The following is a 57,671-nucleotide window of genomic DNA, read 5'->3' as shown; positions in this document are numbered from 1 at the left end:
GTGCGCTGGGCGTGGACGGACCGGCGGGACTGGCGTGGGCGCGCGGGCGGCTGGTGTCGGCGTCCCGGGCCGCCGGTCTGGGCGCGCCGATGATGTCCGTGTTCCCGCGGGTGAACGACGACGAAGGCCTGCGCGCGTCCTGCCTGGAAGGGCGAGCGCTCGGGTTCGTCGGCCGTACGGCGATCCACCCGCGGCAGCTGGCGACGATCGTCGAGTGCTTCACGCCGACTCCCGGACAGATCGCCGAGGCCGAGGGTCTGCTCGCCGCGGTGGAGAAGGCCGGGGTCGCGGACGGTGGCGTCATCGTGCTGGCGGACGGCCGGATGGTCGATCCGGCGATGGTCGGGCGCGCCCGCGAGGTCACCACCCTGATGCGGGAGATCGAGTTAAGGTCGTAGGCATGCTGCCGCGCAGTGTTGATGCCGTGGTGATCGGCTCGGGGCCCAACGGGCTGGTGAGCGCGATCGCCCTCGCCGACGCGGGCTGGGACGTGCTGGTTCTGGAGGCCGCGGAGACCTTCGGCGGCGCGGTCCGATCGGTCGAGGACGACGGCTGGATCAGTGATCGTTTCAGTTCGAACTACCCGCTCGGCGTGGCCTCACCGGTGATCCGGGCGCTGGAACTGGAGAAGTTAGGGCTGAAATGGGCGCACGCGCCGTTACCGCTGGTGCATCTGCTCGACGCGGAGGACGGTACGGCGGTCGCGGTCCACCCGGATCCCGAGGGCACCGCGAAGTCGATCGGCGCCGACCACCCGGGTGACGGTGACGCATGGTTGCAGCTGTATCAGCAGTACGTCGCGATCCGTGAACCGCTGCTGAAGTCACTGCTCACCTCGTGGCCGCCGGTCGTGCCCGGGGTCCAGCTCGTGCGCAAGCTGGGGTCCGCGGGGGAGTTGCTGCGGTTCGCGCGGTTCATGGCGATGCCGATGCACCGGATGGGCCAGGAACTGTTCGCCGGTCCGCGCGGCGCGGCCGTGCTCGCGGGCAACGCCATGCACGCCGACGCGCCGATGTCGGGCAGCGTCAGCGGCACGATGGGCTGGTTGCTCGCGATGCTGGCCCAGGACGTCGGCTTCCCGGTCGCCGCCGGCGGGTCGTCATCCTTGTCGGCCGCCCTGGTCCGCCGGGCCGAACGCGCCGGAGCCCTGCTCGTCTCCGGTACGCCGGTCGCCGGGATCGACGTGTCCTCCGGACGGGTGACCGGCGTACGCACGGCATCGGGGGAGACTGTCGCAGTGAGCCGAGCCGTCATCGCGGACACGTCCGCGTCGGTGCTCTACCGCTCGCTGTTGCCGGATGCAACGATCCCGGCTGGGCTGCGGCGCGATCTGGACGAGCGGTTCGAGTGGGACTATCCGACGGTCAAGCTGAACTTCCGGCTGAGTGGATCGATCCCGTGGAAGTCGTCAGAGGCGCGATCGGCCGGTGTGGTCCATCTGGGCGGGACCGCGGACGATCTCGTCCACCTCTCCGCCGACCTCGACACCGGTCGGCTGCCGTCGCAACCGTTCCTGCTGATCGGCCAGACCACCAAGTCCGACCCGACCCGCTCACCCGCCGGCACCGAGGCGGTGTGGGCGTACTCGCATCTGCCGCGCGGGCTCGCGGACGACGAGTCCGCGGGCAAGCTGGCCGGCCGGATGGAGCGCGCCATCGAACGGTTCGCCCCCGGCTTCACGGACCTGATCATCTCCCGCGATCTGCAACGCCCCTCGGAGCTGGAGTCAGGCAACGCCGCTCTCGGCCTTGGCGCCGTTGGTGGCGGCACCATGCAACTCCACCAGCAGCTCGTCTTCCGCCCGACCATCGGCCTCGGCAGTCCACGCACCTTCGTCACCGGCCTCTACCTCGGCAGCTCCGCGATCCACCCCGGTGGCGGCGTCCACGGCGCCTGCGGCCACCTGGCCGCCCGCACCGCCCTCCGCGACGCCTCGCTCATCGGCCCCCTCACCCGCACCCTCCCCACCGCCACCCTCCGCTACCTCCAGCGTTGACCGCGGACACAAGTCCCGGCGGCGAACAGCTTGAGGGGATAGCCGGCTCTTGTGCTCGATGTGTGGGTGGCGTTCGGCCGGCTCGCCGTGTCGTGGTCGGCGTGCGGACCGCGGGTCCGATGACTTGAGACAGCTCGTGGTGGCCGGGGATGCGGACGAGGGCTGGGGGGTGTGCAAGTGTGCTCACGCCCCCCAACCACACCAAGGGCCGGGCACGACATCCCATCAGCGATCAAATCTCCCGGTCACCGGCAGGGGCACGATCTGTCGACAGGACTCAAACGGTCCAGGAGGTACAAGTGCTCACCCACCGGCGGCTTACCAGCCCCGAGTCTGCCCGACGGCGACCCGGTAACTCTCATTAGGAGGTGTCCGCCCTGACCCGGCCTGGCCGGCCGGGGTCAGGCGTGAACGCCTCGCCCGACCAGCACCCCTGGACGGACATCTCCTGTCGAGCTTGCACACCGGCCGACCTCGCTCACTTCACTCACACATCCAGCAGACGAGCCGGCTAACCCCTCAAGTTGTGGGGCCTTCATACGAGGGGAGAAGGGGCAACCTGCGGGGTTATCCGGCTCTTCTGCTCGATGTGGGTGATCGTCGGCCGGGTTTGCTGGTGGGATAGGGGCGATGTTCCCGCGCTCGCCCGCGAGCTCGGGCTCAAGGTCGGAAAGTTCGCCGCCGTCCCGGGGTGGGCAAGGAGGCAGGGTGGAGGGTGTGCAGACGCTGGGCCGGGCGGTCCCGGGGGGCTTGTTCCCCGCGGATCGGTCCACCTCTGGTGGGCTGGGACAGGTCGTGGTGGGCTGAGACAGGCAATTCCTTGTCCCAACCCACCACGACCCGTCCCAACCCACGACGACCCATCCCAACCCACGGCACCAACCCACGACGACCCATCCCAACCCACGGCACCAACCCACGGCCCCGGCCCACCGGCACCGGCCCACCGGCACCGGCCCACCGGCCCCGGCCCCGGCCCACCGGCCCCGGCCCACCGGCCCCGGCCCCGGCCCACCGGCCCCGGCCCACCGGCACCGGCCCACCGGCACCGGCCCACCGGCCCCGGCCCACCGGCACCGGCCCCGGCCCACCGGCCCCGGCCCACCGGCCCCGGCCCACGGCACCAACCCACGGCCCCGGCCCACCGGCACCGGCCCACCGGCACCGGCCCACCGGCCCCGGCCCCGGCCCACCGGCCCCGGCCCACCGGCCCCGGCCCCGGCCCACCGGCCCCGGCCCACCGGCACCGGCCCACCGGCACCGGCCCACCGGCACCGGCCCACCGGCCCCGGCCCACCGGCACCGGCCCCGGCCCACCGGCCCCGGCCCACCGGCCCCGGCCCACGGCACCAACCCACGGCACCAACCCACGGCACCGGCCCACCGGCCCCGGCCCCGATCCGCGCCCGGCGCTGTGGATCGGCGCGGACATGGTGCCGAGGGCGACCCATGTCATGGGTTGACGTCCCAGATGGTGGGTTGGCGCCCCGGAATCCGGTACGGCAACCCACCACATGAGACGTCAACCCACCAGATGCGCAAGCGGGCCGCTGACCGCCTGGGCGAGCGCCCGGGGCCACCCGCTGAGTCCGGACAGCTCAGGCCGCAACCCACCAGCTCGGGGGGCAACCCCGGCACTGGCGGCGCTGGGGATGAGGCTGGGGTGGTTAGGGTCGGGGGGTGCGACTGGATGAGGCGAGCTGTAGGGCGCGGGTGGCTGCTGCGCGGGTGGGGCGGTTGGCGACGGTCGGCGATGATCTGCGGCCGCACGTCGTGCCGGTGACGTACGCGGTGCATGGCGACCTCGTGTTCGTCGGGATCGATCAGAAGCCGAAGACGACGACCGATCTGAAGCGGTTGCGCAACATCGCGGCGAACGAGCGGGTCGCCGTCCTCGTCGACGAGTACGACGAGGACTGGACGCATCTGTGGTGGGTACGACTCGACGGGACCGCCCGGGTCCGGGCCGACGAGCCCGCTGCGATCGAGTTGCTGGCGGCGAAGTATCCGCAGTATGCGGGGGATCCGCCCCGTGGGCCGATGATCACGATCCACGTCGACGGCTGGACCGGCTGGTCGTACGCCTGACGCGTAAGGTGCAGCTGGGAGGTGTGGGATGAGTCAGGTGGAGGGGCTGCTGCGGGAGCTCGCGCCCCAGGTGCTCGGCTTCCTGGCCCGGCGGTACGGGCAGTTCGATCTGTGTGAGGACGCCGTACAGGAGGCGTTGCTGGCGGCCGCGACGCAGTGGCCCGCCGACGGCGTACCGGCGAATCCGCGCGGCTGGCTGATCACGGTCGCGACCCGACGGCTGACCGACCAGTTCCGCAGTGAGAGCGCGCGGCGTCGTCGGGAGGACACCGTCGCGGCGATGGCCGGGCCGGAGGAACTGGTTGCCCCGGGCGCCGATGTCGACTCGCCACCGGATGCCGACGACACGCTGACCCTGCTCTTCCTGTGCTGTCATCCGGCGGTCACGCCGGCGTCCCAGGTCGCGCTGACACTGCGCGCGGTCGGCGGTCTGACCACGGCCGAGATCGCCCGCGCGTTCATGGTGCCGGAGGCAACGATGGCGCCGCGGATCAGCCGGGCCAAGAAGAGCATCAAGGGGGCCGGCAGCCGGTTCGTGATGCCGCCCGAGGACGAGCGCGCCGACCGGCTGCGAGTTGTGCTGCAGGTCCTTTACCTGATTTTCAACGAGGGATACACGGCGACTTCGGGCGAGGAACTGCAGCGCGTCGAGCTGACTGCGGAGGCGATCCGGCTGGCCCGGATGCTGCGCTCGGCGCTGCCGGACGACGGCGAGGTCGCGGGTCTGCTGGCGTTGATGCTGCTGACGGACTCCCGGCGGGGGGCGCGCACCACCGCGGACGGTGGCCTGGTCCCGATCGACGACCAGGACCGCACGCTGTGGGACCGCGAGCAGATCGAGGAAGGTGCCGCGCTGATCCTGAGCACCCTGGCGCGAGGTGCTGTCGGCCCGTACCAGCTCCAGGCGGCGATCGCGGCGATCCATGCGGAGGCGCCGAGCGCCGAGGCGACCGACTGGCCGCAGATCCTGTCGTTGTACCTGCTGCTGGAGAAGCTCACGCCGAACCCGATGGTGACGCTCAACCGCGCGATCGCACTCGCCCAGGTCGAAGGACCGCAGGCCGGGCTGGACCTGCTGGCCACGCTCGACGATGACAAGAACATCACCGAGACCCACCGGCTGGACGCCGTTCGGGCGCATCTCTACGAGCGCGCGGGGGAGTTGGCGAAGGCCCACGAGCACTACCTGGCCGCGGCCCGCCGTACGACGAGCCTCCCGGAGCAGCGCTACCTGCAGGCGAAGGCCGACGCGATCACGGGATGAGCCGGTAGAAGCGAAACAGCAGGGTGTGGAACGGCAGTATCCGCGTCTCCTGGAATCCTGCCTCGGCGGCGTAGCGGTGCAGCGTTTCCGGACGCATCAGTGCGCCGGTCGCGGCCGATTCCGGGTCGCCCATCGCGTCCGGCAGGCAGGACATCAGGCTCCAGCCGTAGTGGTACCGCTCCAGCTCCGAGGCAGGCGCGGTGAACTCGTCCTCGACCAGTTCGTCGGCGATCAGAACCGAACCGCCCGGCGCGAGCATCGCCCGCGCGCTGCGCAGCGCCGCGACCGGCCGCGGCATGTCATGCACGGCCTCGAGAATCGTGACCAGGTCGAACCGGCCGCTGTAGGCCGGGTCGGCCGCGTCCGCGACCGAGAACCTGACCCGATCGGCCAGACCGGTCTCCTCGGCATGCCGGCTCGCCGCGGCGATCGCGTCCTCGTCGAGGTCGAGCCCGTGCACGGTGATCCGCGGATACGCCTGGGCCATGGCGATCGACGACCACCCGGTGCCGCAGGCGAAGTCGGCGACCCGGGCGGGTGGCTCGGCGCGCAGCCGCCGGTCGATCTCGGGGATGGCCGGCAGCCATTCCTTACCTAGCAGGTTCAGGTAGGTCGGCCGGTTGAACTCCGCCCGTCCTTCGGGTTCCCAGGGCTGATGCGGGGGTGCGCCGCCGGTGCGGAACGCCTCGACGAGATCCGGCAGCATCCGGGCCGCGCGAGCGAGTTCCACTCCCTTGTACGCGTGGTACTCGACGGCGTCCGGATCGGCCAGCACCGGGATGTGCTCGGGTGGCAGGTGGTAGCACCGCTCGGTGGGTGCCGCAGCGGTGTCATCGACGTCGATCAGTCCACTGGCGGCGTGGTGCTCGAGCCATTCGCGAATGTAGCGCTCGGCGGTCCCGGTTCGTTCGGACAGCTCGACCGACGTGGAGGGGCCGTGGTCCGCGAGCGACTGATACAGGCCCAGGCGTTCGCCGAGGTAGATGGAGTAGATCTCGAGCGCCGCACCGGCGTTCCGGAAGAGCCGCTCGACGAGTGCGTTGGTCCGGTCATCCGTCGTACTCATGGCTGGATGGTACGGCGATCGCGCTGCTGAGGAGATCGTGGCGGATCCTCATCCGGCCGAAGAAGTCACCGATTCACTGCCATGCGCCTGCCGGTCTCGTGGGATTCGATCGCGGCCAGGGCGAGCCCGAGTGCGCGGCGGCCGGCCCGGGCGTGGATCGGTGGCGCGCCGCCGGCGCGAAGGGCGTCGAGGATCGCGTCGACGTGGCGGTCGAACGTGCCGGCGAAGTAGCGGGCCTCGTCGTCGAAGTAGCCGGAGTGCCAGCGACGTTCGACATCGTCTCCGGTGCGCGAGAACGTCAGGGCGCGGACGGTGTCGTGGATGACCAGACGACCCTCGGTGCCGTTGATCTCTACGCGTTGCGTGTCGGGATAGGCGTACGACGAGTCGTAGCTGCCGAGCATCGTGCCGACCGCGCGGTTCTCGAAGTCCAGCGCCAGCGCGATGGTGCTGAACGCGCCGTACGTCTTGTCGGTCATGTGTGCGGAGACGGTGGAGATGGGGCCGACGAGATGCTCGAGCATGTCGAACCCGTGGCACTGGGTCTCGATCAGGTTGGCGTGCGGCGAGTTGCCGTGGTTGGCCTCGCCGCCGAACCGCCAGGTCGCGAACACCGGCTCACCGAGCTCGCCCGCGTCGATCAGCGCCTTCGCCCGCTGGACGGGTTCGGCGTACCGGTGGTTGAAGTTGATGGCGAAGAAGCGCTCACCGGCCTCGGCGAGCAGGGTGTCGGCCTCGGTGAGGTCGAAGACGAGCGGCTTCTCGACCAGCAGCGGTACGCCGGTGCGCACCAGCTTCAGCGTGACGTCGTAGTGGTCCTCGTTCGGCAGGCAGACGGTGATCAGGTCCGGTTGCTCGTGACGCAGCATCAGGTCGAGATCGGTGTACGGCGTGGCGCCGTACCGCTCGGCTCGGGCCCGGGTCCGCTCGGGCGTTCGGCCGGCGACCGCGCACAGCTCGGTGTCCTCGCGGCGGGAGAAGATGCGCGCATGCTGTTCGCCCCAGCCGCCGGCGCCGACCACGGCGACACGAAGTCGCTCGGTCATGAGGCGGCGTCCTGGGTGACGACGACCTTGCCGGTCTCGCCGGACAGGAACAGCCGGAACGCCTCGCCGATGTCGGCGACCGGGAAGCGGTGACTGATCACCCGGCCGATCAGCTCCTGGTTGGCCTGCAGGAGTACGAGGTTGCCGGCCATCTCGTCGTACCGGAAGTACTCGCTGCCGAGGATCGCGTGCTCGGGTGCGATCAGGTCCCTCGACACATCGATGGTGACCGTCTCGCCGTGGCCGACGCAGATGAGTGCGCCGCGTCGGCCGAGGATGTCGAGGGCGGCGCGGCGGGCGACCTTCTTACCTGACGAGTCGAACGCGATGTCAGGGCTCCCCGCCGCGCCGACGTCATCCGCGAGTACTGGGATGGCTCCGAACGACTCGGCGAAGTCGAGGCGCCAGCGGGCGATGTCGGAGATGTACACCGGGACGTCGGCGCCGTACCGGAGCCTGCTCATCACCGCGAGACCGATCCCGATCGGCCCGGCGCCGGCGATGTAGACGCTCTCGATGTCCGGCCGGATCAGGGCCGCGCGGCCGAGGGCGTGACTGCTGGTGCCCATCACGTCCAGCAGCATGGTCGCGGTGCCGATCTCGATGTCGTCGCTGATCGGGAAGAAGTTCGTCTCGTGCACGAGCTCGAACGGGCCGTAGCCGCCGTCGTGGGTGAAGCCCATGTCCGCTCGCTTGGCCAGACACTGATTGGTTGCGCCGAGCAAGCAGCTGCGGCACTCGCCGCAGTAGTCCATCAGGAACACGGCGCCGCGGGTACCGGCCGGGACGCGGGTGCCTTCGCCGGCGACGAGCACGGTGCCGGCGGCTTCGTGACCGGGTACGACGCCGGAGCCGCCGAAGTACTGGTCGCGGTCGGTGCCGCAGAGGGCGTTGGCCTGGACGGCGAGCAGGAGCTGGCCGGGACCGGGGTCGGGGTAGGAGTGGTCCGCGAAGTCGATGCGGCCGCCTCCGGTGAACACAGGGGCGAGGGCTGTACGTGTCATGATCACCGGAATTTACTACGTAGCAAATGCTGGCAACAAGAGGTTGTGGCCCTTCGGCTTCAGACGGCGGTACTCTCGCGGAGGCGCAGCTCGTAGCCGGCCATCCGGTGCTGGGGAACCCGCGGCTCGTCCGCGCCGAACTGTTCCTCGAGCAGGTCCAGCGCCATGCCCGCGAGGTCGTCGAGCAGTGGCGCGACCGTGCTGAGCGACGGCGTGGACAGACTCGACTCGACGATGTCGTCGAAGCCGATGACCGACATCTCACCCGGTACGTCGACGCCCGCACGCAGCAGCGCCCGGATGGCACCGAGGGCGGCCGAGTCGTTCATCGCGAAAATGCCGTCAGGTCTGAGAGCTCCGCTGGTCAGGAGTGCGGTCATCGCGTCCGCGGCTGCGGCCGTCGTCCAGTCGCAGTCGAGCAGCAGGTCAGGATCGAGCTCGGCTCCAGCCTTCTTCAGCGCGGCCTGATAACCCTGGCGGCGAAGCTGATAGGACCGCTTGGGTCCGTGGTTCGCGCCGAGCAGCAGGATCCGTCGCCGTCCGGAGTCGATCAAATGGGAGACCGCGGCCTGGGCTGCCTCGCGGTTCTTGATGCCGACGTGGTCGATCTCGCTGCCCGGTTCGCGGTCGCCGACCAGGACCACGGGGTACTTGCGATCTCGCAGCCGGTGCTCGTCCGCGCGGCCCAGCGCCACCGCGCTCATGATCAGGCCGTCGGTGACGACGTCGCCGCCACCACGCAGCAGCTCTACCTCGGCCTCGTGGTGTCCCCCGGTGGTTTCGACCAGAACCGTCGTACCCCTCTGCTGGGCTGCCGCGATGACGGCCTCGGCGAGGTCGGCGAAGTACCGCTCGCGGAAGGTGGGGACGGCTAGGGTCACCGTGCCGGTGCGGCCGGTACGGAGTCGCCGGGCGGCGGTGTTCGGCCGGTAGCCGAGGGCGTCGAGGCTTGCCTGCACACGGGCGCGGGTGGCGGGGGAGACGTGCACGTAGTTGTTGACCACGTTGGAGACGGTGCGCTGCGAGACACCCGCGTGGCGGGCGACGTCGGACATGCTGACCGCCACTGCCTGCTCCAGCCTCGATCGAGCCACTCGGTGAGCGGTCAGGCTATCTCACCCGGCTGTGGGCCGGCTCACGTGACTCAGGTTGTAACTTCGGTTTACAGTTGCGGTATGAGCCTTCAGGAGCGGACACGCGGCCGCCGCGACGCGATCGGAGTCGGGGTCGCGTGGTTGAACCGGCTGGCGAAGTCGCGGACGATCGACCGGTTCGGGCTGCGGAAGCAGACCGAGCGGGTGGTATTCGAAGCGACCAAGACCGGCTTCCGGACGGCCGGCGCGCTGACCCGGCGTTTCGCCGCCGCGTCGAAGCTCGCCGCGCCGTCGCGGCTGCCGGCGGCGCGCGGGACCGGGAAGTTCGACCTGACGCCGACCGAGGACCAGCAGATGGTGGTCGACGTCGTCCGCGAGTTCGCCGCGGAGGTACTGCGTCCTGCGGCCGCGACTGCGGACACGGCCTGTGTGACTGACGACAGTGTGCTGTCCTCGTCCGCCGAGCTCGGGTTGACCCTGATCGAGGTGCCGGAGGAGCTCGGTGGCATCGTGAGCGAGCGGTCGGCGATGACCGGCGTACTGGTGGCCGAGGCGATGGCGCATGGCGACATGGGTCAGGCGGTCGCGTGCCTGGCGCCGGCGGCCGTGAGTACGGCGATCTCGTTGTGGGGCGATGAGACGCAGCAGGCGACGTACCTGCCGGCCTTCACGGGTTCGTCCGTGCCGGCGGCGGCGCTGGCTCTCTTGGAACCTCGGCCGCTGTTCGATCCCTTTGTCTTGCAGACGCGTTGGGCCGGCGGGCGGTTGAACGGCGTGAAGTCGTTGGTGCCGCGCGGCGCCTCGGCGGAGTTGTTCGTGATCGCGGCGCAGGTCGAGTCGTCCCGGCCGGCGTTGTTCCTGGTGGAGTCCGATCATCCCGGGGTGACGATCGAGGCCGAACCGTCGATGGGTTTGCGTGCGGCGTCGCTGAGCCGGGTGATCCTGGAGGACGTGCCGGCCGTGCAACTGGGGACGTTCGAGGACTATGCCGAGTGCGTCCGGCTGTCCCGGCTCGGGTGGTGTGCCCTGTCCCTCGGTACGGCGAAGGCTGTGCTCGACTACGTCACGCCGTATGTGAACTCGAGGACCGCTTTTGGTGAGCCGATCAGTCACCGGCAGTCGGTGGCCTTCATGGTGGCGAACATCGGGATCGAGCTGGAGGGGATGCGGCTGGTGACGTACCGGGCCGGATCGCGTGCTGAGCAAGGGCTTCCGTTCGCCCGTGAGGTCGCGCTGGCGCGGCGGTTGTGCACGGACAAGGGCATGCAGATCGGGACCGACGGCGTACAGCTGCTCGGTGGGCACGGCTTCGTGAAGGAGCATCCGGTGGAACGGTGGTACCGCGACCTGCGGGCCATCGGCGTGATGGAAGGCGCGGTGCTGGTCTGATGATCAACCTGGAGACACCCCGGAAGTTCCGTGCCCTCGTCAACCAGGCGCACCAGGTCGCGGCCGAGATGCTGCGGCCGAACTCGCGCAAGTACGACCTGGCCGAGCACGAGTACCCGGTCGAGCTGGACATGCTGGCGGCAATGGTCGACGGATTAGGTGCCTCGGGCACCGGTTCCGGTGCGGGTGCTTCCGGGGTACGCCGTACCGCTTCGGCTGAAGGCGTCGTCAATGGATCGAACCTGTCGTCGGTGCTGTCGATCATGGAGATGTGCTGGGGCGATGTCGGGCTGCTGCTGTCGATGCCGCGGCAAGGACTCGGTAACTCGGCGATCGCGTCCGTCGCCTCCGAGGAGCAGTTGCGTCGGTTCGACGGTGTGTGGGCGGCGATGGCGATCACCGAGCCGGGGTGTGGATCGGATTCGGCGAACATCCGGACGACCGCTCGGCTGGACGGGGACTCGTACGTGCTGGATGGCGAGAAGATCTTTGTGACCGCTGGTGGGCGGTGTGATGCCGTCGTGGTGTGGGCGACTCTGGATCGCTCCTTGGGCCGCGCTGCGATCAAGTCCTTCGTGGTCATGAAGGACACCCCCGGACTGTCGGTAGAGCGGCTCGACCACAAGCTCGGGATCCGCGCGTCGGACACTGCGACGATCCGGCTGGAGAACTGCCGCGTGCCTCGGTCGAATCTGCTGGGATCGCCTGACATCGACAAGGGTTTTGCGAGTGTCATGCAGACGTTCGACAACACCCGCCCACTGGTCGCCGCGATGGCCGTCGGCTGCGCGCGTGCCTCACTCGAACTCACCCGCTCGTTGCTGGCGGAGGCGGGCGTCGAGGTCGACTACGACCACCCGGTCCACCTCCAGCCGGCGGCGGCCGCGTCGTACCTCTCGATGGAGGCCGACTGGGAAGCCGCCTACCTGCTGACCCTGCAAGCCGCCTGGATGGCCGACAACGGTCAACCGAACTCCCTCCAAGCCTCCATGGCCAAAGCCAAGGCCGGCCGCACCGCCAACGACATCACCCTCCGCTGCATAGAACTGACCAGCACCCTCGGCTACTCAGAACACCAACTCCTCGAAAAGTGGTCAAGAGACTCAAAAATCCTCGACATCTTCGAGGGAACCCAGCAGATCCAGCAGTTGATCGTGGCCCGCCGCCTCCTCGGCAAGACCTCCACCGAGCTGAAATAGGTCTGCCCATAAGAGAATCCCGCCACCTCCGCTGCTCCTCAAAGCAGGTGGGGACCTGTGCTGGGGTCCTCGAAATCAGGCCCGGGATGTCCCTGCTCCGTCAGCCGCGAAGCAAGCCGCTCAAGCCGGCGATCCACTGCCTGCCGGGCGCGGTCGTAGGACGACGGGAGCATGTGGGTGTACATCTGCAGCGTGAATCCCGGATCGTAGTGACCGAGGTACTCGGAGAGCTCCTTGATGTTGACACCATCCGCCAGGGTGATGCTGGCACGGTACTGGCGCAACGCGTGCAGGCCGGTCGTGCGGTCTGTCTTGCGGCGACGACCTCGCTTGTCCTTGACGGGTGGCGGGATGACACCAGCCGTCGCGAGTGCCGGCTTCCAGACCACCAGGTCGTACAGACGCGCGGAGCTGCTTGCCGTCCGACCAGGTGAAAAGCAGAGTGTGGTCCTGGATCTGTCCGTCGAGCCGCTCCCACGGCAGTGAGATTGTAGTCGCACCGAAACGATCGATGTGCTCCTTGACAGACCTCGAAAGGAGCGTTGCCGCAAGCCGTACCGGGACAACCTCGAACAGTGGCGCCAGATCGGCAGGCGCTACGGTCGTATACCTGCATGTGTCGCCTACTCGGTGGCGTGGACTGTGCCGGGCCAGGAAAACAAGGTCGACACCACGAACGTGCCCTCGGCCACGTGGTGGGAGACCTGGAATTCGAGGTGGACGAAGCCGACATCGTCGGGAGTGAACACATGGGTGCTGTAGCTGCGGTCGGTGGTGACGCGGCGGTCCACCCCAGCACGCCAATCGGTTGCAGCGGTGGCGGGGAAGCCCCACTCGGCTGCGTACTCGGCGATGAGCCGCTGGGTGGCATCGGGGTCGAGACCGGCCGCCGGTGGCTGCACCATCAGCCGGTCGGGATCGCTCACCGGTGTCGAACTCAGCATCACCGTCTCCGCCGCCTGCGTGCGGTACACCCGCCCGCCTGGCAGCAGCACGCTGAGATCGAATGGCCGGCGGTTGGGATTCATCCAGACCCGGCTGTCCGCGTCCGCGTCGAACCCGGCCGAGTCGCGGCTAGGTGGGCTCCTGAGATCGATCGTCCGATCCTCGGTCAAGGCCTGAGTCAGTGGCTTCGCCGGCGGGATCGCGGAGACGCCTCCAGTTCGTCCCGCGCTGACGTCCACGTCCCACCGTGTGAGAGCACCGGCGATCAGGGGGCCGGCGCGTTCGAGGAGCCGCTGGCCGACCGCGCGCTCGGACACCGGGGTGCCGGCCAGCTTGCGTGCCTCATCCGCGCGGTCCCGGACGAACGCGAGGTACTTCGGCAGCGTGTCGTCCTCGATCAGCTTCCAGCGGTTGGCGAACACGGCGATGTTCCCGTTGGCCAGCGGTGTCCGCACGCTTATCACGCCTCGCGGCAGGCGCGCGACCAGCGCGAGCGGGAACCGCTCGGGGAAGGAGTGGACACCGGGTATCGATGGTGCCCCGACGAGCGTCAGCAGATACGTGAACAGCGCGCCTTCCGGCCGATCGTGCCGCAGCATCTGCAGGTAGAAACGGTCGATGATGTCGAACTGCTCGCGGAACAGCAGGGTGCGGTTACCGCGATCGATCAGCGTCGCATCGTTCGTCGCCTGACCGCGGTCGATGTCCCGCCAGGCCTCGAGAGTGGCCACATCGATGATTCGCAGCTGGTAGAGCTCCTGGATCTTGGGCAGACCGCCGGCGACGTATGCCTCGTGCATCGTCGCCTGGTCCTCGAAGATCTTTCGCTGCATCCGGAGGAATGTCGTGGCATAGAAACCCAGATCGGCCACGCTGTGCTCGGTGAGGCGTCTGATCGGCCGCCCGAACACAGCCACGGCCATCTTGCGGGCGGTGTCCGGTAGAAATCCGAGATCCTTGAATCCGGCGTAGAACGATGGGCCGATCAGGCTCGCCATCCCGGCCCACTCGAGGTGCGAGTGCTCGACGAACAGTTTGCCGTAGTAGTCGTAGACAGCCTCGACCGTCCGCCGGTTCGCGGCGAAGCCACGGGCCGGCCGCCACGTCGCCCGATCGATCCCCGCGCTCTTGAGCGCACGATCGAGCCAGGCCTCCTTCACCACATGGGCTTCCACAGACATTTCGTCCCCCGGACGTCACACGCTGATCAGACCCCGCACCACCTCACGCGCCCCAGGATCCGGCATGACAGCCGCACTCCGGCCACCGCCCCAACGGCGCGCCACATCGTCCAGGACTCTCCACCCCCAACTCAGATCCTCCTCCCCAGCCGCAGACCTGTGAAGGATCTGAACCACCCCGGGTTTGATGCACACCTCCTTCGTTGCTGTCGACGCCAATAGCTGGGGCAGCACTAGGACGAGCTGGTTGGCCGGCCAATGCCGCCAGCATGGACTGCTGTCAGCTGGCGGCGGTGGTTGCCTGCGGGCGCTCCTCTCTGACTGGACGCTGTGCTGGGCGCCATTGACGATCAAGACTCAGAACCTGCGCCGTGGTCACTACGGGTTGGGAGTCGACGCCGCGCCGGTTTGGGGCTGGCCAGCGCATTCGAGGAGCTCAGACTCGCGATCTGATTGAGCCGACTATCCGCCCACGGGCCTGCATGCCCGGCGATCGCAGAGCGCAACGGTGCCCTGACAGTTGCCCGGAGCGATTCCGGTGGGATCAGCTCTCGAGGACGTGCGCCTCGGCGGGCTCCTCGACTGTGTCGGTGGCGCGGTCCCCGTGGCCGGGCCACCACGCGGCGTGCCCGATGAGTGCGGTGAGCGCCGGGGTCAGGAAGAGCGCCATCACGAACGCGGCCATGGCGATGCCGATGGAGAACGAGAAGCCCAAAGATTTGAAGAACGTGCCCTCGGCGAGCATCAGCGAGGCGAAGGTGCCGGCGAGGATCAGGCCGGCGGCCGCGACCGTCGGACCGGCATGCTCGATCGCCTTGGCCGCCGCGGGCCGTGGCTCGAGCCCTCCTCGTGCCTCTTCTCTCAGGCGCGCCACCATCAAGATGTTGTAGTCGGTGCCCAACGCCACCACGAAAAGGTAGATGTAGATCGGCAGGATGAAGATCAGCCCCTGCTGTCCCAGCAGGTGCTGGAAGACCAGCACGGTCGCGCCCAGGCTGGCGGTGAAGCCGAGGCCCACCGAGAGGATGAGGTAGAACGGCGCGACGAGGCTGCGCAGCAGCAACGCCAAGATGATCATGATCAGCACTGCCGCGACCGGGAACACGACCGAGTAGTCGCGCGCCATCGCGTCGTCGAGGTCGACGAAGATCGACGTGGTGCCGCCGACGAAAGCCTCGGTCCCGTCCGGCGCGGCCGAGTGCGCGGTGTCGCGCACGGGACCCTCGACGTTCGCCATCGCCGCGTCGGACGTGGGGTCGTCGGAGAGGACGACGGTGAACACCGCGACGTCAGCGGTGCGGGCGGTCAGCGCCGCCGACGCGACGCCCTCCGCGTTGCCTAGCTCGGCGGCGTACGCCTTGAGCTCGGCGTCGTCGAGCGGCTGGCCGCCGGTCGAGCGCAGCAGCACCGTTGTGGGGTCGGCGGCGCCACTGGGTTGGCCCTTCTGGAAGGTGATCAGCGCCTGGCCCGACTCCGTCTTCTGGGTGCTGCTGTCGGAGAAGTTGAAGGTCGGGTTGAACCCGATGGCGAACAACGACAGGACGGCGAGCGAGCCCGCCGCGACGGCGGCGTAGCGGACCGGGTGCGCGGCAACCGACCGCCCGATGGCGCGGAACCGGGTGGCCTCGGGCTCGACCATCCACTTCTTCGACGGCCAGGAGATGACCCTTGGCCCCAGGACTGCGACGACCGCGGGGACCAGCGTCAACGCGGCGAGTACGGCCAGTGCGACCGCGATCGCCAGTGCGGGCCCGATCGAGCGGAAGATGCTCAAGGACGACAGCACCATCGCCATGAAGGCGATGATGACCGCCCCGCCGGCCGAGGCGATCGCCTCACCGGCCCGCTCGACCGCGTGGGACACCGCGCCTCGACTGTCGAAGCCCAGCCGCAAGGCCTCGCGGTAACGGAACAGGAAGAACAGGATGTAGTCGGTCCCGATGCCGAACAGCACGATGAACAAGATCACCGAAATGGAACTGTCGGCCTTGAGGTCGAACGCCTCGTTCGCCACCGCGATGAGCCCGGTGGCGGTCGTCCCGACCAGGGCGACGGTCACGATGGGCAGGGCGCACGCGATGACGCTACGGAAGATCAGCGCGAGCAGGACCACGATGAGCAACAGGGTCACGACGCTGACCACGACGAGCGCCTGCTGGGACGACTCCTGGGAGTCCAGCGACTGGGCCGCCGGGCCCGTTACACCCGAGCGGAGGCCGGTCCCCTGAACCAGTGGCTCGAGGTCGGCGCGCAGGCTCCGGGCGTCCTCGACAGCGGCCGGGTCGAAGGCGTTCTTGCCCGGCTTGACCTGCACGAAGATCGCCTGCACCAACCCGTTGTCCGACGGCGGGGCAGCGGCCGCAGTGCCGAGGTTGCCGTAGCCCTTGGTGTTGAGCTGCGCGGCGATGGAGGACACCTTGGCCTGGTCGTCCTTGGTCAGCGCGCTGCCATCCTCCCGGTCGAAGACCACGATCGCGCCGATCTCACCGCGCTCGGGAAAGGCTTCCTGCTGGACGGTAAGCGCCTTGACGGACTCGTAGTGTCCGGGCAGGAACTCCGACTGGTCCTGCGTGGACTGCAGGGCGGGGGCTGTCATCGCGATGACCACGGCGGCCACGATCCAGGCGGCGATGACCCACCAGCGGGCGCGGACCACGAGCTTTCCCAGAGCAGCGACCATAGGCCGAACGCTACTCGCCTGATCGGCCCCGCGGACCGGAACGACACCGTTCGCGCTCGCGGACGACTAGGAGCCCGCCGGCTCTCCTAGCGGCCGAGGTGGGGCTGCACGAAGCGGCCCGTGAATGCCTCGCGCGTGACGTCCTTAACCGCGTAGGTGACAAGTGGTCTGTCTACGTCATCGCGCTGCTGGGCGAAGCTCACCACCCTGGGCTTCTCACTGCTGGTCGGCGGCGCAGGAGTTCTCGACAACTTCGGGATCGAGCAGATCACACAGCAGGCGGAACCTGCTCGGCCTTGTCCAGCGGTCGGTCGATCGCCAGGAACTCGTAGTACTGGTACTCGCTCACTACCCATCCACTGAGTCGGCAGGGGTAAAGGGTTCTGCCCGGAACGTCGAGTCGTCGCCCAGGTGGAAGAACAGGTGGCCCTCGATCGTCTCGTCGTCGACGAGAACCGCCCAGCCGCGTCCGCTGACCTGGTCGCCCTCGTCGACGCCCTCCCACGTGAACTCGACAGCGGGCCGGTCGTCTCGTTCGACTGGTCGGCTGTCCAGCCAACCGCGGACGGCGATGAAGCCGAACTGACCGGTCCCATCCGCGCTGAACTCGATGAAACCCGGTTCGACCAGGTCGATGGCATCCCGGTCCCAGCCGCTCATCTCTACGATCCGCCACCGATCGGTGATCCGGACTGCGTACTTCGGGATACCCCTTCCCACGAGAGCTCAGTGTAGCCATCGCGTCGTGGATCGGTTCACACCGATTCGCAGAGGGTTCGTCGTGCCGCCGGCATTTGGTTCATCCGGGCAATGACGAGAAGTCGGCAGATCGAAAGCCTCGCTGTCGCGAGTTTGAAATCTGCTTGGATCCGCTGCTCCCTCATCTGAGTGACGACTTGATGTATGGCCTTCCGCCTCGAGGCTTCGGGCCCTTCCTGCGCACGGCGTCGAAGTCGTCGCGGTCGAAGTCGGCGATGTCGCCGCAGACGAAGCTGACGTGTTGTCGAGGCATGCCGGGCGTAAGGGCCTGGGCGGTGTCTAGTAAGCGTGAGGCGTCGACGCCGGCGGCGGTGGCGGAGAGCAACTGCTCGGGGGTTGCGGGAGTCAGGCATTGACCAGCGTTGCCTTGTCGGGTGGGTTCTCGCTGACGCCGATCCGGTTGTGGATTCGCCGCAACGGCGTTGGTGCGTACCAACTCCGCTCGCCGAACGCGCGCATGAAGGCGGGGACGAGGACGCCGCGTACCAGGGTGGCATCGATCAGGATCGCGAGTCCGGTACCGAGCCCGAACAACTGGATGAAGCTGACGTGGCTGCTACCGAAGGCGAAGAAGCCGACTGCCAGCAGCGCGGCAAGAGTGGACACGATACGTCCGGTGCGAGCCAGCCCGCCGGTGACCGCGTCAGCGTTGGAGACACCGGCATCGTGAAGTTCTTTGATCCGGCTGATGACGAAGAGTTCGTAGTCCATCGAGAGCCCGAAGGCGATGCAGAACAGCAGGACCGGCATCGCGGTGTCGGTGGGTCTTGGGGTGAAGCCGACGACGTCGGCGAAGTGACCGTCCTGGAAGATCCACACCATCGCGCCGAGCGTCGCACCAAGTGTGAGGGTGTTGCCGAGCAGGGCACGTATCGGTTGCAGGATGCTGCCGGTGAACAGGAACAGCAGGGTGAAGGTGGTCACCACGATCAGCGCCCCTGCCAGTAGCAGGTAGGAGCTGATCGCCTGCTTCGCATCGATGAGAGTCGCGGTGGCACCGCCGATGAGCACCGTTGTTCCCGCTGGCGCGGACACCGCACGTACCTGCCTCACTAGGTCCTGCGCTGCGCCGGAGGATGCGTCCAGTCCGGTGCTCAGACTCACGCGCTGCGAGATTGGCTGACCGGCCCCGGCAGTTCCGATGGTGATGTCGGCTCGTTGCACCCCGCTCAGGTGACTGAGCTGTTGGGTATAGCCCTGCAGTTCGGACGGCGAAAGCGCGGGGGTGATCAGTACGTCGATGACGTCGGGCGTGGTCGCGAAGTCGTTGCGCAGAGCGTCGCCGACCTCGTGACTCGCCGCACTCGTTGGCAGGACCCGCTCGTCCGGGGTCCCGAAAGTGACCGAAAGCAGCGGTGTCGCCAGGAACAGCAGCACCCCGATAACCGGGAGCGCAGCCACAATGGGCCGGCGCATCACGCCGCCAGCCAGTCGCCCCCAGAACGGCGCTTCGACGCTCCGCACCGCGCGGATCCCGCGGATCCGACCGGAATTCACTCGCCGGCCGAGGACCGCGAGCAGAGCCGGCAACACGAGCAATGCGCTGGCCGCGGAGAAGACAGTGACGCCGACCCCGGCGTAGGCGAACGACTTCAGGAAGGAGACCGGGAACACCAGCATCGCCGACAATGCGGCAGCGACAGCGAGTGCCGAGAACGCGATCGTGCGCCCGGCGGTGGCCATCGTGCGGGCGACCGCATCGCCGACATCGACACCCTTGGCCAACTCCTCACGGAACCGGCTGACCATGAGCAGCGCGTAGTCCATGCCCAGGCCCAGTCCCAGCCCGGTCGCGAGGTTGATCGCAAAGACGCTGACACTCGTGACGTGCGTCAGCAGATCCAGCTCCGCGAACGTGGCGAAGATCGCGAGAACCCCGATCGCGAGCGGCAGCAGGGACGCGACCAGACTGCCGAACACGATGATCATCAGCACCACAGTGATCGGAACGGCGATTGCCTCGGCCACCGCGAGATCCTTGCCGACTTGGCCGGCGACATCGGTTCCCCGGGCACCGCCGATGCGCACCGTCGCGTCCGGGCTGTCCAGGTGGGCGTAGTCGGCAAGCAGGGCCTTGGCGTTCGTATCAGCGGTCTGTTCGTCGCCGATCACCTTGGCCAGAATCAGCGCGTCGGTGCTATCGCGCGATCGCAGCCCGGGCGCTTGTGTGGTCCAGTACGACGTGACGCCACGCAATCTGGCATCGGCGCTCAACCGGTGTGCCAGCGCCTGGCCCGCGGCGGTGACGGCGGTGCCGTCGACAGTCCCGGTCCGCGCGTGCACCAGGAAGATCAGATCCGGCTCACCGCCGAACTTCTGGTCAAGCAGCACCTTCGCCTGACTCGAGGCCGAGGCCGGATCATCGAACCCGCCGCTGAGCAACCGGGCGAACGCACCCACCCCGAGGGCAGCCGAGATCACGAGCGCAACGACACTCATCGCGAGGACAACCCGAGCGCGGGCGACGATCTTCAGACCCAGTCGATAGAACACGGCGAACTCCCTCATGGCGGTCGATGTTGACACTGTGAACTTGCCACGTGAAGTTCACGGTGTCAACATTGTTTGTCGTGACCGCACCCGACGCGAAAAGGCATCCGCCCTACCATCACGGCGATCTGCACCGCGCCCTGGTGGAAGCGGGCACCGAGCTCGCCCGAGAAGGCGGTCCGTCCGCAATCGTGTTGCGCGAGGCGGCGCGACGCGTCGGCGTCTCACCGAACGCGGCGTACCGGCACTTCAGCGCGCTGCCGGAACTGGTCGAGGCCGTGGCATTCGACGCCCTGTCCGCGTTGGCGCGTTCGATGGAGGCCGAGCTGGCGAAATGCCGGCCGAGCGGCGAACCGGGCCGAGACGCCATCGACCGCCTGGGCGCGGTCGGGCGCGGCTACGTTCAGTTCGCCCTCAGCGAACCAGGACTGTTCGCCGCCGCGTTCGCGCCGAGCAAGACCACGGCTCATGCTGAGGATGCGCCGGTTCGTCCCGGCGACGATGCCGATCACTCCGGGGATGAACCACGTGGCGTGGGCGACTCCGGGCTGATGCCGGGCGAACTGCTCGAGCAGGCGCTCGACGGCATGGTGGACGCGGGGGTTCTCGACGCGGCAGATCGCGACACCGCCGCCTTGAACGCGTGGGCCGCCGTGCATGGGTTGTCGGAGCTACTTCTCGGCCCCATGGCCGGACAGGCACCCTCAGCACGGGGACCTCTGATCGACGCGTTCCTGGACCTGGTCGGCCGGGGTCTGATCACGCGCAGGACCATTGAGAGCGGCCAGACGGATCGAGCAGACGTGCAATGAGTCGAACGTGTCGCGTAGCGGGTCCGCGTCTGTGAGGTCAGGTCCGGCAGAGTTGCGCAGTCGAGATGAGCATATTGGTCTGGTTCATTGTTCGATGGGCGCTCGCCGTTGGCTGTGTGGATGTGAAGTATCTTGGCCCTAGCGTGCGGTGGCGAGGGCGCACTCGGTGGGCATGTCGGTGCGAGATTGGGGAAGAGATGCCGGATCGGTCCGAGCGGTCGTCACCCGCGCAGACGAGTGCGGAGGGCGGATACCGTCCCGGATACGAGATCGCGGCAGAGCGAATCCTCGAGTACATCGTCCGGGCACGCCTCGAGCCCGGCGACCGGTTGCCTACCGAGAAGGATCTCGCGGAGGCGGTAGGAATGTCTCGGACCATCGTCCGGGAGGCGGTCAAGATTCTGTCCGCGCTCGGGCGGATCTCGGTTCAGATGGGCCGCGGGATCTATGTGGCGGAGCCGGAGGCCGCGCGGTGGCGGGAGTCGTTGTCCCACTTCCTGCCGACCAATCTTCGCCAGGTGGAGGAGATCTTCGAGTTCCGTCGTTTCGTGGAGACTACGACGACACAGCTGGCGGCGCAGCGGGCCACTCCGGCCCAGGTGAAGGCGCTGCGTGAGGCGGCACAGCTGACCGCGGACGCCGCGCGGGAGGGGGATCTCGAGGCGTTCAACCGGGCCGACGAGAAGTTCCACGGAGCCATTGGCGACGCGTCGTCCAACATGTTCTTGTCCGCGAGTGTCGATTCTGTGCAACGGCTGCAGCGGCAGATCAGCGTGATCGGGCTGGCGGGCGTGGCGGGTGGTTCGACTGTGGCGGCCGCGAAGCAGCACTCGGCGATCGCGACGGCCATCGGGTCTGGCGACGAGCAGCAGGCAGTGACGCTGATGATCGAGCACATCGACACAACGCTCGAGCAGTTCAAGCAGGAGATCCACAGCCGTCTCTTCCCCGCCGACGGCACCGCCTGATCTGCATCGCCGGCCGAGGATCGTGGTCGCTGCCTGGTCCGGGCTTGAGCCGCACCAGGCAGCAACCATCGCCGGGATGGCGTCCGCGTGCTGTTGATCTACCTACCGTTGACGGCTACCTCGAGCAGGTCGATCGCCGGGCCGTTCGATCCGCCATCGAAGACCAACCTGACGTATCGACCCTGCACGTTCAACGGGTACTGGTTGTAGACGCCGAAGTAGGCCTTGCCGGTCGGCCCGTTGACAGTGCTGACGTCGTTCCAGGTCACCCCGTCGACGCTGGTCTGAATTGTCATCGTCTTCGGCGTGTTCAGGTACTGCTGATCCTGCGTGTTGAAGGTCAGGTCGAGATTCGACAGCGCGGACGTCGCCGGCAGCTCGAACTGGATCCAGGTGGGCGTACCGGTGGGAGCGGACCACTTCAGGCTGTCGAAATGCTTCGCATCGATGGTCTGTCCGTCGGTCAGCGTCCCTAGCCTCTCCTCGTTGCTTCCCGCGGTGATCCGTGCCGTCTTGGTGAGGTCACGGTACGGCTGCAGGTCGAGGAAGACCCGGTTGGTCGTGACGGTCTTGCCGTTCAGCGTGATGTCAGCCCAGACGACTCCTCTGGTGAGCTGGTCGACCTGCGGAGTGACGATTGTGTTCTTCTCGAACTTGAAGGTGTCGACTTCCTTGATGGCCAGCGGGGTGTAGTTGTCGCCGCCGGCCAGATCGACGATGCCGCCGTGCCATTTGATCCGGGCCGCGTCGACTCCGATCGCACCACCCTTGGCCGACCTGCCCTCGATTTCGTACGGGAGCCCGTCGTTCAGGCCGAACTCGCCGTACGTCTCCTTCCCGTCGACCAGCAAGGACGCGCTGATCATGTCCTCGCCGACGGCGACGGAGCCATCCTTGACGTGGACCTTCAAAGTGTCCGAGCTGGTGACTCCCTCATAGGTACCGGAGACCGTGATCGTCGTCGTACCGTCCGCGACGCCGGTCACGATTCCGGACGGTACGACCTTCGCGATGCCGGGATCCGCACTCGTGTAGCGGATTGCCGAGAGGTTCGCCTTCAGCGCCGGGTACGTCATGTATCCCTCGGCCCGGATCCGTAGGACCCGCGACGAGACTTGTTCGCCGGTGGCGACGACGTTCGTCAGTTTGTACTTCCGCGCCGGGTTGTCGGTGACGATCTTGATGATCGTGTCGATCGGGTCCTCCTCGACGTTGGCGAGGTTGATGGTCAGGCTGTCGTCTGTCTGGCTGAACGACGTCACTGGAACGTTCTGATTGAGCCAGGTCACCGACTTCACCCGATCGCTGACGGGGCGGATGGTGAGTGTCCGTCCGGGGATCGCGTCGAAGCCCTTCTTCCCGTCCGGGCCCTTGATGACATGGAGGTAGACGTCGTTGTCCCGCGCGGTCGCGTACCCCCATTGCTGCCCAGTCGTGCTGCTCGGGAAGGCGAACTTGTCGTAGTTGCCGCGCCCGTCGTCCTCGTAGCCGTAGCCAGCCAGGAAGTACGGCGTCGTACCGGTCGTGGCCTCGTGCCGCTCGGGAAGACCTGTGGGCGCGAACCAGTCGGCCAGGTTCTCCCGGACGTCGATGAATTCCTGTACGCCCTTCGGGTACCTGGTGGCGATCTGGGTGGGGGAGTCCCAGTTCGGGCCTCGGCTGTCGATCACTGTCTGGTCGTTGTTGTCGACGTAGCCGCGGCCGGCGTTCATGATCATCTCTTGGGTGACCTGCCGGAAGTCGTCGCGCTGGCCGTAGTACGGGGACACCTGGTTCTTGGTGCGAATCATCTTCCACGGTTCCATCGGTGTCCGCTTGACCAGATGGTTCGCGGCGGCGTTGGAGTAGATGCCGGATGCTTCGCCGGTCCTCAGGTCCGGGTCGCCGAACTCCTCTCCCCAGGCGTTCGAGTCGATGACGATGTCGTTGCTGTGGTCGCGTACGGCGCTGTACATCACGTCGTAGTTCGCGTTGGGCATCGCCTGTGGACCGTCGAAGTACAGGTATGCCGGGTCGTACTGCCGGATCAGGTCTTCGACGTTCTGCACGAACACGTCGGTGGAGTAGTGCTGCAGGCCGCCGCCCTCGGTCGCGTAGTACAGCCCGAACTGCATGCCGTACCGCTTCACGGCCTGCTCGTACTGCTTCAGACCGTCGACCACCTGTCCGTTGCCGTCCTTGGGCAGGTAGAGCTGCCTGATGTGCTTCGGGTCCGCGAACTTCGACGGCCAGAAGTAGTTCTGCTGCAGGGCCTCGACCGAGACCAGTGAGTGTCCTTCGCGCTTGGCTCTCGCCGCCCAGAGGTCGACCGAGTAGTTGGGATCGACGAAGTAGTTGTACGTCGGTGTCGCGTGGGTCAGGGCACTGACCCGGCCCTCCTCGAACCACTTGTTGGGGCGTTCCTTCACCGTGGTGGTGAAGGTCTTGGTCGCAGTACTGCCGGCGCTGTCGGTGACCTGCACGGTGAAGTTGTAGTCGCCGGTCGCGGCGGCACCGTTGATGATGCCCTTGGTGCTGCCGAGGTCGGCCTTCCCGTTCACCAGGCCGTCCGCGATGGTGCCGTCGGCGTTGAGTTCGAGGCCGTCCGGCAGTCGGCCGTCGACGACCTTCCAGGAGTACCCCGGCTGGCCTCCGCCGGCCATGAACTGGAACGCCGACGCGGCGACGCCGTGATTGGCCGTGCTGGTCGACTTGTTCCAGACGTACGGCCACTCCCGGTACCCGGTCGGCATGTTGTTCCGTGGCAGCGGAACCTTGACCGGGTCGTCGGTCGACAGCCCTTGGGAGACGACTCGCAACGACTCGGCCGGGCCCGCAACGGAGCTGACGAGCCCGCTGACCTTGTTGCCGTTCTGGTCCGCCACCCTTCCGTAGAACCCCAGGTAGGCGACGTTCTGATCTTTGGCGATCGGTACGCCGTTGCTGTTCACGTCCTCGGTGTAGGTGTGCTTGATCTGGATCATCAGCTTGTTCCAGCCCTGATGCAGGTGGACCGCCTGTTTCGTGAGGTCCTTCTGTACCTCGACCGGCGTGCTCGGCGGTGTCATGCAGCGGTCGTTCACGTAGATCCGGTACGACCCGCTGGCGCCGACGTCGAAGAACGCGTCCCGCGCGTCCGGGCTGTAGACGTAGGTACTGGCGTAGACGTACTTGTTGCGAGTGTCGACGCCCTTCTTGACCGTGTAGTACCCGTACAGGTCCTGGTAATCGTCGTAGTTGCGGTTGTAGATCCGGTCGTCGAAGTACTCCCACTCGTGGTGCTCGGTCCCGGCGCCGAGGGTCTCGCCCAGCTGGGGTGTGATCTGGGTCTTCCCGTCGACCGGCACCGGCCGGTTGTACACCTCGACTTCGGACAGTCCGGTGATCGACGGGTACGGCGTACGCCCCTTGTCGATCTCGATCTTCAGCCCGACCACGTTCGTCAGCCCGGGATCCGCGGAGTACACCGTCGGCGTGGACGGACTGGCGGAGGCGCTGTCCACCCGGCCCGACTCGACGGAGCCTCCGTCCGCGAGCGTGAAGGTCAGGTGGTACCAGTTGTTCACGTGCCGGCCGTCGCCCCACTGGGCGATCCGGACCTCGTTGAGAGAGATCGGACTGCCCCAGGCGAACTGCACCCAGGGGCTCGAGTCGTTCTCCGTCACCCACTGGTTCCTCGCACTCCCGTCGACCAGGTAGGACACGGGATTCACCGCCAGCGTCGACGACGACGCGGTGATCGTGGAGGCCGCCGGGGCATAGTTCACCGGCTCCGGGACCTCACACTCGTACAGCTTGTCGGCCACCGGCGCGTCGAACGGGCCTGACACCAGCCACGAGTTGATGAACGGGGCACTGCCGGCCGCCTGCTGCGCGTACGCCGACAGCTTGGGCGGTACGAGGAGGAACGCCGCGGCGAGGGTCGCCGCGAGGGCTAGTAAGGATGCGGTTCTTGTGCGTCTCACTGTCGATCTCCTTGAGCTGGGCAGAAGTCCGAGGCGACGTGATGCATCTGATGCTTTGGGAAATGAATTGAGGCCTGCAGTTGCGAGATGGCCTCTGCCCTCGCGCGCCCTGTGCGCCGAATCGCGGTCGCTGTAGGCGTTCGAGGTGGGTCGAGTATGTCCACGGTGATGTATTGCGTCAACCCCAAGGATCTGCTCTAATTTGCCGAACTTGAGCCAAATGGATCTGATTGATCTTGCTCCGGCGGGCACCGCGCCTCCCCACCTGAAGGACACCATGCGAATCACAGACGTGACCCTGGAACTCGTCGACCTCCCGGCGCAGCCGTCGTTTCGGTGGCGGACAGGACTGCCCGGCTCGGAGGGGGCGGCGGTCGGCGGCATCCTGCGGATCCACACCGACGAGGGACTCACCGGGGAGGCGCACACCCGCCGCGGACGCATCGTGGCCGATCTCGTCGACCGCCGGATCCGCGCGGACCTGATCGGTGCGGATCCCCTCTGGCGAGAGCTCTTGTGGCATCGCTTGTGGGAGCTGGACCGGATCGAGGAGCTTCCGATCTACGCCCTCGGACTGGTCGACGTCGCATTGTGGGACCTGGCCGGAAAGGCCGCCGGCCTCCCGGTTCATCAACTGCTCGGTACCTTCCGGGACGCCATCCCCGCGTACGCGAGCACCGTGACGTTCTCGTCGGTGGAGGAGTACCTCGAGGTCGCCGACCAGTGCCTGGAGGCCGGGTACAAAGCGATCAAGCTGCATGGCTGGGGCGATGCGCGCGCCGACGCCGACCTGTGCCAGAAGCTGCGCGCTCACGTCGGCGACGACGTTCCGCTGATGTACGACGGCTCCGCCGGCTTCGACCTCACCGATGCCGTCTACGTCGGGAGAGCGCTGTCGGAGGTCGGTTACACCTGGTACGAGGAGCCGATGCGGGAGTTCGGAGTCACCGCGTACCGGCGTCTCGCCGAGCGTGTCGACGTACCGCTGCTGGTCGCCGAGACCTCCGACGGGGCGCACATGAACGTCGCGGACTTCATCACCGCCGGTACGGCGGGCTACGTGCGGACCAGTGCGCAGTACAAGGGCGGTATCACCGGCGCGATGCGGATCGCGCATCTCGCGGACAGCTTCCAGTTGCGCGCGGAGGTGCACGGTTCAGACATCGTCAACGCCCACCTGTGCATGGCCATCCCCAACACCTCGTACTACGAGTCCCTCGTCTACGCCAACCCGATCGTCCGCGAACCGGCCGTCGGCCCGGACGGCCTGGTGCGCGCTCCGACCGCACCCGGCATCGGCTACGCATGACGAGATTTTGCCCAAGGTCAGTTCGAACAGAAGGAAGACAACAATGGACAGGACAGCAGTCGGGCGCCGCCGTCTGATCGCGAAGGTCGCGGCAAGTCTCATGACGCTGCCGTTGCTCGTGACCGGATGTGGTGGTGGGACCGAGGGGGACGCCCCGGCCGCGAGCGGCCCGGTCAAGCTGGAGTTCTGGGGTTGGGCGCCCGGCTACGACAAGTCGGTCGAGCTGTTCAACGCCACCCACAAGGACGTGCAGGTGACGTTCGACAAGCTCCCGTCCGGCGGTCAGGGCGGCTACGACAAGATGTTCTCGGCGGTGAAAGCCGGCAATGCCCCGTGCCTTGCCCAGGTCGGATTCGAATCCGTGCCCACGTTCCTGCTCGAGGGCGCACTCGAGGACGTCACCGCGGAGGCCGACGCCGCCAAGGACCAGTTCGTCCCGTGGACCTGGAACCAGGTGAGCGTGGCGGGCAAGACGTATGGCATCCCGGTGGACACCGGCCCGATGGCGCTCTACTACCGCAAGGACGTCTTCCAGAAGTACGGGATCGCGGTGCCGAAGACGTGGGACGAGTACGCCGCGGCAGCCGAGAAGCTGCACAGTGCCGATCCGAAGGCCTCCATCGTGAACCTCAAGGCCACCGGCCTGCCCGGCCTGGCCTGGCAGAAGGGCGCCAAGTGGTTCGGCACCGAGGGCGACGCGTGGAAGGTCACGATCAACGGTCCCGAGACCAGGCAGGTGGCCGATTACTGGCAGGGTCTGGTGGACAAGAAGCTGGTGAACACCACCGACGAGGGTTATAGCGCGGCCTGGTGGAGCGCGCTGCAGTCCGGGAAGACCGCGACTGCGATCGGCGCGGTGTGGCTGTACCCGCTGATCGCGCAGAACGCTCCGGCCGCGAAGGGCAAGTTCGGTGTCGCTCCGCTGCCGCAGTGGAGCGCCGGTGAGCAGAAGTTCGGCAACGAAGGTGGTTCCAGCACGGCCGTACTCAAGGGCTGCAAGAACAAGAAGGAAGCCGTCGAGTTCGCGACCTGGATGAGCACCGACGCCGCCAGCCTGAAGAACCTGATCGACGTGACCGGGATCTACCCGGCGGCCAAGGCCGGACTCGAACTGCCCGGGGTGAACAAGGGCGTCGAGTACTACGGCGGCGAGAACATCTTCAAGGTCTTCGCCACCGCGGCCCAGAACACCGACACGAGCTGGCAGTGGGGACCGACACAGTCGCAGCTCGGTGCCGACCTGGGCGAAGCACTCGGCAACGCGTACGCCGGCAAGACCAGCCTGTCCAGCGCATTGGATCTCCTGCAGGGCAAGACCGTGGCTGCGATGAAGTCGAAGGGCCTCGAGGTTCACGAATGACGAGTCGGCTCGCGGCTCGACGTAACCGGACCGCCGGCGTGCTGCTTGCGCCGTTCTCGGTGTTGTTCGTGGCCGTCTTCGTGATTCCGATCGGCTACGCCGGCTACCAGAGCTTCTTCCGCCAGCAGCGGTCCGGCCTCGGGCTCGGACCGCCCAGGACCGTGTTCGCGGGGCTGGGCAACTACGCGCGGGTGTTCGCGGACAACGCGTTCGTCGGCGGGGTAGGGCGGACGGTCGCCTTCGGGCTTGTCCAGGTGCCGGTCATGCTCGGCCTGGCGTTGCTCCTGGCATTGTTGCTCGACTCCCGGGCCGTGCGGTTCGGACGGTTCTTCCGGCTGGCGTACTTCCTGCCGTTCGCGATTCCGGGAGTCATCGCGGCCGTCCTGTGGTCGTTCCTGTACGTGCCCGGCATCAGTCCGTTGGTCGGCGCGGGCGCGAAGGCCGGTGTCGACCTCGACTTCCTGTCCGCGCACACGATCCTGTTCTCGATCGGGAATATCGTGACTTGGTGCTGGACCGGGTACAACATGCTGATCCTCTACACGGCTCTGCAGGCGATACCGCGGGAGCTCTTCGAGGCCGCCCAGGTTGATGGTTGCTCCGGGCTACGGATTGCCTGGCACATCAAGATCCCGCTGCTGCGTCCGGCGCTGACGCTGACCGGCGTGTTCTCGATCATCGGCTCGCTGCAACTGTTCGGGGAGCCGATGGTGCTCCGGCCGATGACGTCGGCGATCAGTAACAGCTACACCCCGGTGATGCTGTCCTACCAGGCGGCGTTCGGCCTCAACGACTACAACTTCGCCGCGGCGATCGCGGTCGTCCTGGCCGTCGCGACGTTCGTCCTGTCGTACGGCTTCCTGCGGCTGAGCAATCGAGGATCCTCATGAGCAGCACTGCGCAGTACGGCCGTCGCGGATCCACTGTTCAGCAGTTGAGCGTCACCGTGCTTCTGCTCGCTGTCGCGGGCTACTTCCTGCTGCCGGTGTGGTGGCTGATCGTCTCGGCGACGAAGTCCAACGGGGACCTCTTCGGCAGCAACGGATTCTGGTTCGGCTCCAGCCTGCACCTGGCCGGAAACCTGACCAAGGTGTTCGAGCACAGCGACGGCGTCTTCGCCCGCTGGATCCTGAACAGCGCGCTGTACTCCGGGGGTGGTGCCGCGCTGGCCACCCTGCTGGCCGCGATGGCGGGCTATGCGCTGGCGAAGTACCCATTCAGGGGGCAGGAGGTGATTTTCGGGGTGGTCGTCGGCGCCGTCCTCATCCCGCCGCCCTTGCTCGCCCTCCCGCTCTACCTGCTCGCCTCGTCCGCCGGCATCGTCAACTCGTACTGGTCGGTGCTGATCCCGAGCGTCGTCACGCCCTTCGGGGTCTACCTCGCCCGGGTCTACGCTGCGGCGTCCGTACCCGACGAGCTCGTCGACGCCGCCCGGGTGGACGGTGCGGGGGAGCTGCGGATCTTCTTCACGGTCGCCGTCCGGCTGATGTCGCCCGCGCTCGTGACGATCTTCCTGTTCCAGTTCGTCGGCATCTGGAACAACTTCTTCCTGCCGCTGATGATGCTTGCCGACGACAAGCTCTGGCCGCTCACGCTGGGCCTGTACTTCTGGAACAGCCAACTGCGCGATCAGCCCTGGTACGACGTGGTGGTGACCGGATCGCTGATCTCGGCGATCCCGCTCGTCCTCGCATTCCTTGTCCTGCAGCGTTACTGGCGATCTGGCCTGTCCGCCGGCAGCATCAAGGCCTGATCGCCGCCAACTCGAGGAGGTAGCGTGATGAGTTTACGAAGGATCCGGTACGGCGTACTCGCGGCCGTGACCGCGCTCGGTCTCGCCGCGGGCAGCAGCGTGCTGGCCCAGCCGCAAGCGCACGCAGCACAGACGGGCGGTACCGCGCCGTACCTGAACCAATGGGCGGTGTCCGGTCCCTACGCCGACGCGGAAGCGATCGGCGTGGACACCTCCACCTGGCAGTACTTCGACGACCGGATCTTCAACCGGAACTACGACGACTACAACGACTTGATGGGCTACTTCGACGTCAAGCAGGGGCAGTCGACGGTCGACAAGTGGGTGGCGGCTGCGAGCTACGTCTACAGCCCCACCGCACAGACCGTGCAGTGGCAGGTCGGCGGATCGGGACTGTACCGCCTGTTCGCCAACGACGCCCCGGTCGGGCGGCAGAACCAGATCGCAGGCCGGGTCAGCAAGAGCGGCACGAAGTACCCGGTTCAGCTGAACCAGGGCTGGAACAAGCTGCTCATCGAGATCCAGCACAAGAACCCGGGCAAGAACAAGAACTTCCTCGGCTTCTACACGAGGGTCGGCGACAGCGCCGGTAACGCCGTACCCAGCCTGACCTACTCGGTCACCGGGCCGAACGTAGCGGGCAACCAGCTCAGCATCGTCACGAAGGGCCTGAGCGTCGATCGGCAGGCCTTCGCTGCGCGCAACGCCGAGGTTCCGGCCAACGACTATCCGTCCAACACGCTGCCGTACGCGTACGACGAGAACCCTTACGTCGGCATGGTCGCGACGATCGACGGCAACCGGAACACGTCGAGCATCGCCCCAGAGGCGGCTCCGTTCACGTTCCAGGCAGCGGGCGGAAGCCCCGGCTACTCCTGGACCATCGTCGCCGGCCAGCTGCCGCCGGGCCTGACGCTGGCACCGGACGGGCACATCGACGGCACCGTCGCGGACGGCGCCAACGGAGCATCGCAGAAAGACTACACCTTCACCGTGAAGGCCACCGACGCGGCGGGCGCCACCACCACGAAGCAGTACGCCATCACGGTCAAGAAGAACCCGGTCGATTGGTTCATCGACGGCAAGATGTCGGCGCTGTCACACACCACAGGCACGATGCCGAACCTCTACGACCCGAACTTCAACTACGACGAGTGGGCTCAGACCGCCAAAGAGATGGGCATGACCACGCTCTCGACCGAGAGCCTGCAGAACACCGTCTACTACTGGCCGTCGCCGAACGCGAACCTCACGCCGGACAACTCGAACAAGCTGTACAAGTACAGCGCCTTGTACCAGTCCTCGGACGGCAGTTGGCACGTGAAGGACCGGGTGCTTCAGGCGAAGCAGGCCGCCGAGCGCTACGGCCTGAAGTTCGGCGTCTATGTGTCGTCGTTGTACGAAGGGTCGGAGATCCTCGAGAGCGACATCCAGGGCCTGGTGGCGCGGTACGACCCGTGGTACGTCTTCGCCGACGGCGGTCCGGAGAGTTACTCCAATCCGGATGTCGCCTGGAGCTCCGCGCGCAACTACAACGATCACGTGCTGATCGACGCCAACCCGAACGCGCAGACCGGCGACCAGGACATCACGCTGCACGAGCGCCCGTTCTGGAACAGCGAGCCGTACACCGATGGCGGTTGGAGCACCGGGATCCTGCCACAGGGCCGGAAGGTGGCTCATGAGGAGTGGAACGACCCGTACACGACAGCGCTGGACGTGTGGACGCAGTACGCCAAGGGCAACGAACGCGACGACTGGGCCGAGGCGACGAAGGAACTCATCAACCAGTACGGCCATGGCTATGTGATGAACTACGACTCCTCCATCACCGTCAGCCGCGGCATGGACAATCTGAGCAGCAACCTGGACAACACCAACATCTTCTCGATGGTGCCGGTGTCGTCGCAGCAACTGTCGGACATGCGGTCGTCGATCGTGAAGTGGATGGACAACGGGCGCGGACCGGATCTGCGCGAGTCGATGTACGGCACCACGCCGTACACCATGGACTACACCCTGAAGCCCGGCTGGTACACCGACCCGCAGAAGGCGATCGCACACGGTCAGGGTCCGGACTGGGGTTACGCGATGTCCCGCGACCAGTACGTCTACCTGCACATGGTCAAGAACCAGATCCAGGGGACCGCTAAGACGGGCTTCATGGGGCAGCCGGCGATGAGTCACCTCGGCCCGTTCGCCTATCCGGTCGAGCAGGTCCAGTGGCTGAACAAAGGCAGCTCGCTTCCGTTCACCACGGAGACGTCGAACGGCAAGTACTACGTCTCGATCGACACCTCGGATGTCACGGCGGATCCCATCGACACCCTCATCAAGATCCGGACCGCGAATCCGCTCCGGAAGTACAAGATGACGAGTGTCAAGCTCTTCAGCAGCCAGACCGGGCCGAACAGCCTGCAGCTGCGGGCCGAGAGCTACATGAACAACTACACGAACGTGCTCGCTCCCGCGAAGCTCAAGTACACGAGCAGCAATCCGCGGGTGGCGACCGTGAGCGCGGCGACCGGAGTGGTCAGGCCGACCGGTGACGGCACGGCGACCATCACCGTGACATCGACGTACGACGACGGTATCAACCGCCCGCAGGTCATGACGGACACCTACCCGGTCAAGGTCCGGAACCGGGCGATCTCCGCCGCCCTTCCACTGGTCGGCGTGAACCTGTTGACGAACGGAGCGCAGTTCTGGGGGCAGTTCAGCACCGACAAGGACGTTCCGGTTGCGTTCAAGGGCTATACCCGCAAGGGCGGCGACATCGATGTCCTCGACGCCACCAACGTCAAGTTCCACTACGCGGCGGTGGACGGCCGGCGCGACAACGCCGCGGGCAAGATCACGGTTACGGAGATCCCGGCCGACCAGTCGCCCTTCGTTGTCACTGGCAACAGAATGCGGTTCATCGACAAGGTGCCGGCACCGACGATGTACAGCTACTGGGCCGACGTCACGGTGGATGGGAAGACCTACACCTCGACGCGGAACTACATCACCCTGCTCCCGGACTCCGACGTTGCCGCAGGCATCACGCCGAAGGTGACCACCGACAGCGCGCATGCCAAGCTCCTGTCCGACGGCACAATCAACGACGCGACTGGTGGCAATCTGGCGAAGTGGACGGCGCCGGCCGGCGACGAGAACGCAGCCATCACCTACGACCTGGGCAAGATGCAGGACCTCTCGCGGGTCAACATCTTCTTCAATCACCACATGCCGAACGCCGACAACGTCACGTACTACAACGTGCCGAAGAAGGTGAAGATCGAGTACAGCGAGGACGGCGAGCATTGGACCGCCGGCAACGAGACGAACACAGTGTCCGGCGCCGGGCTACCGACTGCGAGAAACACGCTTGCCGTTCCGGGCAATGACACCACGCTGTACGGATGGGAGCAGGACGGCCTGTACTACAACTATCCGGTCGATCCGGCCAAGCCCAGCGTGCACGCCCGGTATGTCAGGATCTCCTTCCCCGGCGGCGGGCAGGGCGGCAGCCCGGTCGATGTGCTGGACGTCCGGGTGTTCTCACTGCGAGACCTGACCGCGCTCGGCAGCGTCCAGCTGCAACCGAAGGCCGCGACGGACGGCCGTACGGCGACGATCGAGGTCAAGGGCTCCTCGTTCCTGGGAGCACCACTCGACTTGAGGGACGCCGACCTGACGGTCACCAGTGACAACCCGTCCGTTGTGAGCGTCGGTGCCGACCGGGTGCTGTCATCCGGTGCTGCGGGGCGGGCACGAATCACTGTCTCCGCGGAGCTGGCCGGGTACCGGGCCGAGGACTACTTCTACGTCGACGTGGACGCGGCTGGACGGATGTCGTTCCCCGCCTTCCTGAAACAGGTGAAGCTTGCGCTGAGCAACAGCTCGGTCAAGGTGAACGCACCGGCCGTCGGTGCGATCGAGGGAACGCTCAACACCGGCGAGAAGGCGAACCTTTCGAAGGCGAAGACCGAGTACATCCTCAGCGACAGCAGACTCCAGACTGTGCCGGGCAGTAACACGATCGTGCTGAAGGAGCCGATCACGAGCGGGTTCCAGGCCACGGCGAAGGCAGTCGTGACGCTGGACGGCCTACCGGTCGAGTCGAACCCGGTGGCGATCACGGCGCTCTCCGACAACATCGCGGTCTCGGCAACAGTCACGGTCTCTTCCGTCCGCGATCGCAATGGCGTACCGGACGGCAACACCCAGGACGACCGCTACCTGGGCCCGAAGGCGACGGACGGCAACAAGGCGACGTCATGGGCCGCCAAACAGACCGACCGCAGCCCGTGGATCAAGCTGCAGTTCCCGGCTTCCGTCACGATCGACCGGGTCAACCTCGTCGACCGCGGCCATGAGGTCAACCAGATCGTGGAAGGCGTGCTGGAATGGGAGGGTGGCAGCAAGCGGGTGACCGGTATCCAATGGGACGGTCAGCCGGACAACATCGTGAAGCTCGACGCTCCAGTCACGACAAGCTGGGTGAGGTTCACCATCGATCCCGACAACGCCTACAACAATCCGGTCGGGGCGGAATGCGGACTGGCCGAGTTCGGCGTGTTCGAAGTACAGAAGCCGAAGGCCATCGTCGACTTCACCTCGGTCGCCGTCGACACCAAGGTCGGTGAACTCCCAGCCCTACCGGCGCAGATCGGGGCTGTCTACAGCGACGGCTCCACCGATCCCGTCGCTGTGACCTGGGATCCGGTCACCCCGGACATGGTCGCCAAGGCAGGCTGGTTCACCGCCACCGGCACGGTCGCGGGAACGCCGCTGAAGCCGACAGCCGTCGTCAGCGTCCTGGACCGCTGACGTCCGCGACGTAACACGTTCTTTCGCGAGCACCGTCGCGAACCCTCTGCAATCCAATGAACGGAGACAACACCGATGTCGATCTCACGCAGGCGTGTCGTGGCCACTGCACTGGCCGCTACGGTCACCCTGGCGCTGAGCGCGTGTACTGCCGGCACCGCCGGCAGTACCGCGGGCGCCGGCCAGTCCGGCTCGCAGAACGTCACTTTGACCTTCCTCACGTTCGAGAATCCCAACCTGACGCCGGCCTACTGGGATGCCGCGATCGCCCGAGCCACCGCACAGGTCCCGGGCGTCACGATCAAGAAGCTGGTCGGCCAGAACTCCACGGCGTACCTGCAGCAGTTGTACGCATCGGGCCAGGCGCCGGACATCATGACCAGCATCTCGCCGAACGGGTTCGCCGAGAAGGGTGAACTCGCCGAGTGGTCCCCCGAAGAGATGAAGGACTTCGAGGACCCGACGGCGGGGGCGATCGGCGGGAAGACCTACGCCCTGTCGTACAACGTGCAGCCGATCCCGCTCGTGTACTACAACAAGGATCTGTTCGCCAAGGCCGGTGTCACGGCCGCGCCCAGGAGCTACCCGGAATTCCTGGACGCCTGCGCGAAGCTGAAGGCCGCGGGCATCGTCCCGATCGAGGTCGGTGCCGGTGGCAAGGACACCTGGGCGGGGGCCTTCGGCCTCGGGGCTACCGTCGCCACCGACGTGCTGACCAAGGAGCCGGACTGGTTCCAGCAGCGCACCGACGAGAAGGTGAAGTTCACCGACCCGGCCTTCGTCGGCGCGACGAAGAAGGTTGCCGAGCTGGTGGCCGAGGGATACATCGACAAGGCCGGCCTGAGCCGCTCGTACGCGGATTCCGGCCAGGCCTTCCTGGACGGCAAGGCCGCGATGTATCCGATGGGGTCCTGGTTCTCGGCGACGCTCGACAAGACGCCGCCCAAGTTCGATGCCGGCCTGTTCGGCTGGCCCGGCGACGACGGCAAGAACATCGTTCCGGTCGTCACCGGCGGGGGACTGATGGTGAACTCCCACGCGAAGAACGTCGACCTGGCCAAGAAGTGGGCTCTGGCCTTCTCGAAGGACAAGGAGAACCTCGACAACAGCGTCCGGACCGACGGACTGATCGTCGGTATCAAGGGCTACACGCCCCCGTCGGACACCGGCCCGATGTACAAGGCGACCCTCGCCGCCTACCAGCAGGCGAAGCAGGACGGTGCGATCGTTCCGGCCTGGATGAACACGTCGGGCGATGGCTCGTTGCTCCCAGGCTTCTCGGACAAGCTCAACCCGGCGATCGTCGACCTGATGACCGGCCGAAAGACGGCGGAGGACTTCGCGGCCTACCTCGACCAGCAGTGGGCTGCGGCACGCTGACCGGTCCCTTGGCATCTGCTGGAGGCTTTGGATGGACACTGCAGTCGACACCCGCGACCGACAGAAGGCCGGCACCGGCCGGGACATGAGACCACGAAAGGAGTCACCCGGATCGCGACCTCGGCGGGCTGGCAGAACTGGCGAGGCACTTCACTTCCTGGTGTTCGCAGTACCTGCCGCCGTCATCTATATCGGACTGGTGCTGGTGCCGATGGTGATGGCCATCGGCACCAGCACCACCGACAGCAATCAGTTCCGTCCGGTCACCAGCTTCATTGGGCTGCGCAACTACCTCAACCTGTTCCAGGACCCTGCATACCTGCAGGTACTGCGCAACACCGTCATCCTGACCTTGATCGTCACCGTGGTACCGAACGTCCTCGGTCTCGGCATCGCACTGCTGCTGGACCATCGCGGCTGGGTATTCAACGTGATGCGAGCGGTCTTCTTCATCCCGGTGGTGCTGTCGTCTGTCGTCGTCGGAGTCATCTGGGAGGCCGTCCTCACCAATGACGGCCTGCTGAACCAGATCCTGCGCGGCCTCGGGATCGCGCATCCACCTGGCTGGCTGTCGGACCCCGGGATCGCGTTGTACAGCATCGCGTCGATCATCTGCTGGCAGAGCCTCGGAGTGTGTGTGGTGATCTACCTGGCCGGGTTGCAGGGCATACCTCGGGAACTGGTCGAGGCGGCGACCATCGATGGCGCGGGTGCGGTTCAGCAGTTCCGGGCAGTGACCTGGCCGCTGCTCGCGCCCGCTGTCACCATCACGACCGTGCTGCTCCTGATCGGCGGATTCAAAACCTACGACCAGGTCAAGGTGATGACGAACGGAGGGCCGGGCGTCGGCACCACCTACACGCTGGCGTTCGACGTGGTCGAGACGGGTGTGAACGGACCTCACGTGGGCTACGGCGCGGCAAAGGCCACGGTCATGCTGGTCCTGGTCGCTCTCGTCTCGACTCTCGTCCTGCGCGTCTTCCAACGCCGTGAGCTCGAGCGATGAGGCCCGGCAAGGGGCAGCCGGCGAGCACGGAGACGCCGTTGCCGGGCCGAGGCCGGGTGGGTGGAGCGACACGGACGATCGCTGCGCTGGCGGTCACGTCGGTGTTCGCGTTGCCGGTCTACCTCGTGCTCACGAACACGTTCAAGCGCAGTGGAGACATCTTCTCGCGGCCCGGCAGCTTGCCGCTGCCGCCGACGCTGTCGAACCTGTCGGCGGTGCTCGACCGGCCCGATCGGCTGTTCTGGTCGGGGCTGATCAACAGCGTGCAGGTCACCGCTTTGTCGGTTGCGGCGTCGACGGTCCTGTCCGCGATGCTGGCGCACTATCTCGTCCGATCGAGAACCCGCGCTGCCAAGCTGCTGACGGTACTGGTCGTCATCGGCCTGACGATCCCGATGGCGGTCACCCTGGAACCTGTAACCAAGATCCTGCTGTCGCTGCATCTGATGACGACGCTGCCCGGACTGATCCTCGTCAACATCGCGTGGAACGTGCCATTCGGAGTCCTCCTGTTCATGGGCTTCATCAAAAGCATCCCGCTCGAACTGGAGGAAGCAGCCGCGATCGATGGTGCAGGCCCGATCCGGTCTTTCTTCGCGGTCGTCTTTCCTCTGCTGCGACCTGCCGCCGCCAGCGTGGTGATCTTCACCGCGGTCGGAGTGTGGAACGACTTCATCACGCCGCTGATTATCCTCGGGCCGGCCAACGGAACCACCGTGACGGTCGGAATGTACCGTCAGATCAGCGAGCACGTTTCCGACTACGGCGCGGTGTTCGCCTTCATGGTGCTGGCGACCGCCCCCGTCGTCGTCCTCTTCCTCTTCTTCCAACGACACTTCGTCAAAGGCCTCCTCGGCGGCGCTACGAAAGGGTGACGAAGCTGTCCGAAGCGCGAGCAGAGAGCGTGCTCCTTGGCCGGCCACACCAACTCAGCCGCCGCCTGCTGTTCGGCCGACTCCTCTGCGTCTTGCCTGCCACATCCGGGGTTGGTTGTTCAACGCGCGGCTGGTGTGAAGGATCAGCGTGATCGGTGACGGTCACTCACCGTCCGGGAGAGCACAGCACCCCCCACGGCCGTTATGACCGTGTCAGGCGCAGTACTCGGGCGGAGGGTTCGGGGGTGTTCGCGGTGATGGTGAGGGCGTCGTCGGTCCAGGTGTAGGTCCAGGCGGTGCCCTCGGTGGGGAAGTGGGGATCGATCCTCGAGCGGGGGAGGGAAAGGGTCACGGTGGATGGGCCTGGGGTGCGGTGCCAGACGGTCAGGTAGGAGATGTCTGGGCCGTTGAGGGACAGGGCGATCCAGTCATCGGTCCAGGTCGGGAGTCCGAGCGGCCAGGCGGGGACGAGCGTGTCGAGATCGTCGAGAATGGCGCGATGCGCGGCCAGGGCGGCTCGGATCAGGTCGATCTCGGTCGGCGTCATGTGGTCGAGGTGGCCGGACAGGTAGAGGCGGCCGGGGATGCCGTTGACGAGCGCGAAGGTGAATTCCTCGCGGGTGCTGCCGCTGATCGGGTAAGCCCAGTGGCCGGCTTGTTCAGGGAGTACGGCGGCCGGCGCGGCTGCGGTGATCGGTGCGTAGAGCAACGGATGTTCCTGGTCCGAGGTCGATTGCAGGTGCAGCCGGGACAACGTCGCGTAGTCCATCCGCATCGCGCCCGACGCACAGTTCTCGATCAGCAGGTCGGGGTGGCGCGTCTGAAGATCGTCCAGCCAGCGGAGAAGTGCTCGTTGGTGTTCGAGCAGTCCGTGGCCGAGCGATGTACCACGCTTGTCGGTGCCGGGACCCGTCATCGTGTTGTTGTCGAACTTGAAGAAGCCGATGCCGAACTCGCGGACCAGCCGGTCGACGGTCTGATCGAGGTGCGCCCGGGCGACGGTGCTGCGTAGGTCGAGCAGATAGCGGCCGGATTCGGCGACCCGGACGCCGCGCCGGGTGAGGAACGCGTCGTCGGGTAGTTCGTGGGCGATCGGCGAGTGGACGCCGATCACCTCGGGTTCGAGCCAGAGGCCGGGAACCATGCCGTGGAAGTGGATCCGGTCGATCACCTCGGCCAGCCCGTTCGGGAAGCGGGTGGCCGACGGCTGCCAGGCTCCAACGGTGTTCCACCAGTCGCCTTCGGCGTACCAACCGGCGTCGATGCAGAAGTAGTCCGCCCCGACCTCGGCCGCGGCATCGATGAGGGGGAGCAGCTTCTCCGTCGTCGGATCGCCCAGCAGGGTGTTCATGTAGTCGTTGAAGACGACCGGGGCCCGGTCGTCGACCGGGCGCCGGTCACGTATCGCGCGGCGTTGCCGGGTCAGGGCAGCGAACACACTGTCCCGGTCCGTCCCGGCGACGAGCGAGACCGGCACTGTGGTGAAGGGCGTGTCGGCGGTGAGCTCGATACTCCATTGGTGCTCCTGATCGGTCGGACCGCTCAGCAGCAGGTAGCCGCCGTGCCGGCTTTCGCCGATCTCGTAGTGCCACGGCCCGTTGTGCTCGATCTGCCACCCGAGGGCGTACGGCGTGCTCCGATCGATGAGAACGCCCACGGGCAAATGCTCCCCGGTCGACCATGAGCCGGCGTTCGTCACCGTATGCCGGCTTCTGGCGACATGATGATGCGCGTCGCTGACGATGTCCGCCAGCGTCTCAGAGCGCAGCGATCTGGCTGACCATCGGTTCTCCGCCATCCAGCTGTTGGCAGCGGAGTGCAGCTCGGCATCGACCGATGGGAGGCCGACGACCAGGGACGACAGGAAGGTGAGCTCGAGCCTGCCCGGGCCTGTCATCGAGGCTTCGGACCAAGCACGTACGCCGGCCCGCGCGTCGAAGACGCTGGTGACGCGCAGACCCGTACCTGGATCGTCCTGGATGATGCGCAACGTCGCCCCGGTCTCCTCGTGGCGGACGTAGCGCAACTGTTGCCCGAGGGTGGTGTCGACATGCCGGTAGGTGCTCGGCGAGAGTCCGTGTCCGACGGCGGACACCTCGACCAACGGCTGGCTGGGAACCAGATCCTCGCCGTCCGGTCGGGAGGCTTCGCGTACGCCGATCAGTCGCACCGGACCGTCGTCGAGAGCGAAGGTCAGGGTCAACTCAGGGCTGCTCCAGCGCAGGAGATTCATCCACAGCTCTCGTCTCGTCGTCGGTTCCGCGGCGGGTCTCGAGGAGGTAGTCCTCGACCGTGAACAGGTGGGCGGCCATGCGGATCCGGGCCCGGTCGGGGTCGTGCGCCGTCAGCGCGGCGAGGATCGAGAGGTGTTCCGCGTGGGCCGTCTCGTCGGCGCCGGGCTGCGTGATCGATCGGCGCAGCCGGTCGCGCATCGTCCGTCCACCCAGCGCGTTGATCAGCGCTGCCAGAACCGGATTGTCGGCCGCGTCCGCGATGATGCGGTGAAAGGCGATGTCGTTCTCGATCACTGTCTCGTGATTGGGCTCCTCGAGCCTCAGCTCGGCCTCGTTGTGACGCAACAGCTCGGCAGCGGCCTCGAGCTCTGCCAGTGCGATCTGTTGCGCCGCGAGGGCGGCGGCCTCCATCTCGAGGACGCGGCGTACTGCGTGCAGGTGATGCGTTCCGCTGCCGTCCTGCAGGTCGACGACGAATCCGATCGGTGCGAGCAGCATCGACGGATCCAGCTTGGTGACGTAGGTACCGTCACCTTGCCGGGTCTCGAGAACTCCCATCATCGACAGCGCGCGGACCCCTTCGCGCAGCGGATTCCGGGAGACCCCCAGTACCGCGGCGAGGTCCTTCTCGACGGGAAGCCGGTCGCCTGGCCGGAGCTCGCCGTCGATGATCATCTGCCGGATGCCCTCGATGACGACATCGGTCTGCGAGACGCCAGGTGTGCGAGATCTCTCGGCCAGCTTGCCGGGGGTCATGGAAGCGGGTCCTGTTCCGCGCGTGCCGTCCAGTAGGTGCCGTCCGGAAACCGGTAGGTCTGAAGTGACTCCCTGTGCATCTCGGCACTGTAACCGGGGGCGGTCGGAAGCACGTACGCGCCGGCCCGGACCACGCAGGGGTCGACGAAGTGTTCGTGCAGGTGGTCGACGTACTCGGTGACGCGGCGCTCGAGACTGCCCGACACGGCGATGTAGTCGAAGACCGCGAGGTGCTGGACGAGTTCGCACAGACCGACGCCACCCGCGTGCGGGCAGACCGGTACGTCGAACCAGGCGGCGAGGAGGTAGACCGCGAGTACTTCGTTGACGCTGCCGAGGCGGGCGGCGTCGAGCTGGCAGTAGTCGATGGCGCCGGCCTGGAACATCTGCTTGAACAGCACCCGGTTCATCCCGTGCTCGCCGGTGGCGACGCCGATGGGTGCCACGGCCTTGCGGATCGCGGCATGACCGAGGATGTCGTCGGGACTGGTGGGCTCCTCGATCCACAGCGGGTCGAACTCGGCCAGCGCCTTGACCCATTCGATCGCCTCCGGGACGTCCCATACCTGGTTCGCATCGATCATCAGGTGACCGTCCGGACCGAGCACCTCACGGGCGATGTCGCAGCGCCGGATGTCGTCGTCCAGGTCGGCGCCGACCTTGAGCTTGACGTGTTTGTAGCCTGAGGCAACGGCTTCTTCGCAGAGCCTGCGCAGCTTGGCGTCGGAGTATCCGAGCCACCCGGCGGAGGTTGTGTAGCACGGGTAGCCGGATTCCTCGAGCTGCTCGGTTCGTTGCTTTCGGCCCGCTTCTTGCCCGGCCAGGAGGGTGATGGCCTGATCGGGCGTCAGGACATCGCTCAGGTAGCGCAGGTCCGCGACCTCGACGAGTTCCTCGGGTGACATCTCCGACAGCAGTCGCCACAGTGGTACGCCGGCCCGTCGGGCGGCGAGGTCCCAGACCGCATTCATCACCGCGGCCAACGCGAGATGGACGACACCCTTGTCCGGGCCGAGCCACCGCAGTTGGCTGTCCGACTGCAGCTCCCGGTAGATGCCGCCGAGGTCGCCGCAGAGCTCGTCGACGTCACGACCGACCAGCGGCTGGGCGCGTTGCCCGGCCGCCGCGGCGCACAGGTCGTTGCCCCGTCCGATGGTGAAGGTGAAGCCGTGTCCGGACAGGCCCGGAGCGTCGGTGTGCAGGAGGACGTATGCCGCTGAGTAGTCGCCGTCCTTGTTCATCGCGTCCGAACCGTCGAGGGTCAGCGACGTCGGGAAGCGGACGTCGACAACCTCGACCGAGGTGATGCGTGGCATGGCGGCCCCTCACTCCGTCCCATAGAGATGGGATCTTTCTGCTGGTTCAATGGCGCTAAGTATGGACCAATCGCGGGGACAGCGCTACGATCCCGGAAATTCGTGGGATTAATACCTCGTCTTGTCGACGGAGGACTGCAGTATGGGCAACCTGGTGAGCTCGGACCGGTCCGGCGTGCAGCGCTTGTACTACGACCGGCCCGCCGGAACGTGGTTGGAGGCGCTGCCGCTCGGCAACGGCCGGATCGGCGCGATGTGTTTCGGGGGTGTCGGTACGGACCGGATCGGGCTGAACGACGAAACTCTGTGGTCGGGCGGTCCGGAGACCGCGCGGTTGTTGTCGACTCCGCTCGGTGCGACCGGCGCCGAGGCGGTGCAGACTCTGCGCGACGCGCTGAGGGCCGGCGACATCCGCCGGGCGCACGAGTTGGCCGGCGGTTTTCACTCCGGCTACTGCCAGGCCTACCTGCCATTGGGTGACCTCCTCCTGGAGGTTCGCGTCGATGGCACGACACCTGCGCCCGGCGATGTCGCGCAGTACCGGCGGGAGCTCGATCTCGACGCCGCGACCGCAACGGCGGAGTTCGAGATCGGCGGAGTGGTGGTGCGGCAGGAGGCCTTCGTCAGTGCGCCGGACGGTGTTCTGGTTGTGCGAATGACGGCGTCCGAGCCGGTACTGGCACTGACCTGCCGGTTGACGTCGCAACTGCAGTCGCGAGCACACGCAGTCGAGGACGGGCTCGGATTGTTGCTGCAGGCTCCAGCCGATGTCGCTCCTCCGCATCGCGATGTCCCGGAGCCGATTCGGTACTCCGAAGGCGCGGATCGCGGCATGGCAGCGGCCATCGCGCTGCGCGCCTCGAGCGACGGGGAGATCCGCGCCGTCGAAACCGAGCTCACGGTCGAGGACGCCACCGAAGTCACCCTGATCCTCTCCACCGGCACTGGGTACGCCGGGCCGTCGACCTCACCGACTCGATCGGCGGCGGAGTGCTGGGCCGCCGCGGATCAGACGGTGCTCGCGGCGCGCGATCGCGCGTACGGCGAACTCCTGGCTGATCATCGCGAGGATCACCAGCGCCTGTTCCGTCGTTCGTCGCTGGAATTGGCCGGCCCGGCGGGGCATGGCGAGCTGCCGACCGACCTGCGGGTCGCGGGCGCGGCCGACGTCGAGGACCCTGCGCTGGCTGCGCTGCTGTTCAACTACGGCCGCTACCTGATGATCGCGAGTTCGCGAACGGGTGGCCTGCCGACCAACCTGCAGGGGATCTGGAACGACATCCTGCGGCCGCCATGGAGCAGCAACTACACGGTGAACATCAACACCGAGATGAACTACTGGCCGGCGGAGACGACCAACCTGTCGGAGTGTCACGAACCGCTGCTCCGCTACATCGGTCAGCTCGCCCAGGCGGGACGGACGACGGCCGGCGAACGGTACGGCTGTGGTGGATGGACCGCGCACCACAACGCCGACGCATGGTGCTGGTCGTTCCCGGTCGAGGGTGATCCGCGGTGGTCGAACTGGCCGATGGCAGGTGCATGGCTGGCTCGCCATCTGTGGGACCACTACGCGTTCACCGGCGATCTGGAGTTCCTCGGCGAGTCGTGGCGCGTGCTGCTCGGGGCTGCGGAGTTCTGCCTCGACTGGTTGGTGGAGCTGCCCGACGGCACCCTCGGTACGGCGCCGTCGACGTCACCGGAGAACGACTACATCGCCGACGACGGACAGCCGGCATCGGTGACCTGGTCGGCGACCATGGACCTGGCCCTCATCTCGGACCTCTTCCAGCGGGTCGAGCAGGCGGCCGAGTTGCTCGATGTCGTCGATCCCCTTGTCGGTGAGCTGTCCACTGCCCGCAAGCGGCTGCCCGAGCCATCGGTCGGTGCGCGGGGACAGCTGCAGGAGTGGGCGGCTGACCTGCTCGAAGAAGATCCCCATCACCGGCACATGTCGCACCTGGTCGGTCTGCATCCAGGCGATGCGATCACGCCGGACAGCACACCGGTCCTTGCGGCCGCGGCGGCACGGACGCTGGACCTGCGGGGCGACGAGGCCACGGGCTGGTCGCTGGCGTGGAAGATCAACCTGCGGGCACGTCTTCGCGATGCGGCAGCGGCACACCGCCTGGTCCAGGCGTTCCTGAGGCCCGCGGACGATTCCGCGACCGGGAGACCTGGCAGCGGCGCGGGCGTCTACCCGAATCTGTTCTGTGCACATCCTCCCTTCCAGATCGACGGCAACTTCGGTGCGACGGCGGGAATCGCGGAGATGCTGCTGCACAGTCATACCGGCGAGATCGAACTGCTGCCCGCTCTGCCCGCCGAATGGCCGAGCGGGCGGGTGACGGGTCTGAGGGCTCGTGGCGGGGTCACCGTCGACATCGCCTGGACGCCACGCGGCGTCGAAGCCGTCCTGACCGCCGATCGGGATCAGGAGCGGGTCGTACGCCACGGCGACGATCGGATGCCGGTCAGGTTGACGGCCGGCATCGGTCACCGCGTGAGCTCGAGTTGATCGCCGGCTTGGACGAGGAGGTTTCATGGCAACCCTGACAACCATCCGGCCACCGGCCGGTGAGACACCAGCGCGGCCCAGGCGACGACGGGGACGGGAGCGCCCCGGTATCAAAGGGCTGCGGCGCAGCCTTCAACGGCACTGGACGCTGTACCTGCTGATGGTCGTGCCGCTGATCTGGTTCGCGGTCTTCAAGTACATCCCCATGTCGAACGCGGTCCTGGCGTTCAAGAGTTTCAACGTGATCAAAGGCATCTGGGGAAGCCCGTGGGTGGGCTGGCAGAACTTCGACCTGTTCTTCCACAACCCGGTGTTCTGGACCCTGGTGAAGAACACCTTCATCCTGTCGGTCTACACCGTCGCGGCGAGCTTTCCGATCGCGATCATCCTCGCGCTGGCACTGAACGAGATCCGCACCGGCGTGTTCAAGCGGACGGTGCAGATGGTGACGTACGCGCCGTACTTCATCTCCACGGTCGTGGTCGTATCGATGACGATCCTGGTGTTGTCGCCGCGGTTGGGCATCGTCAACGAGGGGCTCGGGTTCTTCGGCGTTCCCGCGATCGACTTCCTCGGGAACCCGGACTACTTCCGGCACATCTATGTCTGGTCCGACGTGTGGCAGACCACCGGGTACTCCGCGGTGATCTACCTGGCCGCGTTGTCCGGCATCGATCCGGCGCTGCACGAGTCGGCCCGGATCGACGGTGCCAGCCGCTTGCAGCGGATTCGGCACGTGGATCTTCCGGGCATCATGCCGACGGCTGTGATCATCCTGGTGCTTGCGGTCGGCAACATCATGGCGATCGGCTTCGAGAAGGCGTTCCTGTTCCAGAACCCGCTGAACCTGAGCCAGTCCGAGATCATCGCCACCTATGTGTACAAGACGGGTCTGCTGAACGCGGACTTCAGCGGCGCCACCGCGGTCGGGCTGTTCAACTCGGTGATCAACCTGGTGCTGCTGCTGATGGTCAACACGATCGCCAAGCGGATCACCGGGAACGGATTGTGGTCATGAGCGCTCAGACTGAAGCGAGAACGCTGCCGAGCAAGAGAGGCGAGCGCCGTGCGGCGCGGGCACGCCGGATCCGCGAGCCGCGGACCGACCGGATCTTCCTGTTCTGTGTTTATCTGCTGCTGGCGGTGTTGTTCGCGGTCGTCCTGCTGCCGTTGCTGTACATCGTGGCCAGCTCGTTCAGCAGTCCGGGGGCGGTCTCGTCGGGGCGGGTGCTGTTCTGGCCGGTGGAGTTCTCGCTACGTGGGTACCACGCGGTGTTCCAGAACCCGCAGATCGTCCAGGGCTACCTGAATTCGTTGTTCTACACGGTGGTCGGGACGATCGTCAGTGTCACGCTGACGATCGCGATCGCCTATCCGATGTCGCGGCGCACACTGGTCGGCCGGAACGTCGTGATGACGTTGATCCTGTTCACGATGCTGTTCACCGGCGGCCTGATCCCGACGTACCTGGTGGTGCAGTCGGCCGGCCTGCTGGACACCCGGTGGGCGCTCATCATCCCGCAGGCGATCGGGGTCTGGCAGGTCATCATCGCCCGGACCTACTTCCGTACGGCGATCCCCGACGAGCTGGTCGAGGCCGCCGAGCTGGACGGGTGCGGTGACCTGCGGTTTCTCTGGTCGGTGGTGATCCCGCTGGCCAAGCCGATGATCGCGGTGGTCGCGTTGATGTACGCGATCATGCAGTGGAACTCGTACTTCGACGCGCTGATCTATCTCAAGAACCCGGACCTGTTCCCGCTCCAGCTGGTCCTGCGCAACATCCTGATCCTCAACACCACCGGCGGTGGGGCCGTCGACGCATCCGTCATGCTGCAACGTCAGCAACTGGCCGATCTGCTCAAGTACTCGCTGATCGTGGTGGCCAGCGTCCCGGTGCTCCTGATCTATCCGTTCGTCGCGCGCTATTTCACCAAGGGAATCATGATCGGCGCCGTCAAGGGCTGATCCTCCGCATCACCTCGACCCTGTGAGGGACCTATGTCTGTACAGTTCACAAAGCGGAGGCGTGCCGCGATCGCCGGCCTGAGTCTCCTGGCACTCACGCTCGCCGCCTGTTCCGGTGGCGGCGGATCGGAGGATCAGCAGGGTAAGCCGTTGCCCACGATCACCGGGAATCCTGCGGTCACCCTCGATGTGTTCGCGCCGCAGTCGGCCGACTGGAACCTGGCCACGAACGACTTCACGAAGGCGGTGAAGGAGAAGTTCAACCTCACCATCAAGTGGCAGAACACGACGTTCGACGGCGGCCCGGCCAAGGAGAAGCGGCAGATCTCGCTGGCCAGCGGTGACTATCCGGACCTGTATCTGCTGATCCCGTGGGTCGACCAGTTCACCCAGACCGACCTGCTGAAGCTCTCGACCCAGGGTGTCGTCGTACCGCTGAACCAGTTGATCGATCAATACGCGCCGAACATCAAGAAGGCGCTGGACGCCACGCCGGAGTGGAAGGCGATGGCGACCGCGCCGGACGGCAAGATCTACGGGATACCCCAGTGGGTCGACTGCTTCCACTGCACGTACCAGGACAAGCTGTGGATGAATTCGGCCTGGCTGAAGAAGCTCGGCCTGGAGCAGCCGAAGACCACCGAGGACATGCGCAAGGTCCTGCAGGCGTTCAAGACCCAGGACCCGAACGGCAACGGCAAGGCCGATGAGATCCCGCTCAGTGCCGACGTGCGGGACGTGCTGATCCCGTACTTCATGAACGCGTTCATCTACGACCCGCAGGGCACCAGCGGGAACAACAACTCGACACTGGTACTGACCGACGGCAAGGTCGACATCCAGGCGAACAAGGATGGCTGGAGGGCCGGCCTGAAGTACCTGAATTCGCTCTACAAGGAAGGCCTGATCGACAAGGGCGCCTTCACCCAGAACCCGGACGCCCTGCAGCAGCAGGGCAATCACGCCGGAACGGTCGTCCTCGGCTCCGCGACCGTGCTGCACCCGGGCATCTTCGTCACGACCGGTTCGCCGGACGGACGGGACAAGCAGTACGACGCCGTACCGCCGCTGACCGGGCCGGACGGCGCGAACTTCACCGGCTACAACTTCCCGAGCGCGCCGGGTGCGACGTTCGTACTGACCAGCAAGGCGACGCAGGAGGAGCAGATCCAGGCGATCAAGCTGCTCGACTACATCTTCACCGACGAGGGCCAGATCAACGGCCAGTTCGGCACCGAAGGCAAGACCTGGACCAAGCCGGCGACCGGTGATGTCGCGCTGGACAAGTCGCTGACGCCGATCTTCAAGCAGATCCCGCAAAAGGTCGGAACCAAGCCGCCGAACTCGGGTTGGGGCGCGCTCGCGCAGTACAACAACACGGCCAGGTTCCGGAACTCCGAGGCGATCAGCACCGACCTCTACTCCCAGGCGGGCTACGAGCGACGGCTCTACGAGGCGACCAAGCTGTACGCCGGCCACGAGGACAAGGCCAAGATCTACCCGTACTGGAAGGTGTGGATCGATCCGTCCCTGGCCAACGAGGTCGCGACGATGCAGACCAACATCGACAGCTACGTGCAGCAGAACGCACTCCAGTTCGTCACCGGTTCGAAGAACATCGACACCGACTGGGACGCCTACGTGAAGGGCCTCGACGGCCTCGGCCTCAAGCGCTACCTCGAGATCCAGCAAACCGCCTACGACAAGATGCCCAACAAGTAGATCAATCCTGGACCGGCCGGAGCACTCCGGCCGGTCCGCCCTCCCATCACCCACGAGGAGCGATCGGTGCCGTTCGACCCAACCTTCGAGTCCCTGGCCACGTTCGAGTGCCCTGACTGGTTCCGGGACGCGAAGCTCGGCATCTGGTCGCACTGGGGAGCACAGTCGGTCCCGCGCTACGGCGACTGGTATGCGCGCAATATGTATCGGGAGGGCACCGATCAGTACCGCTACCACCTGCGGACGTACGGGCACCCGTCGCAGTTCGGCTACAAGGACGTCGTACGGCTGTGGAAGGCGGAGCGGTTCGATCCGGACGAGCTGATGGATCGATTCGTGGCTGCCGGTGCCCGGTACTTCGTGGCCCAGGCCGTGCACCACGACAACTTCTTCAACTACGACTCGATCGTCAACCGCTGGAACTCGGTGAAGATGGGGCCGGGCAAGGACATCGTGGGTCTCTGGAAGGCCGCCGCGGACCAGCGCGGGCTGCCGTTCGGATTCACCGAGCACCTCGGCGCCACGCTCGGCTGGACGGCGGTCAACAAGGGCAGTGACAAGCACGGGCCGTTCGCCGGCGTACCGTACGACGGAACCGATCCGGCCAACCAAGACTTCTATCTCGACAACAGCCGGCACCTGCCGGCCCAGGATGTCGAGGTCCAGGACCCGTGGTACAGCGATGATCGCGAGTGGCACAAGCACTGGCTCGATGCTGTGACCGAGATGATCGACCGCTACCAGCCGGATCTTCTGTACTCCGATGGACCGCTGCCGTTCGGCGAGGTCGACTACGCACCCGGTCTGCGAGCGGTGTCTCACCTCTACAACACCAGCGTGCGGATCCACGGGACGAACCGCACTGTCTACCAGCAGAAGGATCGCCGGCCCGAGGTGAGTTCCGTCGGAGTAATGGACATCGAACGGAGTCAGACTCCCGGCATCCATCCCGCACCCTGGCAGACCGACACGTCCGTCGGCGACTGGTTCTACAACGTCCGCGACGTCTACAAGACCGCCGGCCACGTGATCGAGATGCTGGTCGACATCGTGTCGAAGAACGGCAACCTCTTGCTGAACGTGCCCCAGCTGCCGGACGGCACGATCGACATCGAGTGCTCACAACTCCTCGACGACCTCGGCGCCTGGACGCGGGTCTGCGGCGAAGGTATCTACGGCACCAGACCGTTCCGCGTGTACGGCGAGGGCCCGTCAACCGTTGTGATCAAGGGTTTCACCGAGGACCGGGTCAGCTGGACGAGCGCCGACTACCGATTCACCCGTCGGGACAACACCCTCTACGCGTTCCAGCTGGCCTGGCCGGCCGACCGGCGCGCCGTGATCCGCAGCCTCGCCGACCATGAGACGGTGGCCGGCGTCCGCCTGCTCGGCCACGGCCCCGTCCCTCACGAACAAGCCCATGGCATCTTGGTCGTCCGCCTCCCTGACACTCCACCGCTCAACGTCGCCAACTGCCTTGCGATCGACCTCCACTCGGCCTGAGCGCATGTACGGCTACCTCTATGCGCACTTCAAGCGCGAATCAGTCGATGGTGAGCAGATCTACTTCGCCTTGAGCGACGGCAACGACCCGATGCACTTCGACGACCTCAACGGCGGCAAGCCGGTCCTGTACTCCGCCTCGGGCGAATGCGGTGTCCGCGATCCGCACATCGTCCGCTCCCCGCAAGGCGACCGGTTCTACCTGGTTGCGACCGACCTGCGTCTCTACGCCGGCCTGGACTGGGACCGGCACCAGCGTCGTGGCAGCCGCTCGATCATGGTCTGGGAGTCGACGGATCTCGTGAACTGGGGCGAGGGCCGACTCGTCGAGGTCGCACCGCCCGAGGCCGGCAACACCTGGGCACCGGAAGCGGTCTGGGACCCCCAGCAGGACGCCTACCTCGTCCACTGGTCGTCGACGCTCTACGACGACGCCGAACACCTGGGTGACAGCTACAACCGGATCATGTACGCCACCACCCGCGACTTCCGGGAGTTCTCCGAGCCGCGCGTGTGGATCGACCGGGGATGGCAGACGATCGACACCACAGTGATCCAGCACGAGGGCGTTTACTACCGCTTCCTGAAGGACGAACGCAGCCGCGGCGGCGACGCGCCGTACGGCAAGTCGATCTTCTCCGAGACCTCGACCTCGCTGACGGGCGCCGAGTGGAAGCCGCTGGCCGAAGGTATCGGCCTGGGCACCATCATCCAGGGCGAGGGCCCGCTGGTGTACAAGTCGAACATCGAGGAGAAGTGGTATCTCTGGATCGACGAGTTCACCTCTGAACGCCGTTACGTCCCCTTCGAGACGAGCGACCTCGCCGGCGGCGAGTGGATCGCGTCCAAGGACCACCGGCTGCCGAAAGACCCCTGTCACGGCGTCGTCCTACCCGTGACCACCGAAGAGTACGAGCGGCTCAATGCCGCGTGGAAAGCCGAATCATGAAGGTGCGTTTGGCGTACGGCGAGTCCGGGCTGGTCATCGAGGCGGACTCGGCACGCACGACCGTGGTGGAGCCGGTTCATCACAAGGCCGCCGCCGATCCGGCCGCAGTCCTGCGCCGTGCGCTGCGTGAGCCCGTGGCTGGACCACCGTTGCGCGAGCGCGTCCGACGTGGCCAGACCGTGGCGATCTCTGCGTGCGATGGCACTCGGCCTCAGCCGCGCCAGGTGATGATTCCAGCTGTCTTGTCCGAACTCGATGGCGTCGTCGACCTCGACGACGTGGTGGTGCTCGTGGCGACCGGTACCCATCGTGGCAACAGCGACACCGAACTGCGCCGGATGTTCGGTGACGAGGTCGTCGACGCTGTGCGGATCGTCAATCACGATGGACGCGATCAGGACCAGTTGGCCTGGCTGGGGATTCATGGCGACGGCGTGCCGGTCTGGTTGAACCGCAGGTGGGTGGATGCGGATGTGAGGATCACTACCGGCTTCGTCGAACCGCACTTCTTTGCCGGCTTCTCGGGTGGGCCCAAGCTCGTCGCGCCGGGACTGGCTGGTCTCGACACTGTTCTCGTGCTGCATGACGCTGCCCGGATCGGCGACCCGAGGGCGACGTGGGGGGTGACCCATGGAAACCCGGTGCACGACGATGTTCGGGCGATCGCCGACGCCACCGGTGTCACCTTTGCCCTGGACGTCGTGCTCAATCGTGACAAGGACATCGTCGCGGCGTTCGGCGGTGACCTGCTGCCGATGCATGCGACCGCCTGTGCCGCGGCCAAGCGAGTCGCCATGCAGCCGGTTGATGCGCCGTTCGACGTGGTAGTCACCACCAACTCCGGTTTTCCCCTCGACCAGAACCTCTATCAGTCCGTCAAGGGGATGTCGGCCGCACACCAGATCGTTCGCCGCGGCGGCACCATCGTCTGCGCGGCGGAGTGCCGTGACGGCTTCCCCGATCACGGGTCCTACCGCTCGGTCCTCGTCTCGGCCGACTCTCCCCAGGCGCTTCTCGATCAGATCGGCAGCAGCGCCGACACTGCTCCTGACCAATGGCAGGTGCAGATCCAGGCTCGAATCCAAGCGACGAGCCGGGTTGTCATGCATACCGGCTTCCTCACCGACTCCGAACTGCGTGCGGCCCACCTGGAACAAACCGCTGACATCACGGCAACCGTCGCGGAGTCTCTCGCAGCAGCGGGTCCGGACGCACGCCTGTGCATCCTGCCCGAAGGTCCTCAAACGATCCCGTACGTTGCCGGCAGCTGACCGAATCGGCACCAGCGGTCGGGCGAAGGCCGCTTTGAAGGCCGTGGGTTGTCCGACTGGAGGTTGAGCTGCCTGGTACCGCAGGCCGTCGCCGCCCTCCAAGCCACCGACCACCTCCGCCCGGCGAATGCCGTCGTACTCGTCAACACCGAACGCGGAACCCCAACTTCTGGGTCGGGACACATATCAGGTGAGTGGGGGACGATCTGGAGGTGGCAGTGAGTGATGGGGAGTTGTGGCGGCGGGGTGTGGACGGGGAACCGGAGGTATTCGGGGTTCTGTTCGATCGGCACGCCAAGGCGGTGTACAACTTCGTGTTCCGGCGGCTCGGGTCCTGGAGTGAAGCCGAGGATCTGACCTCGTTGGTGTTCCTGCACGCGTGGCGCCGGCGGGATGACGTCGTACTGGTGCACGACTCGGCGTTGCCGTGGCTGTTGCGTACGGCGGATTTCGTGGTGCGCAACGAGCGGCGCCGGCGACGGTTCCGGGGGCTCAACCTGATCCGGCAGGTGCCGGCGACGGACGAGCCGGATCACGCCGACCGGGTGGCTGCCCGGATCGACGACGAGCGGGAGGCGAACCGGCTGCGGGAGCTGCTGCGGAAGTTGCCGCGGCACGAGCAGGAGACCGTCGAGCTGTGCTTCTGGAGCGGGCTCGACGCACAGTCGGCGGCTGTCGCGCTCGGCGTACCGCTCGGCACCGTGAAGTCCCGGCTCGCCCGCGCTCGCAAGCGCCTCCGCGATCTCAGCGTCGCCGTACCGTCGGATTCCTTGGAGAACCTGTCATGAACGAGTTGCTCACCCGCCGGCCCGACCGGCCGCTGCCGCCCGGCACGCACGAGCGCCTGCGCGCCGACCTGCTGTCGGCCATCGAGAACGAGCCGACCCGTCCACCCCGCCGGATCCTGGCGCCGGCACTAGCCGCCGCGGCGGTGCTCGCGGTGGTCGCCGGCCTCGCGATCGGCGTACGGGCGTTCCGAACCGACACCGCGCCGCCTGCCTCCGGACCAGCCACGGTGAGGGGGTTGACGGCCGATGAGACCGCCAGCCTGCGCACCCAGTGCCTGGCCGAGGCGAACCGGATCACCAGCAAGTCCCTGCCGCACCCGTTCACCGACTACAAGGTGGTCAAGGCGTTCGAGTTCACCGGTGTGAAGGATCCGAACGTCGTGAGCACCTGGCTGATCGGCTTCGGCAACCAGACCTATCCGACGATCGCCCGGCACCCGATGCCCGAAAGGAGCCATCCGGCGTACTGGCTGTGCAGTCGCACGGCAGGTGGGGTGATCAGCGAGCCCAGCATCAGGTTCTCGCCGAACTCGATCCTGAGCGGGGCGCCGAGTATGCGGATCGCGCGCAACGCAGGCGTCTACACGAAGACCGTCGCCAAGATCACGGTCCAGCCGAAGGGGCAGCAGCCGATCGAGGCGTTTCTGCAGGACGGTTTCTGGTTCGCGCCGACCGTTGGCCGCACCAACTGGGGCCCGTACGACGCCGACGACCCGGGCCGCGGCGACTTCCTGGTTCGCGGGTACGACGCCGCCGGCGCTCTGCTCTACACCGACAGCGGACCGAACCCGACTGCGGCGCCGATCACCTGCCCCTATATGGCGGTCACCCTGCCGAACGGCGAACGGTCTGACGTCCCGAGCCCCCCGGTCAAGCCGGAGTGCGTCGAGTACCGCTGGCCGTCCTGACCGTTGCGGAGGACCGCTCCTGAAGTCCTCGAAAGAGTTCCGGAGGCGGTGTCGGATCCGGCCGAAGGCGTTCGTAGAAGGGGTGAGCGGCCGCCAACGACGGCGCCACAGATCACAGGAGATGAAACCATGTTCGGACCACCGTTGACGCCAGAGTCGATCAAGGCGGAGACGGCGTACCGGCTGGAGCGGACCACGCGTGCGTTCCGGTCCGCGCGCCGCCGGGAGCGCCCGGGGCAGGCCGGCCCGGCCCCAGCCGCGATGGGCTCGCCGGACCCTCCGGCCCACAGGCATTGGAGTTCGTCGCGTAGCCTACTCGTGCGATGAATGACCGCGGGCCCCGCAGAGGTCGGCGGCGATACTGAATAGTCGGACGCGTTCTGATTGCCGACGTTGTTGATCGTCTTGGTGATCGAGTGCGCGATGGTAGATCTGCCGCATGACGCGGTCGGCGGCGTCGGCCGAACCGAGCATGAGGTGGCAGAACAGTCGCAGCTGTGCGTGAAGCTCCTCGTTGTGCTGGGTGATGTTTTCTGATTCAGACATGCCGTTGGCCGTGTCAGAGCCCGAACAGTGGAAACAGCCCTGAGCCGTGGAACGCGACGATCCGGCAGACGCCCTCGGTTGTGAGTGTCAGTACGTGCAGCGCATGTGGGTGGTGTGCGCCGTCGCGGCCGCGGGCGTACACCGCGAAGGCGGGTTGTCCGTTGGCGGAGGTAGGGACCAGTGCGGCCGGTCCGATCACTCGCATCTGTTTGGCCAGGAAGGCGAGGATGGTGTCGCGGCCTTCGAACCAGGTCGCGATCGGCGGCATTTCCCATCTGGCGTCCTCGGTCAATACCGTGACGAGTTGATCGATGTCCGCGGTTTCGAAGGCGGTGACGTATCGGTCGAGCAGGGCCCGCTGTCGTGGCTCGGCGGGTTCGGTCAGGTCGTCTTGGCTGAGCGGAACCTGGGCTCGGGCGCGCTGGAGCGCGCTGTTGACGGCCGCTGTCGTCATCTCCAGCAGTTGCGCCACCTCGGCGGTACGCCATTGCAGCACGTCGCGGAGAATCAGCACGGCTCGCTGTCGCGGCGGCAGCTGCTGGAGCGCTCCCACCAGCGCGAGCCGCAAAGTCTGTCGTTCCACCACGACCGTCGCCGGATCGGCCGGTGCGGTGGTGAACAGGAAGTCGGGGATCGGCTGGAGCCACGGCACCTCCCGAGCTTGTGCGCCGAGCGCCGCATCCAGGTCTGTCTGGGGGGCGCCGAGATCCGCGGGCAGAGGCCTGCGTCTGCTTTTTTCCAGCGCCTTGAAACACGCCCGGGTCGCGATACGGTACAGCCAGGTACGCAGCGACGACCGTCCCTCGAACGCGTCGTAGGCACGCCAGGCGTCGAGGTAGACGTCTTGCACCACCTCTTCGGCCTCGTCGACCGAGCCGAGCATGCGGTAGCAGTAGGCGAGCAGCTCACGCCGGAACGGTTCGCTCAGCCTTCCGAAATCCTTGTCGCCGGCTTTGGCTTCAGTCATGGTGTGCATGATCCGCCGATTCTGTGGTCGCGGATTGCGCGGCTCGCCCGGTCGGGCCGTATTCGTCGTGTCGCTTCAGCCACGAATATCGCGGCACCTGGGGGTATCCGTCGGGGGAGTCCTCCCAGTCCACCTTCAGCCACGGCATCCGCCTGCGCTGAGCAGCCAACGCGTCCCGGGCGCGGGTCAGCTCCTGCTCCTTCGCCAACAGGCGCAGGCGGGCGGCCTCCCGTTCCGCCGGCGTGACGACCCGGGCCCGGTGGGTGTTGTTCATCGTGATGTCCCTTGCGAGAAGGAATTCGGATCAGTGGACGTCGATGTCAGCCATGTCGATGGCGACGAAGACGATCTGGTCGTCGCCCATTGGGGCGTAGGCCCGTCGCGTGGCGGGGATGACGATGCCGTCGACGTCGCGGTAGTCGGCGGCGTAAAGCTGCGCCCCGACCGTCCGGCCGACGATGTCGATGGTGAAGTCGTGGCGGCGCAACAACCCGTCCGGGCCGAAGCAGAACACCTGCGTGCGGGTGTGGCTCTTGATGTGGTCGGGGAAGGTCACTTTCAGCCGCCGCCATGTTTCACCGTCGGCCTCAATCGGGGCGATCTCCTCGCAGACGAACCCCGGCCAGGTGAACAGGAACGGCGTATTCAGGTACGTCCACAGTGCTTCCCCGGTGAAGTACGCCAGATGCAGGTCGTCCCACGGCGTCTCGAACTGGTGGCCGTCGAACGACCGTTCCGGGTCGTCGCGTGCCTGGACCACCGTGCCGATCGGTCGTTGCAGGACGACCCGGTCGGGTTCGAAGACTGACCGTCGGTCCTGGCCGACGAAGTCCATGGTCAGCCGTTCCCGCGTGGTGTCCACCTCGAAGCGGACCTTCGTCAGCGCGTCGCCTTGCCCCTTGATCTGCCAGAAGGCCCCGGTGATGGCGGCGTCGACAGCGATCGTCTGGATCCGGTTCCACCGGTCCACGCCACCGTGCGCGGCGACGGCGCTCGCGAGTAGATCGTTCATTCTTGCCCCCCTGTAGGGATGCCCCGGCCGCCGAAACGGCGGTCGGGGCGAGTCGGGTCAGTCGACGATGATTCCGCCGGTCAGGTTGGCGACGGTGCCGGTCATCGCGGATGCCCGGTCGGAGGCGAGGAACACCGCCGCTGCCGTGAGTTCGGCCGGCGTGGTCGGGCGCTTGCGGTGGCTCATACCACTCGCTAGCGCAATGAACTGCTCCTTGGTGATCCCCAGCGCGTCGGCGTGCAGCCCGTACACGACGTCGATGACCGGTGTCTCCACCATGCCCGTGGTGCGTAGGCAGATCGCGCGAACACCGTGCTGGGCCCATTCGGCCGACAGCGCGCGGTTGAGGCCTTCCATCGCCGCCCAGCCGACGCTCATGCCGCCCACCAGGGGCAGCGGCAAGCGGGCCGGTTCGGGTGTGTGCATCATGATCACCCCCGACCGCCGGGCGATCATGTGCCGTGCGGCGGATTTCGCGGTGATGAAATGAGCCTGGGCATACGTGGTGATCGGGCGCAGGAAATTCTCGACCGGCAGTTCGGTGAGCGGTATTCCCTGCAATCCCACGGGCGAGATTCCGATCGCGTTGAACGACACGTCGATGCTGTCGGCGTCGGCGACGACGGCGTCCAGGTGCTCGGTCACGGATTTCTCGTCCAGAGCGTCGACCACGGCGGTCTCGACTGCTCCACCCGCGGCGGAGATCTCCTTCGCGACCGTGTCGATGACGTCGAGATTTCGCGCGGTCAGGAACACCCTGGCACCTTCGTGAGCGAAACCGCGGGCCACCGCA

At 66.6% G+C, this 57,671-nt stretch carries 42 protein-coding genes and 1 pseudogene (2 of these 43 running past the window's edge); 25 read left to right on the top strand and 18 right to left on the bottom strand.

Going from position 1 to position 57,671, the window contains the following annotated elements; translation table 11 throughout:
* From OG555_RS40455 to OG555_RS40440, 4 genes are all read left to right on the top strand, one after another.
* Positions 1–398 carry the 3' portion of an HpcH/HpaI aldolase/citrate lyase family protein gene (locus OG555_RS40455; RefSeq protein WP_329479111.1) on the top strand. Its footprint begins 427 nt before the window's first position, so only the last 398 of its 825 coding nucleotides appear in the window; its start codon lies off the left edge, out of view; it ends in the stop codon at positions 396–398.
* A gap of 2 nt (positions 399–400) precedes the next feature.
* Positions 401–1,996: a phytoene desaturase family protein gene (locus OG555_RS40450; protein WP_329479109.1), complete on the top strand. Its 1,596-nt coding sequence runs from the start codon at positions 401–403 to the stop codon at positions 1,994–1,996.
* Positions 1,997–3,676: 1,680 nt separating this feature from the next.
* Positions 3,677–4,084: a TIGR03668 family PPOX class F420-dependent oxidoreductase gene (locus OG555_RS40445; RefSeq protein WP_329479108.1), complete on the top strand. Its 408-nt coding sequence runs from the start codon at positions 3,677–3,679 to the stop codon at positions 4,082–4,084.
* Between the two features lie 28 nt (positions 4,085–4,112).
* Positions 4,113–5,348: an RNA polymerase sigma factor gene (locus OG555_RS40440; RefSeq protein WP_329479106.1), complete on the top strand. Its 1,236-nt coding sequence runs from the start codon at positions 4,113–4,115 to the stop codon at positions 5,346–5,348.
* Here OG555_RS40440 and OG555_RS40435 read toward each other — a convergent pair.
* The 4 genes from OG555_RS40435 to OG555_RS40420 form a co-directional block, all read right to left on the bottom strand.
* Positions 5,338–6,414, bottom strand: a complete 1,077-nt coding sequence (locus OG555_RS40435) for a class I SAM-dependent methyltransferase (RefSeq protein WP_329479103.1) — start codon at positions 6,412–6,414, stop codon at positions 5,338–5,340. The genes OG555_RS40440 and OG555_RS40435 overlap by 11 nt on opposite strands.
* A gap of 65 nt (positions 6,415–6,479) precedes the next feature.
* Complete coding sequence (locus OG555_RS40430; protein ID WP_329479100.1) at positions 6,480–7,460, bottom strand: Gfo/Idh/MocA family protein; 981 nt, start codon at positions 7,458–7,460, stop codon at positions 6,480–6,482.
* Complete coding sequence (locus OG555_RS40425) at positions 7,457–8,464, bottom strand: alcohol dehydrogenase catalytic domain-containing protein (RefSeq protein WP_329479098.1); 1,008 nt, start codon at positions 8,462–8,464, stop codon at positions 7,457–7,459. The genes OG555_RS40430 and OG555_RS40425 overlap by 4 nt, the downstream gene beginning before the upstream one ends.
* A gap of 59 nt (positions 8,465–8,523) precedes the next feature.
* Positions 8,524–9,531, bottom strand: coding sequence for a LacI family DNA-binding transcriptional regulator (locus OG555_RS40420; protein WP_329479096.1), 1,008 nt, complete (start codon positions 9,529–9,531; stop codon positions 8,524–8,526).
* 108 nt (positions 9,532–9,639) lie between these two features.
* Between OG555_RS40420 and OG555_RS40415 the strand changes: the two genes are divergently transcribed.
* Together OG555_RS40415 and OG555_RS40410 are read left to right on the top strand one after the other, a co-directional pair.
* A complete protein-coding gene (locus tag OG555_RS40415; protein WP_329479093.1) occupies positions 9,640–10,947 on the top strand; it encodes an acyl-CoA dehydrogenase family protein in 1,308 nt (435 codons plus the stop codon).
* On the top strand, positions 10,947–12,146 hold the full coding sequence (locus OG555_RS40410) for an acyl-CoA dehydrogenase family protein (protein ID WP_329479090.1): 1,200 nt from the start codon (positions 10,947–10,949) through the stop codon (positions 12,144–12,146). Before OG555_RS40415 ends, OG555_RS40410 begins: the two co-directional genes overlap by 1 nt.
* A 38-nt stretch (positions 12,147–12,184) precedes the next feature.
* On the opposite strand, the gene OG555_RS40405 is transcribed toward OG555_RS40410, so the two are convergent.
* The 5 genes from OG555_RS40405 to OG555_RS40385 form a co-directional block, all read right to left on the bottom strand.
* The gene (locus OG555_RS40405) at positions 12,185–12,535 is read right to left on the bottom strand and encodes a hypothetical protein (protein WP_329479087.1); all 351 of its coding nucleotides are present in this window, start codon (positions 12,533–12,535) and stop codon (positions 12,185–12,187) included.
* 234 nt (positions 12,536–12,769) lie between these two features.
* On the bottom strand, positions 12,770–14,272 hold the full coding sequence (locus tag OG555_RS40400) for a hypothetical protein (RefSeq protein WP_329479085.1): 1,503 nt from the start codon (positions 14,270–14,272) through the stop codon (positions 12,770–12,772).
* Between the two features lie 544 nt (positions 14,273–14,816).
* The gene (locus OG555_RS40395) at positions 14,817–16,952 is read right to left on the bottom strand and encodes an MMPL family transporter (protein ID WP_329479083.1); all 2,136 of its coding nucleotides are present in this window, start codon (positions 16,950–16,952) and stop codon (positions 14,817–14,819) included.
* Positions 16,953–17,300: 348 nt separating this feature from the next.
* Positions 17,301–17,672, bottom strand: coding sequence for a hypothetical protein (locus OG555_RS40390; protein WP_329479081.1), 372 nt, complete (start codon positions 17,670–17,672; stop codon positions 17,301–17,303).
* Positions 17,673–18,056: 384 nt separating this feature from the next.
* On the bottom strand, positions 18,057–20,204 hold the full coding sequence (locus OG555_RS40385) for an MMPL family transporter (protein WP_329479079.1): 2,148 nt from the start codon (positions 20,202–20,204) through the stop codon (positions 18,057–18,059).
* A 77-nt stretch (positions 20,205–20,281) separates the two neighbouring features.
* Here OG555_RS40385 and OG555_RS40380 point away from each other — a divergent pair.
* Both OG555_RS40380 and OG555_RS40375 read left to right on the top strand, forming a co-directional pair.
* Positions 20,282–20,875 (top strand): annotated as a pseudogene (locus OG555_RS40380) (TetR/AcrR family transcriptional regulator); the annotation flags it as partial.
* A 335-nt stretch (positions 20,876–21,210) separates the two neighbouring features.
* Entirely contained in the window at positions 21,211–21,981 is a 771-nt protein-coding gene (locus tag OG555_RS40375) for a FadR/GntR family transcriptional regulator (protein ID WP_329479073.1), read from the top strand.
* 98 nt (positions 21,982–22,079) lie between these two features.
* On the opposite strand, the gene OG555_RS40370 is transcribed toward OG555_RS40375, so the two are convergent.
* Positions 22,080–25,925 (bottom strand): discoidin domain-containing protein, encoded by a 3,846-nt coding sequence (locus OG555_RS40370; protein ID WP_329479070.1) that lies wholly within the window; start codon positions 25,923–25,925, stop codon positions 22,080–22,082.
* A 277-nt stretch (positions 25,926–26,202) separates the two neighbouring features.
* Here OG555_RS40370 and OG555_RS40365 point away from each other — a divergent pair, with 277 nt between their 5' ends.
* The 8 genes from OG555_RS40365 (at position 26,203) to OG555_RS40330 (ending at position 38,423) form a co-directional block, all read left to right on the top strand.
* Complete coding sequence (locus tag OG555_RS40365) at positions 26,203–27,234, top strand: enolase C-terminal domain-like protein (protein ID WP_329479068.1); 1,032 nt, start codon at positions 26,203–26,205, stop codon at positions 27,232–27,234.
* A gap of 43 nt (positions 27,235–27,277) precedes the next feature.
* Complete coding sequence (locus OG555_RS40360) at positions 27,278–28,594, top strand: ABC transporter substrate-binding protein (protein ID WP_329479066.1); 1,317 nt, start codon at positions 27,278–27,280, stop codon at positions 28,592–28,594.
* Positions 28,591–29,484, top strand: coding sequence for a carbohydrate ABC transporter permease (locus tag OG555_RS40355; RefSeq protein ID WP_329479064.1), 894 nt, complete (start codon positions 28,591–28,593; stop codon positions 29,482–29,484). Before OG555_RS40360 ends, OG555_RS40355 begins: the two co-directional genes overlap by 4 nt.
* Positions 29,481–30,347 carry a carbohydrate ABC transporter permease gene (locus tag OG555_RS40350; protein WP_329479062.1) on the top strand — a complete coding sequence of 289 codons (867 nt, stop codon included), beginning with the start codon at positions 29,481–29,483 and terminating at the stop codon, positions 30,345–30,347. The genes OG555_RS40355 and OG555_RS40350 overlap by 4 nt, the downstream gene beginning before the upstream one ends.
* Before the next feature lie 27 nt (positions 30,348–30,374).
* Complete coding sequence (locus OG555_RS40345; RefSeq protein WP_329479060.1) at positions 30,375–35,162, top strand: DUF7402 domain-containing protein; 4,788 nt, start codon at positions 30,375–30,377, stop codon at positions 35,160–35,162.
* A 99-nt stretch (positions 35,163–35,261) separates the two neighbouring features.
* Positions 35,262–36,542: an ABC transporter substrate-binding protein gene (locus tag OG555_RS40340; RefSeq protein ID WP_329479057.1), complete on the top strand. Its 1,281-nt coding sequence runs from the start codon at positions 35,262–35,264 to the stop codon at positions 36,540–36,542.
* Positions 36,543–36,702: 160 nt separating this feature from the next.
* Positions 36,703–37,548 (top strand): carbohydrate ABC transporter permease, encoded by an 846-nt coding sequence (locus OG555_RS40335; RefSeq protein WP_329479054.1) that lies wholly within the window; start codon positions 36,703–36,705, stop codon positions 37,546–37,548.
* A gap of 101 nt (positions 37,549–37,649) precedes the next feature.
* Positions 37,650–38,423 (top strand): carbohydrate ABC transporter permease, encoded by a 774-nt coding sequence (locus OG555_RS40330; protein ID WP_329479052.1) that lies wholly within the window; start codon positions 37,650–37,652, stop codon positions 38,421–38,423.
* 202 nt (positions 38,424–38,625) lie between these two features.
* Here the strand turns inward: OG555_RS40330 and OG555_RS40325 are convergent, their stop codons facing one another.
* The 3 genes from OG555_RS40325 to OG555_RS40315 are packed head-to-tail and all read right to left on the bottom strand — an operon-like array spanning position 38,626 to position 42,729.
* Positions 38,626–40,656 carry a glycoside hydrolase family 36 protein gene (locus OG555_RS40325; protein WP_329479050.1) on the bottom strand — a complete coding sequence of 677 codons (2,031 nt, stop codon included), beginning with the start codon at positions 40,654–40,656 and terminating at the stop codon, positions 38,626–38,628.
* Complete coding sequence (locus OG555_RS40320; protein ID WP_329479048.1) at positions 40,628–41,413, bottom strand: FadR/GntR family transcriptional regulator; 786 nt, start codon at positions 41,411–41,413, stop codon at positions 40,628–40,630. The genes OG555_RS40325 and OG555_RS40320 overlap by 29 nt, the downstream gene beginning before the upstream one ends.
* Positions 41,410–42,729, bottom strand: coding sequence for an L-fuconate dehydratase (locus OG555_RS40315; RefSeq protein ID WP_329479046.1), 1,320 nt, complete (start codon positions 42,727–42,729; stop codon positions 41,410–41,412). Before OG555_RS40315 ends, OG555_RS40320 begins: the two co-directional genes overlap by 4 nt.
* A gap of 142 nt (positions 42,730–42,871) precedes the next feature.
* On the opposite strand from OG555_RS40315, the gene OG555_RS40310 reads away from it, so the two are divergent.
* From OG555_RS40310 to OG555_RS40270, 9 genes are all read left to right on the top strand, one after another.
* Positions 42,872–45,247, top strand: coding sequence for a glycoside hydrolase family 95 protein (locus OG555_RS40310; RefSeq protein ID WP_329479044.1), 2,376 nt, complete (start codon positions 42,872–42,874; stop codon positions 45,245–45,247).
* A 25-nt stretch (positions 45,248–45,272) separates the two neighbouring features.
* Positions 45,273–46,265: an ABC transporter permease gene (locus OG555_RS40305; protein WP_329479041.1), complete on the top strand. Its 993-nt coding sequence runs from the start codon at positions 45,273–45,275 to the stop codon at positions 46,263–46,265.
* Entirely contained in the window at positions 46,262–47,212 is a 951-nt protein-coding gene (locus tag OG555_RS40300) for a carbohydrate ABC transporter permease (protein ID WP_329479039.1), read from the top strand. Before OG555_RS40305 ends, OG555_RS40300 begins: the two co-directional genes overlap by 4 nt.
* 33 nt (positions 47,213–47,245) lie before the next feature.
* Complete coding sequence (locus OG555_RS40295; protein ID WP_329479036.1) at positions 47,246–48,934, top strand: ABC transporter substrate-binding protein; 1,689 nt, start codon at positions 47,246–47,248, stop codon at positions 48,932–48,934.
* Positions 48,935–49,000: 66 nt separating this feature from the next.
* Positions 49,001–50,437, top strand: a complete 1,437-nt coding sequence (locus OG555_RS40290) for an alpha-L-fucosidase (protein ID WP_329479033.1) — start codon at positions 49,001–49,003, stop codon at positions 50,435–50,437.
* Positions 50,438–50,441: 4 nt separating this feature from the next.
* Positions 50,442–51,386, top strand: a complete 945-nt coding sequence (locus OG555_RS40285) for a glycoside hydrolase family 43 protein (protein ID WP_329479030.1) — start codon at positions 50,442–50,444, stop codon at positions 51,384–51,386.
* 8 nt (positions 51,387–51,394) lie between these two features.
* Positions 51,395–52,657: a nickel-dependent lactate racemase gene (gene larA, locus OG555_RS40280; RefSeq protein ID WP_329479028.1), complete on the top strand. Its 1,263-nt coding sequence runs from the start codon at positions 51,395–51,397 to the stop codon at positions 52,655–52,657.
* A 218-nt stretch (positions 52,658–52,875) separates the two neighbouring features.
* Positions 52,876–53,445, top strand: a complete 570-nt coding sequence (locus OG555_RS40275; RefSeq protein WP_329479026.1) for an RNA polymerase sigma factor — start codon at positions 52,876–52,878, stop codon at positions 53,443–53,445.
* Complete coding sequence (locus OG555_RS40270; RefSeq protein WP_329479023.1) at positions 53,442–54,353, top strand: hypothetical protein; 912 nt, start codon at positions 53,442–53,444, stop codon at positions 54,351–54,353. The genes OG555_RS40275 and OG555_RS40270 overlap by 4 nt, the downstream gene beginning before the upstream one ends.
* A 312-nt stretch (positions 54,354–54,665) precedes the next feature.
* Here the strand turns inward: OG555_RS40270 and OG555_RS40265 are convergent, their stop codons facing one another.
* The 5 genes in view from OG555_RS40265 to OG555_RS40245 are tightly spaced (at most 57 nt apart) and all read right to left on the bottom strand, a layout consistent with a single transcriptional unit that may run on beyond the window.
* Positions 54,666–54,899, bottom strand: a complete 234-nt coding sequence (locus tag OG555_RS40265) for a hypothetical protein (protein ID WP_329479021.1) — start codon at positions 54,897–54,899, stop codon at positions 54,666–54,668.
* A gap of 13 nt (positions 54,900–54,912) precedes the next feature.
* On the bottom strand, positions 54,913–55,866 hold the full coding sequence (locus tag OG555_RS40260) for a sigma-70 family RNA polymerase sigma factor (RefSeq protein ID WP_329479019.1): 954 nt from the start codon (positions 55,864–55,866) through the stop codon (positions 54,913–54,915).
* Entirely contained in the window at positions 55,859–56,140 is a 282-nt protein-coding gene (locus tag OG555_RS40255; RefSeq protein ID WP_329479016.1) for a DUF899 family protein, read from the bottom strand. The genes OG555_RS40260 and OG555_RS40255 overlap by 8 nt, the downstream gene beginning before the upstream one ends.
* Positions 56,141–56,170: 30 nt before the next feature.
* Positions 56,171–56,878: a hypothetical protein gene (locus OG555_RS40250; protein WP_329479014.1), complete on the bottom strand. Its 708-nt coding sequence runs from the start codon at positions 56,876–56,878 to the stop codon at positions 56,171–56,173.
* 57 nt (positions 56,879–56,935) lie between these two features.
* Positions 56,936–57,671: the 3' portion of an SDR family NAD(P)-dependent oxidoreductase gene (locus tag OG555_RS40245; protein WP_329479012.1), read on the bottom strand. The gene runs 80 nt beyond the window's last position; the window shows 736 of its 816 coding nt (coding positions 81–816); its start codon lies beyond the right edge, outside the window; its stop codon occupies positions 56,936–56,938.

The sequence above is a fragment of the Kribbella sp. NBC_01484 genome, assembly GCF_036227145.1.
Lineage (GTDB): Bacteria > Actinomycetota > Actinomycetes > Propionibacteriales > Kribbellaceae > Kribbella.
This window is presented reverse-complemented; position numbering and strand designations above follow the sequence as displayed.

What these genes read in the sequence shown, in the direction of transcription:
- OG555_RS40450 (WP_329479109.1), top strand. Translation starts at nt 401, where the DNA reads ATGCTGCCGCGCAGTGTTGATGCCGTGGTGATCGGCTCGGGGCCCAAC.
- OG555_RS40440 (WP_329479106.1), top strand. Translation starts at nt 4,113, where the DNA reads ATGAGTCAGGTGGAGGGGCTGCTGCGGGAGCTCGCGCCCCAGGTGCTC.
- OG555_RS40435 (WP_329479103.1), bottom strand. Translation starts at nt 6,414, where the DNA reads ATGAGTACGACGGATGACCGGACCAACGCACTCGTCGAGCGGCTCTTC.
- OG555_RS40430 (WP_329479100.1), bottom strand. Translation starts at nt 7,460, where the DNA reads ATGACCGAGCGACTTCGTGTCGCCGTGGTCGGCGCCGGCGGCTGGGGC.
- OG555_RS40425 (WP_329479098.1), bottom strand. Translation starts at nt 8,464, where the DNA reads ATGACACGTACAGCCCTCGCCCCTGTGTTCACCGGAGGCGGCCGCATC.
- OG555_RS40415 (WP_329479093.1), top strand. Translation starts at nt 9,640, where the DNA reads ATGAGCCTTCAGGAGCGGACACGCGGCCGCCGCGACGCGATCGGAGTC.
- OG555_RS40410 (WP_329479090.1), top strand. Translation starts at nt 10,947, where the DNA reads ATGATCAACCTGGAGACACCCCGGAAGTTCCGTGCCCTCGTCAACCAG.
- OG555_RS40400 (WP_329479085.1), bottom strand. Translation starts at nt 14,272, where the DNA reads ATGTCTGTGGAAGCCCATGTGGTGAAGGAGGCCTGGCTCGATCGTGCG.
- OG555_RS40395 (WP_329479083.1), bottom strand. Translation starts at nt 16,952, where the DNA reads ATGGTCGCTGCTCTGGGAAAGCTCGTGGTCCGCGCCCGCTGGTGGGTC.
- OG555_RS40375 (WP_329479073.1), top strand. Translation starts at nt 21,211, where the DNA reads ATGCCGGATCGGTCCGAGCGGTCGTCACCCGCGCAGACGAGTGCGGAG.
- OG555_RS40365 (WP_329479068.1), top strand. Translation starts at nt 26,203, where the DNA reads ATGCGAATCACAGACGTGACCCTGGAACTCGTCGACCTCCCGGCGCAG.
- OG555_RS40360 (WP_329479066.1), top strand. Translation starts at nt 27,278, where the DNA reads ATGGACAGGACAGCAGTCGGGCGCCGCCGTCTGATCGCGAAGGTCGCG.
- OG555_RS40355 (WP_329479064.1), top strand. Translation starts at nt 28,591, where the DNA reads ATGACGAGTCGGCTCGCGGCTCGACGTAACCGGACCGCCGGCGTGCTG.
- OG555_RS40350 (WP_329479062.1), top strand. Translation starts at nt 29,481, where the DNA reads ATGAGCAGCACTGCGCAGTACGGCCGTCGCGGATCCACTGTTCAGCAG.
- OG555_RS40345 (WP_329479060.1), top strand. Translation starts at nt 30,375, where the DNA reads ATGAGTTTACGAAGGATCCGGTACGGCGTACTCGCGGCCGTGACCGCG.
- OG555_RS40325 (WP_329479050.1), bottom strand. Translation starts at nt 40,656, where the DNA reads ATGAATCTCCTGCGCTGGAGCAGCCCTGAGTTGACCCTGACCTTCGCT.
- OG555_RS40320 (WP_329479048.1), bottom strand. Translation starts at nt 41,413, where the DNA reads ATGACCCCCGGCAAGCTGGCCGAGAGATCTCGCACACCTGGCGTCTCG.
- OG555_RS40315 (WP_329479046.1), bottom strand. Translation starts at nt 42,729, where the DNA reads ATGCCACGCATCACCTCGGTCGAGGTTGTCGACGTCCGCTTCCCGACG.
- OG555_RS40310 (WP_329479044.1), top strand. Translation starts at nt 42,872, where the DNA reads ATGGGCAACCTGGTGAGCTCGGACCGGTCCGGCGTGCAGCGCTTGTAC.
- OG555_RS40305 (WP_329479041.1), top strand. Translation starts at nt 45,273, where the DNA reads ATGGCAACCCTGACAACCATCCGGCCACCGGCCGGTGAGACACCAGCG.
- OG555_RS40300 (WP_329479039.1), top strand. Translation starts at nt 46,262, where the DNA reads ATGAGCGCTCAGACTGAAGCGAGAACGCTGCCGAGCAAGAGAGGCGAG.
- OG555_RS40295 (WP_329479036.1), top strand. Translation starts at nt 47,246, where the DNA reads ATGTCTGTACAGTTCACAAAGCGGAGGCGTGCCGCGATCGCCGGCCTG.
- OG555_RS40285 (WP_329479030.1), top strand. Translation starts at nt 50,442, where the DNA reads ATGTACGGCTACCTCTATGCGCACTTCAAGCGCGAATCAGTCGATGGT.
- OG555_RS40270 (WP_329479023.1), top strand. Translation starts at nt 53,442, where the DNA reads ATGAACGAGTTGCTCACCCGCCGGCCCGACCGGCCGCTGCCGCCCGGC.
- OG555_RS40265 (WP_329479021.1), bottom strand. Translation starts at nt 54,899, where the DNA reads ATGTCTGAATCAGAAAACATCACCCAGCACAACGAGGAGCTTCACGCA.
- OG555_RS40260 (WP_329479019.1), bottom strand. Translation starts at nt 55,866, where the DNA reads ATGACTGAAGCCAAAGCCGGCGACAAGGATTTCGGAAGGCTGAGCGAA.
- OG555_RS40255 (WP_329479016.1), bottom strand. Translation starts at nt 56,140, where the DNA reads ATGAACAACACCCACCGGGCCCGGGTCGTCACGCCGGCGGAACGGGAG.
- OG555_RS40250 (WP_329479014.1), bottom strand. Translation starts at nt 56,878, where the DNA reads ATGAACGATCTACTCGCGAGCGCCGTCGCCGCGCACGGTGGCGTGGAC.